This is a genomic window from Paraburkholderia sp. BR14320 (assembly GCF_040948665.1).
GTDB classification, from domain to species: domain Bacteria; phylum Pseudomonadota; class Gammaproteobacteria; order Burkholderiales; family Burkholderiaceae; genus Paraburkholderia; species Paraburkholderia youngii.
On the sequence record NZ_JBFPKG010000028.1, the window covers coordinates 1 to 57,671 of the forward strand.

The following is a 57,671-nucleotide window of genomic DNA, read 5'->3' on the forward strand; positions in this document are numbered from 1 at the left end:
GACATCATGACTTCGGCCGCGCTCGCGACCGCCGAGCGCATGGCGCAGGCGCTCGTGCAGGCATCAGAGGCTTAAGGAGACTTCCCGCATGGACAAAAAACTCTATATCTCCGACGTGACGCTGCGCGACGGCAGCCACGCGATTCGTCACCAGTACTCGATCCAGAACGTGCAGGACATCGCGCGCGCATTGGACAAGGCGAAAGTCGATTCGATTGAAGTGGCGCACGGCGATGGCCTGCAAGGGTCGAGCTTCAACTACGGCTTCGGCGCGCATAGCGACCTTGAATGGATCGAGGCGGTGGCCGACGTGATCTCGCACGCGAAGATCGCGACGCTGCTGCTGCCCGGGATCGGCACGATTCACGACCTGAAGGCCGCGTACAACGCGGGCGCACGCGTGGTGCGCGTGGCGACGCACTGCACGGAAGCCGACATCTCGAAGCAGCACATCGAATACGCACGCGAACTCGGCATGGACACCGTGGGTTTCCTGATGATGAGCCACATGACCACGCCGGAGAATCTCGCGGTCGAAGCGAAGAAGATGGAAAGCTATGGCGCGACCACGATCTACGTGGTCGACTCGGGTGGCGCACTGACGATGAATGACGTGCGCGATCGCTTCCGCGCGATGAAGGCCGTGCTGAAACCCGAAACGCAGACCGGCATGCACGCGCACCACAACCTGTCGCTGGGCGTGGCGAACTCGATCGTCGCAGTGGAAGAAGGCTGCGACCGCATCGACGCATCGCTCGCGGGCATGGGCGCGGGTGCGGGCAATGCGCCACTCGAAGTGTTCATCGCAGCAGCGGAGCGCATGGGCTGGAATCACGGCACCGATCTCTACACGCTGATGGACGCCGCCGACGACATCGTGCGTCCGCTGCAGGACCGCCCGGTGCGCGTCGATCGCGAAACGCTGGCGCTCGGTTATGCGGGTGTGTATTCGAGCTTCCTGCGTCATTCGGAAGTGGCCGCGAACAAGTACGGCCTGAAGACCGTCGACATTCTGGTCGAACTGGGCAAGCGCCGCATGGTCGGCGGTCAGGAAGACATGATCGTCGACGTCGCACTGGATCTGAAGCGCGCACGCGCAACCGACGCAGTGGCTTCATGACCCAGACGCTGCTCGGCGGCGCCGCATGCCGCGCGCGCAGCGTTCATTTCATCCAGCAAGGTCGCCGCAAGAGCGACGCTGATTCAACATTGGAGACATTCATGCGGCAGTCAACACGAGCAACACCAACAACGCAGTCGACGAAACCTCTTGCCAGCGGCGCGCTGACGATCGGGCTCTGCCTGATCGTCGCGCTGCTCGAAGGCGTCGACCTGCAATCGACCGGCCTCGCCGCACCGCGCATGGCGCGCGAATTTCATCTCGCGGTCGCGCAGATGGGCTGGGCGTTCAGCATCGGCGCACTCGGGCTGCTGCCCGGAGCCGCGATCGGCGGACGTCTCGCCGACCGGCTCGGGCGCAAGCGCGTGCTGATGTGGTCGGTCGCGCTGTTCGGCCTCTTTTCGCTCGCGACCGCGCAGGTATGGGATCTGAACAGCCTGCTCGCCGCGCGCTTTCTGACCGGCCTCGGTCTCGGTGCGGCGATGCCGAATCTGATCGCGCTGTGCTCGGAAGCGGCGCCGCCGCATCAGCGCAACACCGCGGTCGGCGCGATGTATTGCGGCATGCCGTTCGGCGCGGCGCTCGCGGCGGTGGTCGGCATCATCAGCCCGGGCGATGCGGGCTGGCGGCATATCTTCTACGTCGGCGGGTTAGGGCCGTTGCTGGTGCTGCCGCTGCTTGCGCTGTTCATGCGCGAGTCGGCGCAGTTCGTCGCGGCGCGCGCAACCACGGGCGCGCGCCGCGATGCGGCCGCCAGCGTGACGCGCGCGCTGTGGCAGGAAGGGCGCGCGGGCACGACGATCGCGTTGTGGATCAGCTATCTCGGCACGCTGATCGTGCTGTATTTCCTGATCAACTGGCTGCCGTCGCTCGTATTGACGCGCGGTCTGACGCGCGTGCAGTCGGGTGTCGTGCAGATGATGTTCAACATCGGCGGCGGCATCGGCGCGATCGTGATCGCCGGCATGATGGACCGGATGGGCCGGCGCCGCACGGTCGCGGGCATGTATGTCGGCATCGTCGTTGCGCTCGGTGCGTTGCTGAGCGCGAACGGCGGCGCGTCGATGGCGTGGGGCGGTCTGCTCGCGGGCCTGTTCCTGGTCGGCGGCCAGTCGGTGCTGTATGCGCTGGCAAGCAGCCTGTACCCGACCGAAGTGCGTGGCACCGGCGTCGGCGCGGCCGTGGCGGTTGGCCGTCTCGGCTCGATCCTCGGACCGTTGATCGCGGGGCAACTGCTCGCGATCGGTCAGGGCGCGAGCGTGCTGCTCGGCGCGAGCATTCCGCTGATCGCAGTCGCCGCGATCGGTGCTTGGCTCGTCGTGAATCGCTCGACACTTCGATATACCGCGGCGGCCGCGCAGTAGTTTTGCGGCCTGAAATATGGAGCGGGCTTGCCGTCAGCGGCGGCCCGCAGTCACTCAACTCGTGAAACACAGGAATCCGACATGAGCAATACAAATACACAAGCAGTGGCGATCAGTGAAGAAGCGACCAGCAAATTCGTCCGGATCACTGAAGATGGCCGCGAGGTGCAACTGCACTACAACGACGTGGGGCAGGGCGCGGAAACGGTCGTGATGCTGCACGGCTCGGGACCGGGTGCGACCGGCTGGGCCAACTTCAATCGCAACGTCGAGCCGCTCGTCGCGGCGGGCTATCGCGTGATCCTGATGGACTGCCTCGGGTGGGGCAAGAGCGATCCGATCGTCTGCAAAGGTTCGCGCTCGGAACTCAACGCGCGCTGCCTGAAGGCGTTGCTCGATGCGCTCGATATCGAACGCGCGCATCTCATCGGCAACTCGATGGGCGGGCATAGCGCGGTTGCGTTCGCGCTCTTGGAACCGAAGCGCGTCGGCAAGCTCGTGCTGATGGGCGGCGGCACCGGCGGCCCGAGCCAGTTCGTGCCGATGCCGACCGAAGGCATCAAGCTGCTGCAAGGCCTGTACCGTAACCCGACCATCGAGAACCTGCAGCGCATGATGAGCGTCTTCGTGTTCGACACGAAGGCGTTGACGGAAGACCTGATGCAGGCGCGTCTCGCGAATATGCTGGCACGGCGCGACCATCTCGAGAACTTCGTCGCGAGCCTCGCCGCGAATCCGAAGCAGTTCAACGACTACGGGCCGCGCCTTGGCGAAGTGGCCGCGCCGACGCTGGTGATCTGGGGCCGCGACGATCGCTTCGTGCCGATGGACGTCGGCCTGCGGCTCGTTGCCGGGATGCCGAACGCCGATCTGCATGTGTTCGGCCGCTGCGGGCATTGGGCGCAGTGGGAGCATGCGGACAAGTTCAACCGGATGGTGGTCGAGTTCCTGGGGCGCGAGGGGTAAGGCGGGTTGTTGTTGCGGGCGACTGGCGCGCCGTTGCGGCGGCGGGCTAATGCGATCCATTCGCATTTAGCCAAAAATAATACGTCGCAAGTCATCTATAAGATATCTGTCTTAAGACCGGGTTAATCGGCCGCAAACCCTTGCCAGCCGGGGCTCGACCCTTTTCGGCAGGGTCTTGCGACCTGTTTGTTTACCCACATTTAGTGGAAAACGCGCATATACTCTCGGTCGTATCGCAAAACGAAGGTCGCGGGGTTGCGTCGTGCCGAACCGGCGCCGTCGCCATCGCGCCGCGATTTGCGCTGGCCTCGACTGCCAACGCTCTGTCTATCACTTCCTAGCAAAGCATTAATCATGTCCACACCGCCGAAGATCATCTACACCCTGACCGACGAAGCGCCCGCACTGGCGACGTACTCGCTGCTGCCGATCGTCAAGGCGTTCACGCGCTCGTCCGACGTGCTCGTCGAAACGCGTGACATCTCGCTCGCCGGCCGGATCATTGCCGCATTTCCCGACTACCTGAGCGCGGAACAGAAGGCTTCCGACGATCTGGCGGAGCTCGGTGGACTCACCACGCGCCCGGAAGCGAACATCATCAAGCTGCCGAACATCAGCGCGTCGGTGCCGCAACTGAAGGCCGCGATCGCCGAGTTGCGCGACCAGGGCTACAAGCTGCCGTCGTACCCGGACGTCGCGACGACCGACGCCGAGAAGGACGTCAAGGCCCGCTACGACAAGATCAAGGGCAGCGCGGTGAACCCGGTGCTGCGCGAAGGCAACTCGGACCGCCGCGCGCCGCTGTCGGTGAAGAACTACGCGCGCAAGCACCCGCACAAGATGGGCGCATGGAGCGCGGACTCGAAGTCGCACGTCTCGCACATGAGCGGCGGCGATTTCTACGGCAGCGAAAAGTCGGCGCTGATCGCGCAAGCCGGCAGCGTGAAGATCGAGCTGGCCGCCGCGGACGGCACGACCACGGTCCTGAAGGCGAAAACGCCGGTGCTGGCAGGCGAAATCATCGACGCGTCGGTGCTGAGCAAGAACGCGCTGCGCAGCTTCATCGAAGCGCAGATCGCCGACGCGAAGGCGAACGGCGTGCTGTTCTCGGTGCACCTGAAGGCCACGATGATGAAGGTCTCGGACCCGATCATCTTCGGTCACGTGGTGTCGGTGTTCTACAAGGATGTGCTCGCGAAGCACGCGGAAGCGCTCGCCAAGGTCGGCTTCAACCCGAACAACGGTATCGGCGACCTGTACGCGCGTCTGAAGGATCTGCCGGCTGAAACGGCCGCGGCGATCGAAGCCGACATCAAGGCGCAGTACGAACAGCGTCCGCCGCTCGCGATGGTCAACTCGGACAAGGGCATCACGAGCCTGCACGTGCCGAGCGACGTGATCGTCGACGCGTCGATGCCGGCGATGATCCGCGAGTCGGGCAAGATGTGGGGCGCCGACGGCGCGCTGCACGACGCGAAGGCGGTGATTCCGGACCGTTGCTACGCCGGCGTGTACCAGGCTGTGATCGAAGACTGCAAGAAGCACGGCGCGTTCGATCCGGTCACGATGGGCACGGTGCCGAACGTCGGCCTGATGGCGCAAGCCGCGGAAGAATACGGTTCACACGACAAGACGTTCCAGATCGCGGCGAACGGCGTGGTCCGCGTGACCGACGAAGCCGGCGCGGTGCTGCTGGAGCAGCCGGTCGAGGAAGGCGACATCTTCCGTATGTGCCAGACCAAGGACGCGCCGATCCGCGACTGGGTCAAGCTCGCGGTGAACCGCGCCCGCGCGACCAACACGCCGGCAGTGTTCTGGCTCGACCCGGTGCGCGCGCACGATGCGCAGATCATCAAGAAGGTCGAACAGTACCTGAAGGATCACGACACCAATGGTCTCGACATCCGCGTGATGACGCCGGTCGATGCGACGAAGTTCTCGGTCGAGCGCATCCGCGCGGGCAAGGACACGATCTCGGTCACCGGCAACGTGCTGCGCGACTACCTGACCGACCTGTTCCCGATCATGGAACTGGGCACCAGCGCGAAGATGCTGTCGATCGTTCCGCTGATGGCCGGTGGCGGCATGTTCGAAACCGGCGCGGGCGGTTCGGCGCCGAAGCACGTGCAGCAGCTGGTCGAAGAAGGCTTCCTGCGCTGGGATTCGCTCGGCGAATTCCTGGCGCTGGCGGCATCGCTCGAACATCTGAGCACCGCGTATCACAACCCGAAGGCGCAGGTTCTCGCGAAGACGCTCGATCAGGCGACCGGCAAGTTCCTCGACAACGACAAGTCGCCGGCGCGCAAGGTCGGCGGCATCGACAATCGCGGCAGCCACTTCTACCTCGCGATGTACTGGGCCGAAGCACTGGCCGCGCAAACCGACGACGCGGCGCTGCAGGCGCAGTTCGCGGGCGTCGCGAAGGCGATGGCCGACAACGAGGCGAAGATCGTCGCGGAACTCGGCGCGGCGCAGGGCAAGCCGGTGGATATCGGCGGCTACTACCGTCCGAACGTCGAGCTGACCAGCAAGGCGATGCGCCCGAGCGCGACGCTGAACGCGATCGTCGATTCGGTGGCTTGAAGCCGCGCGGGCTGCTGATGCGGTAAGCATCGCGGCCGCAACTGCGCTGCACTGGAAAGCCACGCGGTAAGTACGCAGCGCAACCGCGCACAAAGCCGCAAGCAGGACCGCAAATACGACAATGGCGCCTTTGGGCGCCATTGTCGTTTCTGCTTTCACTGCTACGTCGCGGTCGGTCATATCCGTCCTTATACGTGAACGATTTCCCAATCAGCGAGTTTCTCTGGAATTTCGAGCGTCGACGTGTCGAGCTCGGACAGATGCTCGCAGCTCAGGCCGCGCGCGAGGTCGTCGGCGGCCTGTTGCGGGCTTGAGAATTCTCCGAGCGTTTCGTTGCCGTAGGTGGCTTCCCAGCCGTCCTGACCCGGCAGAATGTAGAACGCTCCCTGCGTCGAACCAAAGCGAAAGCCTTTCATTTTTAGTCTCCCAGTTACCAATAAAAAAGCCGCGATGCGTGACGGCTTCTGCGCAATCTCTGGGATTTGGGTGGCCATGTCGTGAGGCCTCTCGAATCCGACTGCGTGAAGCGCGTGCTCTTGTGAAAGAGTCTACGTCAGCGAGTCGGCTCGCAAGCGGGCGTCAAACCGTTCTTTATCTTAAAAATATTCTCAAAAAACAATGGTTTAGGCGTTTCATTTTGCGATGTGCAACGCTGCCGGACATCGTGAAATGCCCGCTTTGTGCCGCGCACCATGGTTTTTTACGACGCGCGGCATCGTTTCAGATCGTGAAAATTAGGGCTCTCGCGACGTATAAATCGACGCCATGCGCCCCTATCACGCGTCGATCCGCTCGCTCAACATCGCGACGAAGGTCTCGGTCACCGGCGGCAAGGTTCGGCCGCGCTTTCGGATCAGCGCGATGCGGCGCGTGAACGCGGCTTCGTCGATCGGCCGCGCGACCAACTCGGGCTCAGCGCGCACCTCGCGCGCCGACGCCGGCAGGATCGTGATGCCGAGCCCGGCGCGCGCCATCGCGACCGCGCTCATCATGTAGGTCGGCTCGCAGGCGATGCGCGGCTCACATTGCGCGTCGGCGAACGCGCTGTCGACCACCGCACGTACGCTCGTGCCCTGCGCGGTCAGCACGAGCGGCTCGTTGGCCAGATCGCCGAGCGTGACGGGCCGGCGCCGCCGCGCGAGTGCGTGCTGCTTCGGCAACACGGCGACGAGCCGGTCGATACCCTCGTGCAGCACCTCGAGCCCGCTGTCGTTCAGCTCGCCGCCGGTCAGCCCGATATCGACTTCCTCGTTGCGCACCAGCGTGTTGACCATGCTCGCGACGACGTCGCGCACCTCGAAGCCGACGCGCGGCACGGCTTTTCTCAGCGCCTGCACGAGCTCGGGCAGCACGCTCGCCGCGAAGGTCGGCAGGCAGGCGATGCGCACCGTACCGCTCGCGCCTTCGCCGAGCGCGCGTGCATCGAGTAGCACGTGCTCCATGTCGTGCAGCGATTTCTGCAGCACGGGCAGCAGCTCCCGGCCGGTCGGCGTCAGCGCGACATTGCGGCTGTTGCGATCGAACAGGCGCAGGCCGACCGTTTCCTCGAGCCGGCGAATCTGCACCGTCAACGCCGGTTGCGACAGATGCAGCCGCGCGGCCGCGCGCGTGAAGCTGCCCGTTTGGGCGACCGCGATAAACGCGCGGATGTCCCGCAGATTCAGATCCATGATGATTTGTGATTGCTGCAATCAATTCATTTCAATTGTTTTATTGCTGTGCAGAACTTACGCTCGATCACACTAAAAAACAACCTGGAGACAAGCTCATGCTGCCATTGCTGGGGCTGGCTACCATCGTCGTGCTGCTCGGCGCGATCCTGTCCAAACGCATGTCGCCGCTCGTCGCGTTGATCATCGTGCCGCTCGCGGCCTCGCTGCTCGGCGGCTTCGGCCTGCAGACCAGCAAGTTCGTGGTCGACGGTCTGAAAAGCCTCGCGCCGGTCGTCTGCATGTTCGTATTCGCGATCCTGTACTTCGGCACGATCACTGACGCCGGCACGCTCGACCCGATCATCGAGCGTATCCTGCGCGCGGTCGGCACGCGGCCCACGCGTATCGTGATGGGCACCACGCTGCTCGCGCTGCTGATCCACCTCGACGGCTCCGGCGCCGTCTGTTTCCTCGTCACGATTCCCGCGATGCTGCCGCTTTACGATCGCCTGAAGATGGACCGGCGCGTGCTCGCCGCGGCGGTATCGATGGCGGCCGGCATCAACTTCCTGCCGTGGACAGGGCCGATGATTCGCGCGTCGGCGTCGTTGCATCTGCCGATTTCGGCGCTATTCAATCCGCTGATTCCGGTGCAGGCGATCGGCCTCGTATTCGTGTTCTCGATGGCGTACTGGCTCGGGCGGCGCGAGGAAAAGCGCCTCGGCCTCACTGCCGCGAGCGGTTCCGTGCCGATGCCGCAACGCGAACTGACGCCAGAACAACAGGCGCTGCGCCGCCCGCAAAACTTCTGGTTCAACATCGTGTTGACGCTTGTCGTGCTGGGCACGATGGTCGTGATGGGCGAGAAGATTCCGCCGGCCGTCATGTTCATGGTGGGCCTGTGCATCGCGTTGATGGTCAACTATCCGAACGTCGACATGCAGCGCAAACGGATCGACGCGCATGCGCGCGCCGCGCTGATGATGGCCGGTATCTTGCTCGCGGCCGGCGTGTTCACCGGCGTGATGCAGGGCAGCGGGATGCTGAAGGCGATGGCGCAGGCGGCGGTCGGCTTCGTGCCGCCGGCGATGGCGAGCCATATTCCGATCGTGCTCGGCCTGCTGTCGATGCCGCTCAGCATGCTGTTCGATCCCGATTCATTTTATTTCGGCGTACTGCCGGTGATCGCGGAAGTGGCGGGCCAGCTCGGCGTGCCCGCAGTGCACGTCGGACAGGCCGCGTTGCTCGGACAAATGACCACCGGTTTTCCGGTCAGCCCGCTCACGCCCGCGACGTTCCTCGTGGTCGGCCTGTGCGGTATCGAGCTGGCCGATCATCAAAGATTCACGTTTCCCCTGCTGTTCGGCGCGTCGGTCGTGATGACGATCGCGTGCGTCGCGCTCGGGATCTTTCCACTGTGAGTTTCATTGAACGGACGGCAGCATCATGACAGCCATTGAATCTGAACGCGTCGTGCGCATCGGCGCGGGCGCGGGCTACTCGGGCGACCGCATCGAACTCGCGCTCGAACTCGCGGAACACGGCCAGCTCGACTATCTGGTCTTCGAATGCCTCGCCGAACGCACGATCGCGATCGCGCAGCAGGCGCGCAGCAAGGACGCGGAGCTCGGCTACGACCCGCTGCTCGAAGCGCGCATGCGCGCGGTGCTGCCCGTCGCGGCGCGCAACGGCGTGCGTATCGTGTCGAACATGGGCGCGGCCAATCCTCGCGCGGCGGCGCGCAGGACCGCACAGATCGCGCGCGAGCTCGGTCTCGGCGGGCTGAGGATTGCCGCCGTCACCGGCGACGACGTGCTCGACGTCGTGCGTGCGGGCGAGTTCCATTTCGTCGAATCGGGCGACGCGGTGGCCGCGTACGAGGACCGGCTGATATCGGCGAATGCGTATCTCGGCGCGAGCGGCATCGTCGACGCGCTCGCGGCCGGCGCGCAGATCGTACTGACCGGGCGCGTCGCCGATCCGTCGCTGTTCGTCGCGCCGCTGGTCCACGAATTCGGCTGGCGCATGGACGACTGGCCGATGCTCGGCCAGGCGACGGTAATCGGCCATCTGCTCGAATGCGCAGGGCAGATCACCGGCGGCTATTTCGCAGACCCCGGCTTCAAGGACGTGCCGAATCTCGCGCGGCTCGGCTTTCCGATCGCCGAAGTTGCGCGGGACGGTTCGGTGGTGATCACGAAGCTCGCGCGAAGTGGCGGGCTCGTGACCGAAGCGACGTGCAAGGAGCAGTTGCTGTACGAGATTCACGATCCTCGTCGCTATCTGCAACCCGACGTGGTCGCCGATTTCTCGCAGGTGCGCGTCGAACAGGAAGCCCCGGACCGTGTGCGCGTCACTGGCGGTGGCGGCACGGAGCGCACCGCGACGCTGAAAGTGTCGGTTGCGTATTTCGACGGCTATATCGGCGAAGGGCAGATTTCGTACGGCGGACCGGGCGCGCTGGCGCGGGCGCGGCTCGCTCTCGATATCGTGCGAGAACGGCTCGCGCTGACCGGTGTAGAGGCGCGCGAACTGCGCTTCGATCTCATCGGCGTGAACGCACTGCATGGCGAGACGGTCGCGGCTGGCCATGGCGAGCCGTACGAAGTGCGCGCGCGGGTGGCGGGGCGCACGGCATCGCTCGCGGAAGCGGTGCGCATCGGCAACGAGGTCGAGACGCTGTACACGAACGGACCGGCGGGCGGGGGCGGAGTGACGAAGGCGGCGCGCGAGGTGGTCGCCGTGCAATCGGTGCTGCTGCCGCGCGAGCATGCGACGCCGGCTTTCTCGCTGGTGGAGGCTTGAGATGAAACTCCGTGAACTGGCTCATTCGCGCACCGGCGACAAGGGCAATACGCTCAACATCTCGGTGATCTGCTACGACGCGCGGCACTACGAGCGGTTACGCGATGTGTTGACGCCCCAGCGCGTCAGCGCGCATCTGCGGGATGTGGTGCGCGGTGACGTGGTGCGGCACGAGTTGCCGGGCCTTGCCGCGTTCAACTTCGTGCTCGGCGATGCGCTCGGCGGCGGCGTTACGCGTTCGCTCGCGCTCGATGCGCATGGCAAATCGCTGAGTTCGGCGTTGATGGATCTGGACGTGGGGGAGTGAGCGGGTGCTGCTGGCGGTGTGTCGTCTTGCGGGGCGGTCGATCGGCCCCGCATGCGGTCACACGCCAGCCTTCGTCAAGTCATGCGCGCGGCGCAGACGTTCGCGGCTGTTGCTCAGATGCATGCGCATCGCGGCGCGCGCGTCGTCGGCGTCCTGACGCTCGATCGCGCGATAGATCATCAAGTGCTCGCCGAGCACGCTGCGCAGTATCTCGATATGGTCGAGCTCGGCGATCTCGGCCGAACCGAGCCGCGTGCGCGGGCTGACCGAGCGGCCGAGCTGGCTCAGCACGTCGAAGAAATAGCGGTTGCCGCTCGCACGTGCGATCTGCAGATGGAACTCGATGTCGTGTGCGAGCGTGTCGGTGCTGCCGCGCTCGAGTTCCGACTCGAAGCGATCGAGCGCGGTGCGAATCTGCTTCAGGTTCTGCTCGGTGCGCCGCGATGCCGCGAGCGCGGCCGCGGCCGCTTCGACGTCGATCCGGAACTCGATGATCGCCATTACGTCGAGCATGCTGGTGAGATCGGCGGCGGGAAGCTGCATCGGCTTTTCCGCGGCGGGCGCGAGCACGAACGTGCCGATGCCGTGGCGTGTCTCGACGATCCTCGCTGCCTGAAGACGCGAAATCGCCTCGCGCACCACGGAGCGGCTCACGGACAACTGCTTCATCATCGCGACTTCGGTGGGGATGCGATCGCCTGGCCTCAGCGCCCCGCGGCGAATTTCATCGGAAAGGGTGGCCACCACCTTTTCAGTTAGGCTGCTCATTTTTGTGGCTGGTTGACTGATCCAACAGAATATTGCACAGGACTGTACTCGATTCTGCCGGGTTCGGCGGCCTCGGTGCGGGCTATTTTTTCCGTGCCGGACGCGCGGTGGAGCGAGGATGAGGCGGGCGGTTGCGCAAGCGCATGAGCTGCTGGTAGGGAGCCGCCATTTAAAGACATCGGACGTCTTAGTCCGGGCTAGATTTCAGAAGTGGTTGTAGCCTTTAAAGCCCTGAATCGGCCGACATCCCAAGGGAATCAATCAACGCGCGCAGGGTAAACACCCAACTGGATCTGGGAAAAATAACGCGGTAGACTGTCGTCAGACAACGTATCAGGCGCATCGGCGGGTGTCGTATCGAACCGTTGCGTCGCGCTGCGTTCCACCAGGCCACATGGCCCACAGGGGAGACAAAACTTGACATCAGTTCTCACTACCGCGCTCGACCCGCTGCAATCAGCGGTCGCGAAGGTGAAGCGCAACGTGTTGCCGCTTTTCCTGATCATGTTCATCGCGAACTACATCGACCGCGTGAACATCGGCTTCGTCAACGCGCACATGAAGGCCGATCTCGGCATCGGCGCGGCCGCCTACGGGCTCGGCAGCGGGCTGTTCTTCATCGGCTACGCGCTGTTCGAAGTGCCGTCGAACGTGCTGATGCAGAAGTTCGGCGCGCGCGCGTGGCTCACGCGCATCATGGGCACGTGGGGGCTGGTGGCGGGCGCGATGGCGTTCGTCTGGAACGACACGTCGTTTTACGTGCTGCGGTTCCTGCTCGGCGTCGCCGAGGCGGGCTTCTTTCCCGGCGTCGTCTTTTACTTCACGCAGTGGCTGCCGCAAAAAGAGCGCGGCAAGGCAATGGCGATCTTTCTGTCGGGTTCGGCGCTCGCGTCGGTGCTGTCCGGTCCGATCACCGGTTCGCTGCTGTCGATTCGCGGCCTCGGCCTGCAGGGCTGGCAGTGGATGTTCCTGATCGAAGGCGGGTTCTCGATCGTGCTGTGCGTCGTCAGCTGGTTGCTGCTGAAGTCGCACATCCGCGACGCACACTGGCTCACCGCCGAAGAGCAGCGCGTGCTCGAACGATCGATCGCGGCCGAACAGGCTGAACGCGAAGCGCAGGGCGGCGCGCATCTGCCGACGATGAAGCTACTGAAGGACCCGCAGATCGCGCTGTTCTGCTTCCTGTACTTCGCGATCCAACTGACGATCTACGCGGCCACTTTCTGGCTGCCGACGATCATCCGCAAGATGGGCGGCCTGTCCGACTTCGAGGTCGGCATGTTCAACGCGATTCCGTGGCTGATCGCGATGGTCGCGATGTATGGCTTCGCTGTGGTGTCGGCGAAATGGCGTCATCAACAGGGCTGGCTCGCGGTCGCGCTCGTCATCGCCGCGGTTGGCCTGTTTGCGTCGACGTCGGGCAACCCGGTGTTCTCGTTCGTCGCGATCTGTTTCTCGGCGATCGGCTTCAAGGCCGCGTCTTCGCTGTTCTGGCCGATTCCGCAGGGCTACCTCGACGCGCGCGTCGCCGCCGGCGTGCTTGCGCTGATCAACTCGCTCGGCAACCTCGGCGGCTTCTTCGCGCCGGCCACGTTCGGCTATCTGCAGCAGCACACGGGCTCGATCACGGGCGGCTTGTACGGCCTCGGCGTCGCGTCGCTGCTCGCGGCAGCGGCCGGCTTCCTGACGCGCAACAAGCCCGGCAATCGCGAGCCTTCGCCCGAGTCGTTGCGCGGCAACGCGCATTGACTACACTGACGGCTCGTATGCGGCCGTCAGTTCTTCTGTATTCGCGTTTTCATCCGGTCCGGTCGAACGCCCACGCAGCGCGCGGCGGCTTCCGCCGGCCGGCTTACTTCATCACACAGGTGCTTTTCCCATGTCCACCAAACCTACCGAATCGAACGCCACGCCGGTCGTCACCGAACTGCGCGTCGTGCCCGTCGCTGGCCGCGACAGCATGCTGATGAATCTGAGCGGCGCGCATGGTCCGTTCTTCACGCGCAACGTCGTGATCCTGCGCGACAGTGCGGGCCATACCGGTGTCGGCGAAGTGCCGGGCGGCGAGAACATCCGCAAGACGATCGACGACGCGCGGCCGTTCGTGGTCGGTCAGTCGATCGGAAATCTGCAGGCGATCCTGAACAAGGTGCGCACGCAATTCGCCGATCGCGACGCGGGCGGCCGCGGCCTGCAGACCTTCGACCTGCGCACGACGATTCACGCGGTCACCGCGCTCGAAGCGGCGCTGCTCGACCTGCTCGGTCAGCATCTCGGCGTGCCCGTCGCGGCACTGCTCGGCGAAGGCCAGCAGCGCGACGAGGTGGAAATGCTCGGCTATCTGTTCTATATCGGCGATCGCAACAAGACCGATTTGCCGTACGCGAACAACTCGGGTGCGCGCGATGACTGGGAGCGTGTGCGCACCGAAGAAGCGATGACGCCGGAAACGGTCGTGCGTCTCGCCGAGGCCGCGAAGGCGCGCTACGGTTTCAACGACTTCAAGCTGAAGGGCGGCGTGCTGCAAGGCGACGCGGAAATCGAAGCGGTGACGGCGCTGGCCGAGCGCTTCCCCGAAGCGCGCGTGACGCTCGACCCGAACGGCGCGTGGTCGCTCGCCGAAGCGGTGCGCCTGTGCCGTGACAAGCACGACGTGCTCGCTTATGCGGAAGATCCGTGCGGCGCGGAGAACGGCTATTCGGGCCGCGAAGTGATGGCCGAGTTCCGCCGCGCGACCGGCCTGCCGACAGCGACCAACATGATCGCGACCGACTGGCGTCAGATGGGTCACGCGATCCAGCTGCAATCGGTCGACATTCCGCTCGCCGATCCGCATTTCTGGACCATGCAGGGCTCGGTGCGCGTCGCGCAGATGTGCAACGACTGGGGCCTCACGTGGGGTTCGCATTCGAACAACCACTTCGACATTTCGCTCGCGATGTTCACGCACGTCGCGGCCGCGGCGCCGGGCAAGATCACCGCGATCGATACGCACTGGATCTGGCAGGACGGTCAGTTCCTGACGCGCGATCCGCTGCAGATCGTCGGCGGCAAGGTCAAGGTGCCGCAGAAGCCGGGTCTCGGCATCGAGCTCGATATGGACGAACTCGAAAAGGCGCACGCGCTGTATCAGCAGCACGGCCTCGGCGCGCGCGACGACGGCGTTGCCATGCAATATCTGATTCCGAACTGGAAGTTCGATAACAAGCGTCCGTGTCTCGTGCGTTAACGACGATTCAGCTCAATCGAAAGCCTGGCGGCCCGCAACAACGGTGCGGTCCGCCGGGCTTTTTTGTTTTCCGGCCGTGGACTTTCTCGCTCGCCTCTCTTCACTCATCAGACGTCCGTGCATGCAGTATAAGTGTTTGTTTTCATTGGCGTAACGTAAACCCTAGTCGTCTGATGACGATTAAATCATTACGATGGCTTCACTGGAAAGTGAATCATGTCCACGTTGAGGTGAGCGTCGGGGACGAGAAGTTTCCAGCCAGGCTTGCACGTCTTTTAGACTCGGGCCCGGAGCAGCAGCAAGCGGAAAACTGGCAATAAATCGAATCGCAGTCCTTCACATTAAAACGACCGATGCGCGTCTCGCGTTTGTGCATATAACAATTGAGGAAAGACATGTCTGTGAAATTCACTCAGAGGAGAACAGCCGCTGCCGCAAGTTTCGTATTCATTCTGGCGGCGTGCGGTGGCAGTGACAGTCCGAACACAACGGCGGCTTCAACGCCAGCCCCGACGCAGACATCCACCATGCCATGGATGAATACGTCACTGTCTCCCGAAGCACGCGCGGCACTGCTTGTCCCAGCCATGGCGCTTGCCGATAAGGAAGAGCAATTGGCCGGTTCGAATCCCGGCATCCTGCCTGAATTGCCGCAGTGCTACGGTGCGCGGCACATTCTCGGCCTGACGAAGTACGCTATTCCGACCTTGCGCATCACCAATGGGCCGGTGGGTATCGGCCAGAACGACTGCGTTTCTCCGTCCGTATCGGGCTTTGCCGCCTATACGGATTCCAGCTCCGCCAAGGCGACCGCTCTGCCTTCAGCCATCGCGATGGCGGCTTCGTTCGATCCTTCCGTCGCGACCCAGTTTGGCAACGTGGTCGGCGTCGAAGGAAGCAACCTGGCTCTGCACGTATTCGAAGCACCCGGTATGAACCTGGCAAGATTGCCGGTGGGTGGACGCAACTTCGAGTACATGGGCGAGGACCCCTATCTCACCGGCACGATGGGTGTCGCCGAAATCCAGGCCGTGCAAGCCCACGGCATGATCGCAATGGCGAAGCACCTCGTGGCGAACGAGCAGGAAACGAATCGCATGACGATTCAGGAAAGCATCGACGACCAGACGTTGCACGAACTCTATATGCTGCCGTTCGAAATGGCGGTGAAGGCAGGCAACGTCGGCGCCGTCATGTGTTCGTACAACTCGGTGAACGGTTTTTCGATGTGCGAGCAGAAGCACATCCTGTCCGATGTGCTTCGCGGGCAATGGGGCTTCAAGGGCTACGTGCAGTCGGACTTCTTTGCGGCGCACAGTACCGCGCCGACGCTTCTGGCAGGCATGGACAACGAAATGCCGCTGCCACAGAACTGGTCGCCGGCAAACCTGAATGCAGCTTTGGCTTCGGGACAGATTCAGACCTCGGATATCGACAATGCGCTGCTGCGCCGATACACGCAGATGTTCCGCGCGGGCATCTTCGATCGGCCTATTGCTCAGACCGCGATCAACGCGACGGCTGACGGTGCGCTCGCGAAGCAGATCGGTGAACAGTCGGCCGTGCTGCTGCAAAACAACGGGACTTTGCCGCTGAAGAAGACGGTTCGAAACATCCTCGTGGTCGGCAAGACGACACAGGTCTATGCGCAGCAAGCGGTTGCCGGCGGCAGCTCGGTCGGCCACCCGATGGGTTCGGGCGGCGGCAGTTCCGACGTCGTCGCCTTGTACACCGTGACACCGGTGCAGGGCATCAAGGACACGCTTGCGAACCTCGGCAATACCGGTGCTCAGGTTCATCTGGCGCTCGTCGACGACAACAATTCGACTGGCACGATCGACGGCGCGGCCGCCACCATCTCCGACGTCACGTCAGCGGCGACCGGCGCCGACGCGGTGATCTTCATGGCCGGCTCCATGTCGGAGGAAGGTGCTGACCAGGCGACCTTTACCGACTCGACGGGCCTGACGCTCGACACCGGCAAGTACCTGAATACGCTCGACTGGTATTCGCCAAAGTCGAGCTCGATCACTACCTCGAGTACCGCAAAGAACAGTAACACGCTCGCGTTGCTGCAGACCATCGTCGCGGCAAACAGCAACACCGTGCTCGTTCTGAAGGACAGCGCCGCCGAAGCGCTCGATCCGTCGATCCTCACCGGCGGGACATCCGCCGCGAGCGCGATTCTCGAAACGTGGTTCCCCGGCCAGGAAGACGGGCATATCGTGGCGGATCTGCTGTGGGGTGTCGCGAATCCGTCCGGCAAGCTACCTGTGACGTTCCCGCAGGTCGGCCAGGGCTTCATGGACTCGATTACGGCTTACCAATACCCGGGTGTGTCGATCAACGGAAGCGCGACGGTCACCTACTCCGAAGCGCTCAATGTCGGCTACCGCTGGTACGACGCGATGGGCAAGACTCCGGCATTCCCGTTCGGTTATGGACTTTCGTACACGACCTTCACGATTACCAATCCGACCGTCAGTACCGGAGCAAACGGCACTTACACGGTTAGCGCGGTCGTGAAGAACACGGGTTCCGTCGCGGGCGCCGAAGTTCCGCAGGTGTACGTTGCGCTGCCGACGTCGGCGGGAGAGCCGCCCAGGCGTCTGGTGGGATTCCAGAAGGTCAGTCTGAATGCAGGCGCAACGCAGACGGTGTCGATCACGATCGATCCCGCCGCGCCGAATCATCCGCTCAGCACGTGGGGTAAGGATGCGCAGCAGTGGACGACGCCGACTGGTTCCTACTCGGTGTATATCGGGAACTCGTCGCGCAGCCTGACTCTCGCGGGAACTATTACTAAATAAAGTCGAGTAAAGCGCCAGAGTCTGATCAGATTCGATCCCTGATCGGACCTGGCGTTACACACACCAACGAAAGTGGTCCGCTCAATGAAAGTACTATCACGACGGATGTTGGCACTTGTGCTCGGTGCAACGCTCTCGCTGGCGACGAGTGCGACAGAGAAGCCCTTTGTCACGGTCAATGGCAAACCGGTTTCTCAAGCCGACGCCGATTTGTACATCGGACAGGCGCATGCGCAAGGATTTTCTGATTCCCCACAATTGACCGACCATGTCCGGGACGAATTGATCCGGCGCGAAGTTCTGTTCCAGCAGGCGCAGAAAACTGGCTTCGACCGCAACCCGGAAGTCGCGGCACGTGCCGAGGCCGCGCGGCAAAAGATTCTCTCGCAGGCGCAGGCGACGTGGGAGATCGAGATCGTCAGAGCGTACATGCAGCACTTTCTGAAAAAGAATCCTGTCAGCGACGATCAATTGAAGGCGATGTACAACGACATGAAAGCAAAGGGCGGAAGCACGCAATATAAAGTCCGCCATATCCTCGTCAAGGATGAAGGTCAGGCAAAAGACATCATTGCGAAGCTGAACAAGGGAGCGTCATTCGGCGACCTCGCAAAGGAATCGATCGATGCCGACACTCGATACAACGGCGGAGATCTGGGCTGGATAACTTCGAGCAAGGTGGTCAAACCGTTTGCTGACGCGGTTTCGCATTTGCACAAGGGCGAATACACGCGCACGCCGGTCAGGACCGGATACGGTTTTCATGTGATCGAAGTCGATGACACTCGCCCTTTGCAGGTTCCGTCGTTCGAAGACATGAAGCCGATGCTGTACCAGCAGGCGCAAGCGGAACTCGTCGACAGGATGGTGAAGGATCTTAGAGCGAAAGCCACCATTCAGTAAGCGGCCAAATCACGTTCGTCATACTTGGGATGCGATTGCGAGCCTGATGTGACGACGTCGGGTCTCTTCGTCCAACCCATTCGCTCCCCGGCCTTTCATTCGGATCGGGGAGCTTTTTTTATTTGCCGCTGATATTCCCGCACTCAGCTCTTGCGAAACACCACGTGCGAGATCCGTTGCACCAGCAGCGCGGCCGCGAGCGATGCCACCGCCGTCAGCCACACGCCCATATGAATCGACTGCACGAGCGCATCGCGCGCGCTATCGATCAGCGCGAGCGTATCGAGTCCCGACGTCTTCATATCCGCGATCAGCTGCGTGCGCGACGCATCATCGATCAGGATGCGCAGATCGACGAAACGCGGCCGCCATTGCGATGAGGCCGGCTCGCCGAGCACGCTCATCGTGCGCGTGACGACGTCGCGATAGTGATGCTGCACGACCGTCGCGACGATGCTGGTGCCGAGCATGCCGCCGACCATACGGGTCGATTGCAGCAGCGCGGTCGTGATGCCGAAGCGCTCGCGTCCGGCGATCTCCTGGCCGAACACGTTCAGATTGTTCAGGATGAAGCCGAGGCCGATGCCGACGGCGCCCATCGGCAGCACGATGCGCAAGCGCGGCGTATCCGGATTCGCGAAAGCGAGCGCGATCGACGCGAACATCAGCAGCCCGAAACCGATGGTCAGAATGCGCGTGGGCTTCTTCATGTGAATCACGATGCGCGTGTTCAGCAGACTGCCGAGCGCGATGCACGCGGCAATCGGCGTCGCGAGCAAGCCGGCCTGCTGCGGCGACAGACCGAAGCCGCCTTGCAGCAGCAAAGGCGCGAAGAAGATCAGCGAGAACATCACGAAGCCGGACAGCATGCCGAGCGTGAATAGCGTGACGAGCTGCGCGTCCTTGAACAGATCGAGCGGAATGATTGGATGCGTGGCGCGCTTTTCGCACTTGAAGAGCGCGACCGCGCCGATCATCACGCACGCACCGAGCACGAGATTGCCCACCGTGAGGCCACTCTTCGGCACCGCTTCGATGAAGGCCTGCAACCCGCCGAGCACGCCCGCGACGAGCCCAGCGCCGAGCCAGTCGATCTTGACTTCGCCGTCCTGCGGCCGCCGGAAGTTCGGCAGATGGATCCAGACGAAATAGAGCGCGGCCGCGCCGACCGGCAGATTGATGAGAAACGTCGAGCGCCAGCCGAGGTGCTCGCTCATCCAGCCGCCGAGCGACGGGCCCGTCGCCGTGCCGATGCCGTAGGTTGCGGCCAGCACGACCTGCCAGCGCACACGGGTACGCGGGTCGGGGAACAGATCGGGAATCGACGCGAACGCGGTGCCGACCATCATGCCGCCGCCGATGCCTTGCAGTCCGCGCGCGATCGCGAGAAACAGCATGCTGTTGGCGAGGCCGCACAACACCGACGCGACCGTGAATGTGATCACCGCGGCGATCACGAAGCGCTTGCGGCCGAAGTAGTCGCCGAGCCGCCCGAACACCGGCACCGTGACGACGGACGCGAGCAGGTACGCGCTCGCGATCCACGCGAAATATTCGAAGCCATGCAACTCGGCGACGATCGACGGCAGCGCGGTGCTGACGACGGTCTGGTCGAGTGCGACCAGCATATTGACGAGACCGATGCCGAGCATCGCGTAAAGCGCGTGGCGAAACGGCAGGGCGGGGGCGGCGGGAGCGGCGGCGGAACTGGCGGCGGGGGCGGTGGAATTCACGGATCGGGCAGAAGGCGGTTCGGGGTGGACGCTGCACGGCGTATCGCGGTCAGGCACCCGGCGATTGTACGCAAGTTGTCTGACGTCTTGAGGATTATACGGGTTTTCCCCTAGTCAAAGCCGTTCATCGCGCGAAAACCACACTGCGACCGACGCTGCCGCGCGCATGCTCTCGCCCGAACGTGGTAAGTTCGCTCGCGGAATATCCGATCGATGTGTTTGAGGAGGACTCATCCTGCGTCACGTCATGGCTTGCCTGCCGAACACAGTCCGCGAAGCCTTGACGCCCAGGGGCGGCGTGACAGCGGCCTGGTTAGGTGGCGCGCTGCTGCTCTACGCGCACGGCGCAGGCGCCGTCACCGACATCGATACCGGCACCGGCGCCGCCTCCGCTTCCGGAATCAACGCCGGCTTCGTCTCGCTGTATGGCGTGATCGACACGAGTGTCGAAGTCACCGACCCCGGTTCGGGATGGGTCGCGCGCATGGACTCGGGCGCATATCGCGGTTCGCGCGTCGGGCTGCTCGGCGCGGAGCCGCTCGGCGGCGGCAACGCGATCGTGTTCACGCTGGAAAACGGCTTCAGCTCGACCGACGGCAGCCTGCAGGTGCCCGGCTCGATCTTCAATCGCCAGGCATGGATCGGCGCGAGCGGCGGCTGGGGCGAACTGCGCTTCGGCCGTCAGTATTCGCCGATCTATATTCCGTTCAAGGGCGATCTCGACGCGTTCGGCGCCGGCACGATCGCTTCGGGGCTCAACAACCTGTCGAAAATCACCCCATATGCGAACAATGCGCTTGCGTATCTGTCGCCGCGCATTGCCGGCTTTAGCGCGACGCTGATGATGGCGATGCGCGATCCGTCCGAGAAGGACGGCAACGGTATCGACGGCTATTACGTGACCGCGTCGTACCGGTTCGACCAATTGCATCTGCTGTACGCGCGCCAGCAGACCCACGGTGCCGGCGCTCTGCGCGCGAATCTCGGCGGCGCGAACTACGCGTTCGGCAAACTGCGCGTATGGCTGTCCTTCTTCAATGGCGATGGCGGCGCGCCGGTCTATCACGGCGCGGGCGGCTCGCTGTCGGCGCAATACAGCTTCTCGACCAACGCGCGCGCGTCGCTCGGCTATGCGCACGTGCGCGACTACACGACGCCCGGTGGCAGCGCCGACCAGTTCAGCGCGGCATTCGAATACAGCATGTCGCCGACGCTGCTGCTCTACTTCAGCGCCGCGTATCTCGCGAATCACGACGACTCGAGCTTCACGCTGCGCGGCGTCAACGTGACCGGGCTGCCGGTCGCCTATCCGGGTGCGCCTGTGGCGGGTGTTCAATTCGGTGTGATCGAGCGTTTCTAGCGCGGATCGCAATACGTGATTAATTGGTATATGTCGAATGCACTTTATATGCGACTGCGAATTGACGAGAGAGTCGCGCGAGTCGGAATTGCAAAAGCGTCGCGAATAAAAAAAAGCCGACACAGTGTGTCGGCCTAAAGATTCTGGCATCCGAGGATGATGGCCAGAACCTGAGAGACATGGACCCGCAGAGCAGCCCCAGTGCGGTATTTCGGGCCGCCGCGACGCGGGTCGATCTGCGTCGTACTTTAACGTTAGCTTTCAGCGCGAGAAGATTGAGAGCGCATTCCGCTGATTGCTCTTCGTTCGAATGCCGATCCAGAAAGCATGGCGTGGAGTATAGCGTCGCCAATCGACTTTGTGGAACCGCACTTCGGCGAATGGGTTAATGAGGTTTTCCGGATGTTTAACGTCGTGTGGTTGGATTTACATAATGCGCAGATTCAACCGGAGCACTCCCGCGCGCTGACACGGTTCCGATAGAGCAGGAAACGGGGTAGTGGCGCTATGCTAGCGGTTTCGTCTACTCGAGGAGCGACCGATGACCCAACACGCAGGTTCGATGATCACGTTCAACCGTCCCGATGGCAAGCAGCTACAGGGCTATCTCGCGAAACCGGAAAAAACCGCGGGCGCGCCCGCGATCGTCGTGATCCAGGAATGGTGGGGATTGAACGACCAGATTCGCGGCGTCGCCGATCGCCTCGCGAAAGCCGGCTACTTTGCGCTCGTGCCCGATCTGTATCGCGGCAAGTCGACGGTCGAAGAGGACGAGGCGCACCATCTGATGAGCGGCCTCGATTTCGGCGATGCCGCAACGCAGGACGTGCGCGGCGCGGTCCAGTATTTGCAGCAGCACGCTGCGAAGGTCGGTGTGACCGGCTATTGCATGGGCGGCGCGTTGACGTTCCTCGCGCTGTGCAACGTGCCCGAATTGGCGGCCGGCGTCGTCTGGTATGGCTTCCCGCCGCTCGACTATATCGATGCGTCGAAGATCAAGGTTCCGGTGATGGGCCACTGGGGTACGCAGGACGAGTTCTTCGCCGCCGATACCGTCGACGCGCTCGAAAAGAAACTCACCGACGCGAAGGTCGACATCGAGTTTCATCGTTATCTGGCGCGTCACGCGTTCGCGAACGAAACGGCGGTTGGATCGGGCCGCATTGCGAGGACGCAATACGATCCGGTCTGGGCACAACAGGCCTGGGATCGTACGCTGACGTTCTTTGGCCGCACGCTTTGGAAATGAGTTAGTGAATGGCGGAAGTGGACGGCCGCGCTGTTTATTTGAAGCGCGGCCGTTTTCTTATGCAGCCTGTACCGGGTTTGCGAGGTGCGCTTCAAACCCTGCGTGCTGAATGGCGTTGCCAAGCTGGCGGATGTGGACTGCCTGATGTTGCGCAAACATAGTGTTCCTTATCGGATGCGTCTATCTAGAATTGCATTTGAAAGCAAAGCCAACATAAAATGCTAAACGGTATTGGAATCATCGGTTAAGTTGTGGACAGCAGCACTTAACTCGGCAGACGGGTGTCAGTTCATTTCGCTGTTCTGGACCTGAAAGCGTCATTCCTCTCGTGGGGAACGGGCGACATCTTCGCTGACATTGTCTGACCGGTCGCGCAGCCGCTAATACAGTTAAGTACCTACCTAATATTCAAGCGAAATTCGCGAGTCCGAGGCAACACGCAGGGCGGCGGGCGTCCGTGGCCAAGGGCCGGCCACGACGTGTCGTTGACGGTTGCGTCGGGATATTCTGAGATATAATACGAAAATGAATACGATTGCGATGCTAGGCCGAGTGACTTCCGGCGAACTTCAGGAACTGGACGGCAGTGATTTCCCGGCTCAGGTGGCGGCAGAGACGCGCAAACTGATCAACCGGGGAGTGCTTGCGCCCGGCTTCCAACTACGACAGTCCGATCTTGCCGAGCGCTTCGGAATTAGCCGAGTGCCCGTGCGTGAGGCGCTGAAACTGCTGGCCGCTGAAGGCATCATTGAACACGATCCGAATCGTGGGTTCTTTGTCGCCCAACTGTCGAGCGACGAGGCACGGCAACTATATCGGATGCGGCAACTGCTCGAAGCCGAATTGCTGATGACCATCGAATGGCCGACGCCCGCGCAGATGAAGCAACTCAAGGCAATGCTCGCGGATCTGGAGCATTTGCTCGGTGCGGGTAATCGCGAAGGCTGGATCGAGCAGCACCGCGCATTCCACGACATGATTTTCGATCTGTCACCGAACAAGGTCCTTAAGCGCGAAGTGCTGCGATTGATGCGATTGACCGATCGCTATCGCGCATTGGCCGCGGATATCTCTGCGAACCCTGAGCACCGCAATGCGAATATCGAGGCGCGGTTGGTGAAGGCGTTGCAGAGTAAGGATAAGGACTTGCTGCTCGCGACCTACGAAAAGGGCCGATCAATTGTTTTGAGCGGCTTGATGGCGGTGCTTGCGGCCAGAGAGACCTGAACGATAGAAGGGGCACCCACGGTGCCCCTTTTTTATCTACAGCCGGTTTCGCGCAACGTGTTTGTCGTTCGACGCCGACGCGAAGACGCCTGCCGAATTGCTAAATTAGTCGGAGCCCCAGTTCGAGATCCAAAGCATGTCGTGGAAATCGACGGCCTTATTGGTTTGAAATTCACCGTAAGAACCCTGCGAATACAGTAGCGGCGTCTTTGCGTCCGTATTAATGGCGGTTCCCAGCACGTGGCCAAAAATTACCGCATGCGTGCCGATTTCGACGATACGTTCGACGCTGCAATCGAAATTCACCATGGCCGTGGCCAACGCCGGGGCGCCGGTCCAAATGCGATTCCATGTGCCGGCCTGGAATTTCTCCTCAGGCGAGATAGGGCGAGAAAACCGTTGTGCCAATTCCTGCTCGCTGCGCGCTAGCACATTGACGACGAAATGACCGGTCGCCTGCACGTGTGCCAACGAGGAATTCGCGCGGTTGATGCAGACGAGCAGGATAGGGGGCGCCGCACTCACCGAGGTCACGGCGGTTGCTGTCATGCCAGCGAGTGGACCGTCAGCGTCAGAACCGGTGGTAATCAAACATACGTGCCCGGTGAGGCTGCGCATGGCGCGCCTAAATTCAGATTCTTCGATGCTCAATTGCGCCCCCAGGTCATCAAAATTTGGTGACACTAAAAGAAACACGGGTGGCGTCCCAAAGACGGCCGCCCGTGAGAGAGACTCGCACCTCTCAGCTGGTTACTGGTCCCAGCCAAAGATACTGAGCGTGCTTTCGCCGGCCTCTAGCCGTTTCAACTGCTGTGCTTCGGCGGCCTCACGTGCTTCCGACGCTGCGATAGCGGTTGCGACTTGCTCGCGCGGAATGCAGACGACACCATCTTCGTCGCCGACGATCAGGTCACCTGCATTAACGGTTACGTCGTCGAGTCGGATCGGTGCGTTGATCCAGCCACGTGCGCCAAAGTCTTTTCCGGTGCCGCGGATGCAGAGTCCTCGGGCGAAAACTGGGAAGCCGATCTCGGACAGCAGTCGCTGATCACGAACGCACCCGTTAATGACGAGCCCTGCAAGCCCGCGAACCTTTGAGGCCGTTGACATGATCTCGCCCCAGTACCCATGCTCATACGCTTCGCTGACCGATACGACCAGCACATCACCCGGCTGCGCTGCGTAGATCGCCCGGTGCAACCACAGGTTGTCGCCGCCCGGCGAATGGACGGTCACAGCAGGGCCACACAGCTTGAAACCCGGTGCCACAGGGTGGATTGCAGCCGGCAGCGCACCGATCTTTCCAGCCGCTTCATGCAGCGTGGCAGACGGCAGTTTGCCAGCGGCCTTGATCAGTTCGGCATCCGGACGTTGAATATCGAGGCGTGTCGTCTCTGCCGGGTTGAAGCGCGGACCGGTCATGCTTTGCTCCCGGTGGTGCGCGTTTGCAATTGATGGTACTTGAACTGCTTGCGCGCTTCGTCGAGGCGCATGCCCGACGCGACTGCTGCACGAATGGCTCTTTCTGCTGCGTCGATTTCTTCCGCAGCGGCGAGCACACGCTCTTCGTGTTCTTTGGGAATCGAAATCACGCCATCGGCATCACCGCGCAGCAGGTCACCCGGGGCAACACGTACGTCGCCGATGTTGACCGGCACATTCGTGGCTTCGACTTGCACGCGATCCTTGCCCGTGCGCATCCAGTTGTCCTTGGAGAACACCGGATAACCGAGCGACAGGCAGAGATGGACGTCGCGGTTGATGCCGTCGATCACCGTGCCGGCAATGCCGCGACGGTGTGCGATTTCAGTCAGGATGTCGCCCCAAACGGTGGCATCGGTGCGACCGCCGTTGTCGAGAACGATCACGCTGCCGGGCGGCACGTCGTCGATGAAGTCGCCGACCGTGCCTGCGGGAGAAGCAGCCGGGCCGTAAAGGATCGTGAATGCACGGCCAGCCATGCGGAAGGACGGGTCTCGGGGCTTGATACGGCTGCACTGGCCGTTGAGGCCCAGACGATCGAGAGCGTCGCTCAACGTCGCCGTTTCGAGTTTTGCCGCACGTGCGACGTTCTTGTCTTGTTCGATTTCGGACATGACTAATCCTTAAGCATGAATTCGTAGTTGCCGCCCATCACTTCGTGAATGGGGGTACCTGCCAGTACAGCCTTCGCCATCAGAGCTTCACGCGCCACGATCGACTCGGCGGTTTCGATCACGCGTACAACGTTGGCGGCGCTGATGAAGATCACGGCGCTGCTGTCGGCGATCACATAGTCACCAGCTTCGACGGCGGTACCGAAGACCTCGACCGGAACGTTGACGCCTTTCTCGACGATGCGACCGCGGGCAGTGCGGGCGGTGAACGCGTTCGCGAACACCGGCAGATCCATCTCGCGGGATTCGTCGATATCACGGACCGGGCCGTCGGCGATCACGCCAGCGATGCCGCGAACCTTGGCGCCCAACGAGAGGATGCCGCCCCACGAACCGGCTTCGACGCCCGTGCGCTGTTCGACAACGATCACGTCGTCGGCGCCGCCGAGTTCGATAGCGGTGGTGCCGAGGTGACGCGGCGGGCCCGGAGGCGGATCGCCAACACCGAGTTTCATCGTGATCACGCGACCTGCGATCCGGCTGGTGCCCGAAGCCTGCCGCACACCGCTGACGACGCCGCTCAGACCGAGTTTGTCCAGCGCATCCGAGACGGCGCAGCAGTCCAATCGCCGAAGGCGGTGGACGTATTCGTCTTTGCTTTTCATATCTTTGCTAATCCTTATTGCCGGTCCGGCGACTTCCAGTAAACGAAACCCATCGCGTTGCCGGTGCCGGCTTCGCTGCGATAGCACGGCACGTAATCGACCACCGTCATGTCGAAGCCGATTTCGTCCATCACGCCAGCGACCGGAATCCAGTTCTTGATTTCCGACGTGCCTGCCTGGAAGATCGCTTCATCGAGTTCGAAGACCGGCGAGAAATCATGGTTCTTCATTGCGCTCAGGACCAACTGATCGACGCGCTCGTCGATCACGAAGTGCGTCAGACCGCCCGAGGCGATGACGGCAACGCGTGCATCCGTGTCCCACGACTGGATAGCGCGACCGATCGAGCGGCCGAATGCGTGGCAGCGGGCAACGGTCGGTTGATTCGGCGGGTAGAACGTGTTGACGAGCACCGGCACGGTCGGTATCACCTGATCCTTCATCAACTGACGGAACACGAACCCGAACGCATGTGGCGTTTCGGTTTCCGACAGACGCTGAAGGGCTGCGACGTCGAACTGATCGTTCATCGCCGTCTTGATGATGTGCTTTGCGAGTTCGGGAACGCCGGAGTAACTCGCGGTATCCGGCATATAGCCAGGCATCGCGTGACGCACGCCCGGGGGCATCGTCTGAAGTTTCGCGTGGCTGATCATGTTGTTCACGATCGTCGGGCCACACATGACGCTGAGTGCGGGGATGCAGTCGGTATCGAAGATCTCCATCTGATCGTTGCCGACGATCACAACGACGTCCGGCTTCGCTTCGGCGAGAACCCGCGCCATCTCTTCGATAGCCGCGAGACACTGGGCGTGCCTGGCTTTCCAAACGTCGAGCGTAATCTGGTCCCCGAGGTTCTCGGCACGCCGATAACCGACGAGTTCATCGAAGGACCACTCACGGCCCTCGAAGTGATGCTTACTCAGTCGGTCATCGGGTACACGAGCGCCCCAGGTTTCAGGCGGCGTCACGAGCATGGGACCGTGCGATGTCCCCATTCCCAGTACGATTTTTGCCATGGTTTTCGAGTCCTGTGGGCGCTGGGAATTATTCGTAATCCGCGAGGTCGAGCTTGAAGAAGTCGCGAGCATTGCCGAAGAAGATCTTGTCCTTCTCTTCCTGCGACAGCCAGTCGAAGCCCTGGATGTACGGCTTGATGTCGTCGAACGTGCGGCCCGTATCCGGATTGATAGCCGAGCCGACGCCCGGGCACTCGGCGCCGAACAGGCAGCGATCGGCACCCACGGTCTTGATCAGCAGGCGCAGCGACTCTTCCGAATAGAGCACGGTGTCGTAATACAGGTTGCGCATACCTTCGAGGAAGTTGCGGCCGGCGCGTGCCGCACCCGACTGGAAGCGACCGATCTGATACGGGATCGAGCCGCCGCCGTGCGAGATCATGATCTTCAGCTTCGGGAAGTCCTTGAACACGTTCGAATTGACGAGGTTGAACACCGCGATCGTTTCTTCATTGATGAAGTGAACGGTGTAGGGCGAGCGAGCCGAGTGTGAACCCGTAGCGTGGATATGCGCCGGAATGTCCAGTTCGCACAGCTTTTCGTACAGCGGATACCAGTAGCGCTCACCCAACCCCGGAGCTTCGCTGCCGCTGTTTTCGAACGGATCCGGGTTGAGCAGCACGCCCTTGAAGCCGAGTTCCTTCACGCCGCGTTCGAGTTCCGGCAGCACGGTTTCGATCGGGTCACCCGCAACTTGCGGCAGGCCGCCCACACCGATGAAGCGCTTGGGCAGCAGCTTGACCGTGCGCGAGATGATGTTGTTCGTTTCTTCGGTGAACCAGTGGACGAGTTTGCCCGGCTTCTGGCTGTGCATCATCTGGAACGGACGCGGCGACAGCAGCTGGACGTTCGTGCCCACGCGATCGAGCATGTCGATGTGGCCGACCGGCGCCATTTCCTTCTTGTTCGCGTAGTGCAGGATCTCTTCGTCCGTCACTTCCGGCATCCTGCGACCATGTTCGCCGCGATGCGAGAGGATGTGTGCCTTGTAGACCCAGAGTTCGGCGGGCGCGCTGACGTGACCGTGGCAATCGATAATCACTTACTTGTCTCCTTGACTTAACGTGAGATGAGGGCGACGTCGTCGCCCGGTGTTCTACTTACAGATCGAGGACGAGACGGTCGCCCTTACAGCCAGAACAGCAAATGATCATCGTGTTGTTCGCAGCCTTTTCGGGCTCCGACAGAATGGCATCGCGGTGATCGGGTTGGCCTTCGAGCACGCGGACTTCACACGCGCCGCACACGCCTTCTTCACAGGAATAGGAAATGGGGATTCCCGCGTCGCGCACGACGTTGAGAATCGTTTTGCCCTGCGGGACCGTCAGGGTTTTTCCGCTCTTGCGCAATTCGATGACGAAGTTCCCATCGAGCGCGGCTTCCTGCTTCGCGGAGAAGTATTCGACGTGAACCTGTTCCTGAGGCAGCGACGCACACGCGGCTTCGAACGCCTCGAGCATCGGGCCGGGGCCGCAGCAGTAGAAGTGAGCGGTGGACGGTTCTTTCTTGACGACGTCCGCGATGTTGAGGAATGTGCCGGCCTCGGCATCGACGTGAACCAGCGCGCCTTCGAAGGTTTTCAATTCCTCGGCGAATGCGACGTCGACGCGTTCACGGCACGAGTAATAGATACGCGGCGACTGTCCGAGCTCTTTCAGACGACGCGCCATACACAGAATAGGTGTAATCCCGATACCGCCGGCGACGAGGACGGTGTGCACGGCATCTTCATTGAGCGGGAAATTGTTGCGAGGTGCTTCGATCTGGATGAGATCGCCGACCCGCATCGTCTCGTGCATATAGCGCGAACCGCCGCGCGACTGCGGATCGAGTTTGACGCCGACCACGTACGAACGCTGTGTCAGGCTGTTGCTGTATTCCAATAGCGAGTACTGACGGGTCAGGCCGTTCGGCAAAACGACTCCGACGTGAGCGCCCGGTTCCGCCCCGGGCAGCAGGCTGCCCTCGGGGTCTTCGAATGTGAAGGCCAGCGTGTTCCGGGCCAGATAGTTGATCGCCGTCAAACGCAGGGTCATCACTTCATTTAGTTGTTCACTCATGTCACCTCCAAAATCGTAGAACGCGGAGAACCGCGCAAACGGCGCGCAAGAATTACACATCACGCTTCCTTGTTTAAGAACCTCTGACGTCAGAATCACGGGGCACCGAAAGTTCCGTCGGCCGTTTGACGCGTAATTCTTTTTTGCATATTATTTGGCCTGACCAGAAAAAAGTCAAAGCCTCTTCGGCGCAGAGTCTGGCTGAAGCTGTAGCGACTACGTTTCTGAGGAAAACAGGCGAGATCACACGGGGTATTCCCCTAGGGAGGAGAAATGATCGCAGTTCTGACCACCAACGGTGGAACCGTCACGTACGGTGAGGGTGCGGCAACAACGCTGTTGGTCGCCACTATTCGAGGCATGCTCGCGTTCGAGCGTGCCGACGCCAATGCGCCGTGGAGTCTCACGCGCAGGGCGCTGGAAGATCGTCACGTGAGCGCGCTGCTCTACGTGCCGAAAGCGGGTCTATTGTTCGCGGGCGCACACGGCCAAGGCAGTCTGTCGGTCAGCAAGGACCTCGGGCTGACGTGGGAACCAGCCAACAACGGGCTCAAAAGCACGCATATCTACACGATGGCGCAGCAGGAGCGCGATGGCCGCACCGTTCTGTTCCTGGGCACGGAGCCGTCCGCGCTTTATCGCAGCGACGATCTGGGTGCCACGTGGGTCGAAATCCCCGAGATGATGACGGTGCCGGACCAGGACAAGTGGACGTTCCCGCCGCCCCCGCACATCGCGCACGTGAAGAACATCGCGTTCCATCCGGCCGAGCCGAAGACGCTCTATATCTGTATCGAACAGGGCGCGCTGCTCAAGACGGTCGATGACGGCAAGACGTGGACCGAGCCGCGTAGCTACGAATCGGAAAACGACAAGTTCTACCACGACAACCACCGCGTGCTGATTCGTCCGTCCAACCCCAGGCAGATGTTCATGTGCGGCGGCGAAGGCCTGCACTACAGCGCAGACGCAGGCGAGACGTGGGTGCACCTGATGACGCGTCAAGACCTGATCGGTTATCCCGACGCGATGTTCATCGATCCCCGCAACGAAAACGTGCTGTATCTCGGTGGCCCGGGCAACGCGCCGCGTGACTGGGGTACACGGAAGTCGGCGGATGCCACGGTTCTCAAGAGCACCGATGGTGGCGTCACCTGGGACCATATGCGTAATGGTTTGCCCAAGGAAATCATCGGCAACATCGAGGGCATGGGTCTGTATCACTGGGGCGACAGGATCATGCTGATCGCTGGTACCGCGACGGGCGAGATTTATGCGACCGAGAACGACGGCGATAGCTGGTACGCGATCTCGGAAGACGTGCCGCCGATCTCGAAGGGTGGTCACTACCGCTGGTTCCTCGATGCCAAGGAACGCATGAACGTCGAAGGTCGTTACGGCCGCAACGAACACTGACCCGGCCACAGCAGCCAAACAAAAAGCTATTCTGCGCGCCGGTTCCCCGAGCGCGGCGCAGCAAGCCCTAACAGGAGAACGCCTTGAGTCGTATTGCTAGTCACGAGGACGCCCTCGCTATCGCTCGCGGTTTGCACAACGTGATTCGTTCACGTGTCAAACAGACCGAAAGCGATCGCGTGGTGCCGAAAGAAACCATCGACGCACTACGTGAGTCGGGTCTTTTCAACATCATCACGCCGAAGTCGTTTGGTGGTTCCGAGCTGGGCTTCACGACGCTCGTCGAAGTCACGGCCGAAATCGCGTCGGCTTGCGGTTCGACCGGTTGGGTGTTCGGCGTGCTCGCCGGTCACAGCTGGATGCTGAACCTGTTCCCGTTGAAGGCGCAGCAAGACGTGCTGGGCAAAGGCCACGCCCTGACGGCCACGGTGTTCCGCCTCGGCGGCACGATTACCGAAGTCGACGGTGGCTACAAACTCGTGAGCGGTGAAGGGCGCTTCTGCTCCGGTATCGATCACGTGGAGTGGGTCATCGTCGGCAATGCCGTGCAGCGCGAAGACGGGCCGCCCGAACCGCGCTTCTTCGTGATCCCGCGCTCGGATATCCAGATCGTCGATGACTGGCACACCGCGGGCCTGCGTGGCACCGGTAGCCGCACGATCAAGGTCGCCGAAGCGTTCATCCCGGCACACCGTTCGGTGTCCGTGAAGGAAATGATGACGGGCAACGTCGAAGGCGCCGATGCCCTGCGCGCTCCGATCTACCGCATGCCGTTCCATAACGTCACGCCGTTCTCGCTGATCGGTGCGCCACTGGGCATGGCACGCGCGGCAATCAAATCGTTCACCGAAGGTCTGGCGCCGCGTCTGAAGGCAATGCCGGTTGACCAGATGGCAGAGCAGTCGGCAACGATCGAACGTCTTGCGCACGCGACGGCGGATCTCGACGCTGCCTATGCGTTGATTCTCGAAGACACTCGCCGCATTGACACAGCCGAAAGCGCAAAGTCGTTGACGCCGCTCGAATGGTCGCGCATTTCCCGCGATTGGGCATATTCGGCGCAAACGGCTCGTCGTGCGGCCAACAGTCTGTTCGAAGCCGCGGGCGGCACCAGCATCTACAACGCGTCGGACCTCCAGCGCATCTGGCGCGACGTCAATTCGGCCGCGCAGCACTTCGCATTCACGTGGGACAGCGCACTGACGAGTTACGGACGTCAGGCACTCGATCTGCCGCCTTCGAACTTCGGCCCTGGTCCTAAGAAATAGGAGTTAGCAATGAACGTGGATGATCTTCATTCAATCGAGGATTACTCGCCGGAAACGCTGCGTCAGATTGTCGAACGGGTGGAGAACTCGCGCACGTTCGAACAGATGATTTATCGCGAGTCCGAGCTGGACGAAGTCTGGCGCCTGCTCGACAACGATATCGCGGCGGCAGCACGGAATGCCGCGAACTCGGCCGAAGGGCAGAACCTCGTGGCGCTGCGCAATCTGATCATCGAAGCGCACGACCTGATCGGCAACGAAAGTAACACCGTAGACGCTCGCGAACGACTGCTAAAAGCCGTCGCACTCGTTTAAGGCAGTCGGGGGATTTCGGTCTCCCACGCAAATTCATATACAAGAGACTAGGAGCAAACATGCTTTCCCGCGAAGACAACGACGTTCTGACTCAAGTAGGAAAAGGCACCCCGAACGGCGACATGATTCGTCAATTCTGGATTCCGGCGCTGCTCGCATCGGAAATTCAGGAGCCGGGTGGTGCGCCCAAGCGTGTGCGTCTGCTCGGCGAAGATCTCGTGGCGTTCCGCGACAGCGACGGCAAGGTCGGCCTGCTCGAAGAACAGTGCCCGCACCGTCGTGCCTCTCTTGCGCTGGGCGACAACTCGGAAGGCGGTCTGCGTTGTCTGTACCACGGCTGGAAGTTCGCCGTCGATGGCCAGTGCATGGACACCCCGACCGAGCCGGAAGATTCGAAGCTGTGCTCGCGCATCAAGGCGATCGCCTACCCGGTGCGTGAAGTCGCTGGCGTGATCTGGACGTACATGGGCGACCCGGCAAAGGTTCCGCAGTTCCCCGACTTCGATTTCCTGTCGTACCCGGCAGAAAAGGTCGCAGCGTTCAAGGTTCTCGAAGACTGTAACTACGCTCAAGCCGTCGAAGGCACGATCGACTCGGCACACGCGGGTGTCCTTCACCGCGAGCAGCCGTGGTCGGCGCCGGCGAAGTACGAGCACGAGCGCGATTTGCGTCCGAAGATCGAAGTCGAATACACGCTGTACGGTCTGCGCTACGCCGGCGTCCGCAATTTCCGTGAAGAAGGCAAGCTGCACGCCCGCGTCACGGAAGTGATTCTGCCGTTCTTCACGCTGATCCCGCCCGATGGCTTCGGCGTCCGCAAGAACCGCCGCATGGCCAACGCTTTCGTTCCGCGTGACAACGAATCGACGTGGCACATCCAGTGGTTCTTCGACGAAACGCAGCCGGTCGATATCGAATATCGCATCCAGGAAGGCGGCCACTGGGTCGATGAAAACTTCCGCAAGGAACTCAACATCGACAACTGGTACAAGCAGGACCGCGAGGCGATGAAGACGTCGTCGATGTCCGGCATCAAGGGCATCCTGACGCAAGATCACGCGGTCAGCGAAACGCAGGGCCGCATTCTCGACCGCACGAAGGAACACCTCGGCACGTCGGACGTCGCGGTCGTCGCATGGCGTCGCCAGATGATTCGTTCGGCACGCGCGTACGCACAAAGCGGCGAGCTGCCGAGCTTGCTGACGAACACGATTCCGTGGAATCAGATTCACGCTTCGACGGTGATCTTCCCGAACGATCGCACATGGAAGGAAGAAGTGCCCCTGAACCCGGCCGTCGCTCTGAAGACCTGAGGTTCGCATGATCGTTGATAGCCACGCTCACGTATCGCCTCATTGGTATGAGCCCGTCGAGGTGCTGCTCGATCAGATGAATGAATACGGTGTTGGTCATGCCGTGCTCACGCAGATGATTGGACAGACGGATAACCGGTATCAGCAGGAATGCGTTAAGCGATTTCCCGGCCGTCTGTCGAGCGTGGCCTGGGTCGACGTCGAGGACCCGGACGTTGCGAAGACGATCGAATCGCTGGCACGCGCTGGTGCCAGCGGTATTCGATTGAGACCATCGGCATGTCTTGACGACGGTCGCCTTCCCGAGGCCTGGCGCGGTGTTCAGGCCTCGGGATTGCCAGTGAGCTGCGTGGGATCTGCTGAAACGTTCAACGCGCCGGGCTTCATTGAATTGATCACCAAATTGCCGGGTACGACGATTGTCCTCGAGCATCTTGGCGGCACCAGTGCACCGGCTTCAACGGATGAAGCGGTGGCGCTGCGCCGTCAGGTGTTCAAACTCGCGGCGTTTCCCAATGTGATGCTGAAAGTGCCGGGTCTTGGCGAACTATTGCCTCGCGATCCGAAAACATGGCACCTGGGCCGGCCGTTTGGTGATGCTCATCCTACGCTCCTACACGAAGCAGTTGACGCGTTTGGCGCTGATCGTTTGATGTGGGGCTCTGACTTTCCCGTCGTCAGTTCACGCGAGGGATATGGTCTGGCGTTGAAACTCCCGCGTCATGCGCTCGCTGGACTGACGAATCACGATCTCGACGCGATCTTTGGCGGCAACGCCCTGCGCGTATTTTCGAAAGCCTGAGATTGAAAAACTAGCAGGAGACAGACATGACGAAGAAGGTGTTGGCCGCGGTTAAAACGGATGTCGAGACTACCGAATTGCGCGAATTCGACTATCCGCAAGTGCGCCCAGAGACCGGCATTTTGCGCATCGAAGCCAGCGGCGTCGGTGGCAGCGATCCCGAGTTGTATCGCAAGGCAGGTCACGTTCCGGTGATCATGGGCCACGAGAACGTCGGCACGATCGAAGAGGTTGGCGAAATCGCCGCTAAACGGTGGGGCGTCAAGCCCGGCGACCGCGTGGCTCTCCACGAATACCTGCCGTGCTGGAATTGCGAGTGGTGTATGAAGGGCGATTTCCGTCTGTGCATGGAAGTCGATTTCTTCAACGTGAAGGATCGCCTGAATACCGACCGATTCGGTATGTCCACCGCCAACAAGCCGCCGCATCTGTGGGGCGGGTACGCGCAGTACATGCATATGCCGCTCAACACGGTGATGCACAAGATTCCCCAGGACCTGCCGGCCACCCACGCGACGCTGGCCGTGCCGTTCGGCAACGGCGTGCAGTGGGCGTGTCTGGACGGTGGCGCAGGCCCCGGCAAGGTCGTGCTCGTCTTCGGTCCCGGCCAGCAGGGTTTGGGCTGCGTGCTGGCGGCAAAGGCCGCGGGCTCGTACACGGTGATTCTCGCGGGTATGACGCGTGACCAGACTCGTCTCGATCTGTCGCTGCGCCTCGGCGCCGACTACGCGATCAATGTCGAAACGCAAGACCTTGAAGCCGAAGTGATGCGTATCACGAAGGGCCGCGGGGTGGACGTCGTTGTCGATACGACGGGCGATCCCAAGGGCGAAATCGTCAAGCAGGCGATCGCGCTGGCAGCGAAGGGCGCTTACCTGAGCCTGAACGGCCTGGAACAACACGTGCCGATCGGCGAGATCAAGAAACGCTATCTGACGGTGCGCGCACCGCGTGGCCGTAGCTATGCGGCCGTCGAACTCGCACTGCGCTATATCGGTTCGGGCCGCTATCCGATCGACGAGGTGTGCTCGCACACGTTCGGACTCGCACAGACACACGAAGCGATCCTGGCGACGGCCGGGCGTGGCGTCGAAGGCGCTATCCACGTCTGTGTTGATCCGTGGAAATAACGCCCTGCCGTTTGTTGATATCGAATTTTACAGAGAAGGTAATGTCATGATCGACAGTCACGCCCACCTGATTTCCACTAACGTGGAGAAGTATCCGCCGTCGCCGTTGAGCGGCACGCTCGAAGCGAACGCATTCGACAACCCGGTGACGGCCGAACGCTTGATCGACCTGCTCGACGCTTATGGTGTCGAGAAGGCGCTCGCGGTCCAGCGGGCTCACCTCTACGGCTTCCACAACGACTATGTGGTGGACTCCGCCGAGCAATATCCCGATCGTCTGCGTTCGCTGTGCATGATCGATGCACTGGCCGACAACGTGGAAGAAACCGTGCGCTACTGGGTCGGCCAACGCGGCTCGGTCGGCATTCGTTTGACGGAGCCGAACAAGGGCGCGGACTCGAGCTGGTTCGCGTCGAAAGAAGCGCTGCGTGCATGGTCGGCCGTGTCGGATCTCGGCGGCTCGGTGCGTCTGCACTTCTATCGCTGGAATCGCGTCGGCGCGCTCGAAGCGCTTCGAGACGTCGTCAAGCAATTCCCGAACACCCCGGTCATTCTCGACCACTTCTCGAACATCGTCGGCGAATCGGGTGCACCGGACTACGGCGTGGACGAAGCGCTGCTCAAGTTCGTCGACTCGCCGAACGTCTACCTGCTGTACTCGATGATCAATCTCGGCAAACTGAAGGCACTCGAGCTGCCGGCAGCGCCCGTCGTCGAGCGTGTTGTCCGGTCGTTCGGCGCCGACCGGGTGATGTGGGGTTCGGACATCGCGCAGTCGAAGGGTGAGTACAAGGAGATGGTTCAGTTGGCCAAGGACTCGGTGTCGTCGCTCTCTGAAGCGGATCAGCGGAAGGTCCTGCACACGACCGCCGAACGCGTGTACTTCAGCTGATATTCGCCCACCTAAATACGGCGTTCCAATAAGAAATTGCGGGATGCCGCTTCTCGCATTTAAGGGTATCCCCGAGTCTTGTCGAGCGGTGCTACAAGATAAGATAAAGAATACCCAATTGAATACTTTCGGCGGTCGAGCGCGGTGGGTCCGATCCGAGGCAACTTTGGTCGGCTGTACCGCACGGGTCAGGCAATACGCTCGATTTGTCCGTTCTCGATTCTCTCTGAGGAGACATCAAATGAAATTCCTTCGGAATTGTTGGTACATGGTTGGCTGGTCGAGCGAGTTCTCGGCTACCGACATCGTCCCGTTCACCGTGATGGACGAGCCGCTGGCGCTCTATCGCAAGGACGACGGCACCCTCGTCGCTCTGGAAGACCTGTGCCCGCATCGATTGGCGCCGCTCACGGTTGGCCGCAAGGAAGGCGACGAACTGCGCTGCATGTATCACGGCCTCAAGTTCGCTGCCGATGGTCGCTGCACCGAAATCCCGGGCCAGGAGCGCATCTCGTCGAAGGTCTGCGTGCGCAGCTATCCGATCGAAGAAAAGCACGGTGCCGCGTGGGTCTGGATGGGCGACCCGGCAAAGGCCGACGTCGCGCTGATTCCGCCGATCGAAGGTCCGGACAGCGACACGTACGCGATGGTTTGCTCGAAGTTCGTGATGAACGGCAACGCCGAACTCGTGGCCGACAACCTGCTCGATCTGTCGCACGCACCGTTCATTCACGAATCGACGTTCGGTGCGAACAACAAGGTGTCGCTGAAGGTCCAGAAGGACGGCGAGACCAAGCGCGGCACGACGGTTCTCGAACGTGGCGTGGTCGCCGACCGTTGGCACATGGGCCGTCCGACGAACCCGTATTTCGATCTGCCTTCCGACGATAACGTGGTCAGCACCTTCCTCGTGCCGGGCGTCTTCATTCTGAAGATCAACTCCTTCGCACCGGGCGTTCAAGATCGATTCGTCGACGGCAAGCCGAACGAGGAACCAATCTTCCGTCGCTGCACGTGCCAGATGATTACGCCGATCAACGATACGCAATCGATGTTCTTCTACAACTTCGGTCCGGATCATGGGCACGCCGATCTGAAGGAACACGCATTCGGAATCGCGGACGCAGCATTCGCCGAAGACAAGGCAATCATCGAAGCGCAGCAGGCAATGATCAAGAAGGTGCCGGGCCGCAAGATGATCATGCTGGCGATGGATCAGCCGGTGCTGCGTTACAACGAGATCTATGACGGCCTTCGCACGAAGGAAGAAGCCGAGCAGGCAGCAGCTCCTGCAGCCTAAGTAGCTCAACCCGCGCCGGTATGTTTAGAGAAACGATGGATAACGAAAAGATGGAAGTGAACTGGACCGAGCCCCGATGGGATGAACAGGCCGATATGGTCGTGGTCGGCTATGGCGGTGCGGGCGCAACGTTCGCGTTCGCTGCCGCCGAACAGGGCGCTGACGTGCTCATCCTCGAAAAGGGTGCGCAGGGGGGCGGCAACTCGGTCTGTGTGGCGGGTGGTCTGATCATGACCTCCGTCGATGAAGAAGAGTCTTTCAAGTATCTGAACTGGTTGTGTGCAGGCCAGACCGAGGAGAGCGTTCTTCGTCATTTCGTTGCAAGTCTCAAAGACATACCCGCGTTCCAGCACAAACTGGAATTGCCGCTCAAAGACAACCCGCAGCCGTTCTCGGCCCCGGGTTTCTTTCCCGAGTTCGCGGGCGCTCCGGGTGCCGAGAGCATCAAGGGCATGAGCGTCGTGGCCGCACCGGGCGGTGCAGGTCTCTATAACGCGATCTCGGCTCAAGCAGAGAAGGCGGGTGCGCGTGTCAAGTACAGCACGCGGGTCACGCGTCTGATTCAGCATCCGGTGACGCGCGCGATTCTCGGTGTCGAAGCCGAGCGCGAAGATGGCACGACGATCACGATTCGCGGTCGCAAGGCGACGGTGCTGGCCAGCGGTGGCTTCGAAGCGAACGAGGCCATGTGCAAGCAGTTCCTCACCGCATGCCCGATCTATTTCCTGGGTAGCCCGAATCTGACCGGCGACGGCATCCGCATGGCGCAGGAAGTCGGTGCCCAGCTGTGGCACATGAACGCCGTGGCAGGCCCGCTCAACATGGGCATCAAGACTAAGGAAGGCTACGTTTACGTCACCTACGACCTTAACAAGGTTGCAGGCTTCGGTTACAAGTCGGGCGCGTTCAAGGACGGCGGCAGTCTGCTGTGGGTGAACCGGCAGGCGAAGCGCTTCCACAACGAAACGATCGACACGTCGGTCGTTCAACACGGGTTGGCGAATCGCGACGCGTGGCTGGCAACGACGCCGGGCATTCCGGAATTCACCAACGTGCCGGCATTCCACATCTTCGACGAAAAGGTTCGGGCCGGAGGCGCGGCGATGACCACGCTGAATTCGCGCGTGCCGCCGTGGAGCCAGGACAACCTCAAGGAACTCGAAGAAGGTCTGATCATCAAGGCCGATACGCTCGAAGAACTGGCGTTGAAGTGCCAATGGCCGGAAATCCCCGGCGTGACCAAGGCAGGTCACCTCGATCCCCACGCACTTCGTGAGACCGTCGAGCGCTATAACGAGCAGTGCCGTCTGAATGCGGATCCCGAGTTCGGACGTGAGACGTTCCTGGTGCCGCTCAACGACGAGGGACCCTACTACGCGATCGGACCCATGCTGCCGACGTACCTCAATACCCATGGTGGACCGAAACATGATGCGGGGCAACGTGTTCTCGATCATCAGGACAAGCCGATTCCCGGTCTCTATGCAGTTGGGGAGTGCGGATCTTTGTGGGGTCCGTTTTACAACTCGATGGGCGATATTGCGGAGTTCATCGTATCAGGCATGACAGCGGCGAAGACCGCACTTTCCGATAGCGAGGATCGGAAGATTCGCTGATTGATTGCACGGAAAACTAAACCAGGAGACAGAGAACAATGAGTGAGACCGCACAGGTGCGAGCGACGTTCGCACCCGCCGAAGCCGCTTCGGATTCGAAAACGTCGAAGGGAGCATGGTGGATGCTCGTCATTTTGACGGCGACCTACGTGATCTCCTTCATCGATCGGGGTGCGATTTCCCTCGTCGTCGGACCGATCAAGGAAGACCTCGGAATTTCCGACCTCGAAGTCAGTTGGCTTCTCGGGCTCTCATTCATGCTGCTGTACAGCGTGCTTGGCATTCCCATGGGTGCGCTGGTCGACAAGTACGAGCGCCGGCGCCTGCTCGGTGGCGCGATCATGGCATGGTCCGCCGTCCAGGTTCTGTGCGGTTTGAGTCAGACATATGTCCAGTTGTTCGTGACGCGCGTGGGTCTCGGTGTTGGCGAGGCCGCGCTGTCGCCTGGCGCCGCGTCAATGATTCGCGATGCGTTTCCGCCGCAACGCCGCAGCCTCGCGTTCGGCATTTACAACATCGGACCGCTTCTCGGCACCGGTCTGGCTCTCGGGCTCGGCGGCTTTCTGCTGAAAGCCGCATCGGCGGGTGCATTTGCGGGCCTGCCGCTGGTTGGCGGCCTCAAACCATGGCATTTCGTGCTGCTGGTGCCCGGACTTATCGGCATTCCGTTCGTCGTGCTTCTGTGGCTCGTACGTGAGCCGGCACGCCGCGACGTCAACGCAGGCAGTGGAGTCACGTATCGTGAAGCGCTTTGTTTCGCGTGGGCCAACAAGGCCGTCTACGTTCAACTCTGGGTTGCAATCTGCTTGTACGGCATTGCGGTTGGTTCGCAAATGGCCTGGCTGCCGGAAATCATCGCGCGCACGCTGAATATCCCGCGTCCGGAGATCGGTAAGGCGTTGGGGGGTGTGGCACTGTTGGCGTCGCCTGCTGGCCTGTTGATCCTGGGTCGTATCGCTGACTGGTTGCGTGAACGCGGCATGATCGACGCACCGGTTCGCGTCGCCGCTGTCACGACGGCTATCGCTGCAATCGTCACCGCATGCTTCCCGCTGATCCACTCGATGAATGTCGGCCTGATCGCTTATTTCGTGCAGACGTTCATGTTCTCGATGTTCGCGGTAGCTGGCGGCGCAACGATGGCCAACTTCACGCCGGGCAACATGATGGGCAAACTGACGGCGGTCTACTACCTGATCACGAACCTGCTCGGTCTGGCACTCGGGCCCACCGTCGTTGCGCTCGTTGCCAAACTGTTCTCGGGTCCGAATGCACTCGGCGCTTCCTTCGTCATTTGCTATGTGATCTCGGTTGCAGTGGCAGTCATTCTGTTGATCCGTGTCTGTGGTGCGCTGCGCCGTGCGGCGGCGAATAGCTGATATCTGATATCTGATTCAGGAGTGTGCGGTGTGGGCACTCCTCTCTCGAGTTCCTACAGGGTCAATCCAGTGAAAATTACCCGCGTTGAGTGCGTTCCGGTTTCAATGCCGCTTAAGAAGCCACTGAAGCTTCCGAACGTCACGATCACCTGTCTGAATACGCTCGTGGTGCGTATTTACGCCGATAACGGTTTGGTGGGCGTCGCTGAATCTGGCGACACTTCGTCGTGGTATCGCGGCGAAAGCCAGGCCTCGATGGCGGCGATGATTTCCGATATTTTCGCTCCGCGAATCCTGCTCGGCGAAGATCCGTGCAATATCGAAAAAATCGTCGGCATGATGGATCAGCTCGCACGCGACAATAATCAGGCGAAAGCGCTCGTCGATTGCGCGTTGCACGACCTGAAGGGGAAGGCACTCGGTCGGCCGGTTTACGATCTTCTGGGTGGCCGCACTCGCGAGTCGGTACCGTTGGGTTGGGTTCTCTCGGCCGGCGATCCGGAAAAAGTGGCAGAGGCCGCGGTCCAGGTTCGGGAGGCAGGTTTCTCGGCCTTCAAACTCAAGGTTGGACGCCATACGTTCGACAACGATGTGGCGACGGCCCGTGAAGTGCGCAAGGCACTCGGCCCGGACGCGATGATCACGCTGGACGCAAATGGGTCGTGGAATTACGAGCAGGCCCTGAAAACGGTGCGTCGTCTGGACGAATACAACCTCGCGTTTATGGAGCAGCCGCTCGCGCATCAGTACCGCGACAGCATGTCCAAACTCCGCGAGCGCGTGAACACACCGATTTACGCGGACGAGGGCGCGCAGGAACTCGGCGACCTGCGCGAGATCGCCGAACGCCGCTCGGCTGACGGCGTGATTCTGAAGATTCAAAAAGTGGGCGGTCTGCTGAAGGCACAACGATTCCTGGCCGCATGCCGGATCTACGACATCCCCGTGTTCTGCTCCACCTTGATTGGCGGCGGTATCGAGTCGGGACCGAGCACGCATTTGATGGTCTCGGATCAGTGGGCGTGCCAGTTCATGAGCGAAAGCATGGGGCCGCTGGCGGTGCATTCGGTATTCAACAGCGACGAGATTCCGGCGGGCGAAGATCTGGCAATCGGCGGTCAGCGGTTTGCTCAGGGTCGCGCATATCCGAGCGAAGGCCCGGGCTTCGGATTCGAGGTCAATGAAAAGCTACTGAACAAAATCATCACGCCGGGCGCAGCCCATCGGGTCGTTCAGGCGTAAACGGGCATTCAGCGGCTGACTCGATTCCGCCGCGTTGCGAAACTAAAGCCAACAACGGAGACATCTGATGCAAGGTATTAATTCGCCGCCGTGGAAGTACGCTGTCCTTTGGCTCAGGATATATTTCGGAGCCGATTTGCTGTGGTCGGGTTTCCGTTATATCTCCACCGGATGGGTTCCATTCATTCCGGGCACCGGAGGTGCATACGTGCAAGCGCTGGATGCGATTCACATGTTCCCGGTCGTCAAGTATATGGAATGCGTGCTCGGTATCCTGATGCTGAGCAACCGTTTCGTGCTGCTCGCTGCGATTTTCGAGTTCCCGACTTCGGTTTCGATTTTCTGGATCAATACCTTCATCGTTGCGACTCCGCGTCAATTGTTCTCGGGCCCGAATCAACTGCTGATGAATGGTCATTGATTTTGGCCTACAGCGGCTACATGGCTTCGGTATTTAAGCCAAAACTCACGCCTCTGGCATTATGGGAAGGGTTCAAGGTCGATGTCTGGAAAGAGTCTCTCAAGTTCAAGAAAACATCTGAACCGAGCAGTGATATCGTCGGATCGGGAGAACTGCAATGAAGAGCAACCGGAACCTTTATATCGGTCTCGCCCTGTGTCTGGTCATGACGTGCTGGGTCTTCTTCGGATCGACGGGATTGGGTTACACGGAATATCGTCCTCTGCGCGCGCGTGACATGTTTGGTCTGGCAATTCCGTGGATCTGCGTCATTACTGTACTGATTCGCGATCGCCGTAAAGGCATCGTTTAAAACGGCTCTTAGGTGATGGGAAGTTTCCATCACCTTTGAGATATCCTGTCGTATTGCAATTTCCGCGGCACCATATTTCAACGTTGTACTGCAAGAACCTTTACGGAAATACCCTTCCCATGAATAGCGCGAATTCTTCCCCTTGGAAGTATGTAATCACGTGGTTGCGTCTGTATTTCGGCGCCCACCTTTTCTTCTCAGGTATCCGATTCGTGATCGACGGCTATGTGCCGATGATTCCAGGTCTCGCCGGCCAGTATGTGGCGGGAGCCGATGCGGTCGGTATGTATCACTGGGTTAAGTACATGGAAGCGGTTTACGGGGCACTGCTGCTGATGAACCGTTTCGTGTTCCTGACACTGATTCTCGAGATGCCGACGACGGTCACGATTTTCTGGCTGAACACGTTTATCTCGGCGACGCCGCGTCAATTGTTCTCGGGTCCGCAAGAACTCCTGATGAACGGCATTCTGCTGCTCGCGTACAGCGGCTACATGGCGGTTTGCTTCCGTCCGACGCTCAACCCGATGTGGCTGTGGGACGGCTGGAAGGGTTTCAGCCTGAAGGGCAAAGGTGGGAGCCTGGTGGGTGTACCCGCCGTCGAACAGCAGCAAAATGTACCCGCCTTCGAACAGCGGAAAAAAGAATTGGCTTAAGGAGCACACGCGATGAAAAAGAATACCTGGATCGCAATCGCCATCTGTATCGCACTGACGCTGGCGGCCGTCGACGGCTCGACGGGTTGGGGCTGGACGGAGTACCGTCCGCTGCGTAATTTCGACTACTTCGGCCTCGGCGTCTCCTGGCTGCTCTTCATCTTCGTGCTCGTGCGCGACAAGGTCAAGGGCGAAGCATAAGGCTTCGGTCACCGCGGTTCTAGATTCAAGGAAGTCCAGGGAGAATTTTCTCTCTGGACTTTTTTTGTTTATATACGGCTTGGCGTGTCCATCTGAGTTGGGTTCAGCAGGATCGATCTAATGGTGGCGCAGGGCGCGAGTACGCATGACCCAAGTCGCAGGCGGTTCGTCTCTGATCTGTCGAGCAATGAGCTGCGACAGATATCCCAATCTCGCTTGGTTCTCCAGTGCGTTTGAAAGTCCTTAGAGAGAGGCACTCCGTCTGTTTGAACGGATGGAGAAGTACCTGCCACTGGCGACAGAAAGATGTCTGCCTGCAGAGGATTAGTAGGCTAAGCTCGAGCGCAGGCTGACGACGGCGCTGGTCCGACGCGACCGAGAACAGATCATGCAGGTGTTGATCGATGAGCGGGAGCGTATAAGCGGGACGGTCATCGACGTTTTGGTGAGCGGAGGGCTATGAATAAAAAAAGCCCGCTCGAAGCGGGCTTTTTCACAGGAGTAGGAGGGCTTAGAAGCGCGTTGCCAAACCCAGGCCGATTGCCGTGACATTGGCGTGGTAGCCGGTCGGGGCACCGAGACCACCGGGTGGGTAGATCGTTTGGTGCGCGATCCCGCTGTTCCAGAGCTTCTTGAAGAAGCCGTACAGCATTGTCGCCTTCGAGAGTTGGTACGTGTAACCGAGAGCAGCCGATCGAATCGCCCAATTGCCAGTGACCGGACCGTTTGTGCTGGCATAGGTAATGTTCTGGTCGCTCAGTCCGCCGTAAGAAGCGCGAATGGTGCCGAATGGGCCGGTCGGAATCGTGACACCGGCTTGCCAGCCCTTATCGGTCTGGCCCGGATCATTCAGACGCACTTGGTACGTACCGTAGAGCGCGACGAAGTTGAAGTCGTATTTCACACCCAAGACGTGTTCGTACGTATTGCGTGCAATGGTCGCTGACGGTTGCAGGCTGTGGCCGAAGCCGTAGCTCGTGAGCAACGGGCCGTTGGCGTAGGTAAGAGTCGCGAGTTGGTAGTGCGTCGCGTTCTGCAGACCTTGATTGTTGCCCCACGAATACGCTGCGGTGCCATTCAGACCCCTCCACGTCGGCGACGAATACTGGATCGTATTGTCCTGGCGAGCCGGATCTTGCAGCATGTTGAAAATCCACGGACGCGGTTCTTCGCCGCCAATCGAGCCGAGCGGCGATGCTGCTGCCAGCAGCATCGGGTCGAAGGTACCGCCCCATTCGTAGCCGGCTGTTTGCAGGCGGCCTGCAATGATCTGGCCGAAGTCGCGGCTGTCGATGCCGACGAAGGCGCGACGGCCGAACAAACGACCACTCTGGCCGGACGTGCCGTTGTTGATGTTGAAGCCGCTTTCGAGCACGGCGATCGCAGACAGACCGCCGCCCAGATCTTCCTTCGCGCGAATGCCCCAACGCGACCCACCGGCCCCGCCGCTGTTCATGCTGACGACGTGTTGACCTTCCGAGTTTCCGAAGTAGCCGACGAATGCATCGGCAACGCCATACAGCGTCACGCTGGTCTGTGCCTGTGCCATCACAGGCGCGATTGCTGCCGCAACGGCGCAGCTAACGAGCAGTTTACGCAATTCCAGTGTCTCCCACATGTCGATGTTAATTTGTAGAGTGGCCGACGTTGCGCAACGGCAAAGCGATGCACAACGGCACGCATGCAAAATAATATACGATGTTGCATATGGCTGATAGAGAATTTCAAAAATGTTGTGTTCGAGGGTATTCCCTGGATGACAGCTGAGGCTCGTTATTTTTACTTCATCGTCATTGCTTGGGATTGCAAAGGAAAAAGCGGTGGTGCAGAGCGATTCTTCAAAAGAAAAGATAAAGCACCATTGGTTGACCGAAATACCTGCTGTCACGCGTGAGCGCCGTGGGCGGAAAACTTGGCATGTCGACGCAAACGCTACGCAACTGGTTGGTTGCAGGCGACTGAGGCCGGCATGATGAGTGGCCGCGGGCGAAGGTCATTTCGGCGGGGCAGAAGGCGCTCGCAGCCAGAAGCTTCCGGCGGGCATTCTATCGACAATTGCGGCGCGCCTCGATTTCGCGAGCTCCATCGAACGCCTCGTTCCGGCTGCGGCCCTGTCCTCGAAATTCCTCCGCTGACAGGACAGCGCCGAACGATACGCAATTAGTGATCCGTTGGTCCGCCACTTGCCGCACCATATTTCTCGCCCCTGGTTTGTGCACTACGCGAGAAGTGAATATGTTTCGATTTGCCTTTCGTTTGTCAAGACAGCGCTTATACTTATCAGCGATAACCCCGATAAGAAAGGTGTTGCCATGAACCCCTTTCCGCGTGTAGCGCTCGGCGTTCTTGCCGCGGCGTGCTGCTTCGCGTCTGTTGAGGCGCTGGCCCAACCGTACGATTCGACGATGCCGCTCACCCGAGCCGCGGTGCGCGCCGACCTGATCGAATGGCGGAAGGCGGGCTACGATCAGTCCGACGACTGGTTCGACTACCCCGATAGCGCGATCCGCGCGGGCGCGATCGTGGCGCAATGGCGTGCGGCGGCCGGCACTCCAGCTGGTCAGATGGCCCAGTAGTAACATAACCGAATCACCCCAATCATCCGGCGTCGGCGCTGCAAGGGCCAATGCCGGTGGGGGATCGTGTTCGCTCGCGGATTGAATCTTCCTGTCCACCCATCCGGGTGAGGACTCAGTCAGTACGGAAGGCGGAGCATGGCAGGCTTCCGCCACCATGCCGCGTCAAGTATCGCGGCGTACAGGTTCGTCGTCTCCGACCGACTCACAGTTGGCGCACTCGTCAGCGCCAAATCCGACCTCGCCGCCCGCCGGCGCCTTCGCTTCCCGTGCATTACGCTCCGCGCGAACGAAATGTCGCATACATCAAATAGCACCTATCCGCCAACAACGGAAATAGGGAAACCCCGACGTTTACACGCGATCTTTTGGCCTATACGATTAAGTAGGCTAAATTAAATACAAAAACGCAGGTCCTAACCATCTCAAGTCGAAGCGTTTCACTCTTCACAATGCTTTCAAGGAGGCAGGATGTCGAATAACCAAGGGGTTCTCTCCTCGGGGGGTAACGCCACGCGTGTCAACGTGTGGATGGACAGCATGACTGGACGCGTGGTCACGGCAATCGTGGGCTTCCTGTTCGTCGCGCAGATCGCTCACGGTCTGCATTCGGATCCGCGTTGGCACTGGCATGCAGGCACCGGCAAACTGCCGCATGACATTGTTCAGGAGTTCATGGACCTGGCTTATACGGAGGGCAAGGGAGCCGAGGCCTACAAGACTTATTTCTCGGAAAAGGCTGTCGATAACGCGCCGAACACGATCGATCATCAGGATGGCGAACCCATTCCCCACGAGGTGAAGAAGATCATCGTCCAGGGCATGGACGTCGCGGTCTATCAGACGATCGGCGCCACCCGTGGCCAACCGGCGCAAGACGTTGTCGATGTCTACGAGATCAGCGGGTCTGGCTGGATCATTCGCCATGACCGCATTACGCAACAGAAGGCTGCGCCGGTGCAGGCTGCGAACTAAAACGGCAAAGGACGAAAGCACACTATGGACAACGATGATCGCAAAACGATGCCGCAACTCATCGGCAAAGTCATCCTGACGTTCTGCCGGCTGTATCTTGGCGGCTGGATGGTCGTCAGCGGTACCAGCTACTGGCGTACGGCTCTCGGCATGTCGCCGATCTTCCCGCAACCGTTCGGCACGCTGCCCGCGTCGAACGAGCTGCTGGTCACGATGGTTCACACGCATTTCTTCCATATCGTGAAGACGTGCGAAATTCTGGGTGGCCTTTCGCTCATTCTCGGTATCTTCGTCCCGGTCGGCCTGCTTATGCTTCTGCCGGTGTCGTTCGTCGTCTGGTACAACGCGATCGTGTTGAACCATCGCTTCGACAAGATGTTCACGCCGTACATGGGCGTTGGGTGCCTGTACATGAACCTGATTCTGATGGTCTGGTACATCAAGTATTACCTGCCGATGATGACGTTCAAAACGACGATCGGCCGCATCAGCGACTGGAAGAAGCTGCCCAAAATTTTCAAGTCGGACGCGGTTGATTTGATCTGATTTCGGATGTGAAATGAGGGATTTGGCTACGTTGCTTCGGTAACGTAGCTTTTTTTGTTTAAGTATTTGGCGATATTTCCTAAATCATGACGAAAAGATTTTCGCGTCTTAAATCGGGTTGGTCATTGAGCCGAGTTTGTGGCGATATTAGCGGTGCGATATTTGGCATGCTGTTGATCGCGCAGCCGTTGATCGCGCATGGGCAGCCTGTTCAAACGCTCACGATCGTAGAGTATCGATCGCATATGTCGCCGGACCAGCCGACAATGCGTGGCATGGCCAGGTTCGCAGATATCGTGAACCGGGAGTCGCACGGTCGTCTGGCCGTGAGCGTGAGCGCGGATACAGTTCCGGGTTCGCCGGGTGAGCAGATCAAGACATTGCAGGCAGGTGGCCCGGGTGCCCCGGATTTGATGCTGCTGGTGACGCCAGCATTGCGTCACCTCGTGCCCGAATTCGAAATCATGGATCTGCCGTTTGTTGTCCGCAGCGAACGTCAGGCGCAGGCGCTGCTCGATGGTCCGTTCGGACAAGCTCTGTTGTCGCGCCTAGAGAGCCACGGCCTCACGGGTCTCGCCTGGTGGGAGAACGGCTTCCGACAGATCACGACGTCGGGCCAGCCGTTCCGGCAGGCGCTCGATCTGGCGAACCGGCCGGTTCGTGTGATCCCGGAACCCGCGTTCGTTGAGACGTTCAAGGTCTTGGGCGCTGACGTCGTGGGACTTCCGTATTCTGAGCTATACGGAGCGTTGAAGAGTGGACGCATCGTTGCAGAGGATAACTTCTATTCGCAAATCCTGGCCGGTCGCCTTTATGATGTTCAATCGGCCGTCTCGATCACGAATCACTCATATAGCGCCATTGCTGTCATTGCCAATTCGGCGGTCTGGCGGAAGTTGACAGTTCAGGATCGACATGTTTTACAACACGCTGCGATAGAAGCAGGGCGCTTTGAGCGCGACCTGATTCGAGAACAGGCGAAAGCCGATCGTGCAGAGCTTGAGCGTCGCGGTATGACGGTCTATACAGTCGCGAGCGATGAAATAGAAAAGCTGGACACCCTGACAGACCCCGTCAGACAGCAATTCTTCCGCAACTACGATCCCATAATCGTCGATATGTATCGACGTCAAATAGCGAAACGCTAGACAATCCGGTGCTTGAGAAAAATATAACTATTGGGGATGTGCGAGACTCCGCCCAGGAGTCTCGCTCTGCATCCAGGCATACGCGACTGATCCCGATGATCGTCGCGGTACCGATGTTTTTGCAGAGTCTCGATACCTCGATATTGGGCACGGCTCTCCAGTCGATTGCCACTTCCCTGAATGTCGAGATACTTCATCTCAACTTCGCTATAACCGCGTACCTGTTGAGCCTCGCACTGTTTCTCCCGGCAAGCGGGTGGCTCACCGATAGATTCGGGACGCGGCGCGTATTCTGTTCGGCAGTCGCGATCTTCTCACTGGCATCCGCGCTATGCGGCGCGGCCACCTCGATCACTGAAATCGTTCTGTTCCGGGTCTTGCAAGGCCTCGGCGGCGCCATGATGGTGCCTGTAGGGCGCTTGATTCTGCTGCGAAGTATTCCGGCAACGCAGCTGGTCGCAGCGATGGTGTGGTTTACAGTACCGGGGGCCATTGGGCGCGTGATCGGGCCACTTCTGGGTGGGCTGATCGTCACGATGGGCTCCTGGCGATGGATCTTTCTGCTCAACATTCCATTCGGTGTGTTGGGCATCCTGCTGTCGTTGAAATTTGTGCCGGATTCGCGCTCGGAAAAGTCTGGGCCGTTCGACATGACGGGATTCATTCTGATGGCGATAGGGCTTTCCGGCATCGTATGCGGTCTGGAAACCGTTGGCCGGAATTTCGTCCCTATGAGCGTAACGATTGGAATCACGGCTATTGGGGTACTGGCAATGATCGTATACGGGCTCTATAGCAGTGGACGTTTCGATGTCGTTATCCCTCTCAAGATTTTTGGATATAAAGCGTTTAGCATCACGACGATCGGCGGCATTCCGCTTAGACTCGCGGTCGGCTCGGCTCCAATCTTCGTACCGCTCCTGTTGCAAGTCGGCTTGGGATTGACCCCCATTCAATCTGGCTTGATGAGCGCCTGGCTGTCTGTCGGCGCATTCGGTGTCCGTCCAATCATGGATCGTGCAATAAGGAAGTTCGGATTCAGGCCGATCATGATGTTGGGCGCTGCGATGACGGGCGCGACATTCGCTTGCTATGGATTGTTCAGACCGACGACGTCGGTTGGGCTCATGTGCTTCGTCCTTTTCGTAGCGGGGATCGTTAATTCTCTGGGGATGATAACTATGAATACGGTTGGCTATTCCGGCATCCCTGATACTTTGATGAGTAAGGCCACGGCACTTTCGACAATGATGCAGCAGACCTCGATTAGTTTTGGCGTCGCAGTCTGCGCATCATGCCTGACGATCACCGCACAGGTTCATGGGCACAGCGCGGATCATCTGGTAATCGACGATTTCCCGATGACATTTTTCGTTGTCGGGGCCTTTACCCTGCTGTCGGTCGTGGCATTCGCCGGTCTTCCCAAGGAGGAAGGCCAGGAACTGCGCTAGATTACGATAAACGATATGAGCTATTCCTTTAAGTCACACGCCAATACACATCCGGGCTCGAGCGACTACGGTCGAGACCTGGCGGATCACTTCGGTGCCTTCGATGCGGAATTTTACGACCGGCGCTTGGCCGATCAAGCAACTGAACTGCAGGCGACGCCGCGAGACGAAGCGCACGGAAACTAACGAACGCGTAAGGTTGACGCTCGTGCGTGATCAACACGATTGGACGGTTCGGCAGCGCGAGAGGTACATTCAACGTCGAATAGAGTGGCGTGCAGTTCGAGCCGTCGCCAGTCGCTCTAACGTGACGAAGGCACTGAGTGGAGAATTCCGGTAGCCTCCAGTTGCGACAAGAGATGGATGCGCGACGGAAAAAAAAGCTCGATGCCTTTTCAGAACATCGAGCCCCTGTCGTTACGCATGCAACGAACTGAGTTACTTCCCAGGCTGACTCAGCTTGTCGTGATCAGTGGCGATAACCTTCGCATAGTCGTCGGATGCGAGATAAGCAGCCTGGTGACCGTTGACGTTCAGCGCTTTCTGGACGTTCGGGTCCTGCACTGCGATCTTCACGGCGTCCGCGATCTTATCGCGGACCGGCGCCGGTAGATCCTTCGGTGCCAACACACCTGTATGCGACGCGAAATCGAAGCCTGGGAACATTTCGCCGAGCGCGGGAACATTCTGAATCTCGGGAATACGGCGCGAACCCAAGACCGCGAGCACACGCATCTTGCCTGCCTTGATCTGCGGCACCGCCATTTCGTACGGAATTTCAACCATTTGCACTTTTCCGCTCAAGAGCGCTGAAATCTGGTCAGCGTCGCTCTTGTAGGCGGTATGAATCATTTTGACGCCCGCACGCTTCTGGAACGCCACCATCGCCAGATATTCACGCGACGTGGTGCCTGTCGATCCAAACATGTAGCAGTTCGGATTGTCCTTCAGACGGCTGATCAGATCGGCGTAGTCCTTGATGTCGGTGCCGCTCAAACCGGCGCCGTTGCCCGCGACCAAAACCAGACCCGCGTGACCGGTGACTTGTGCCACCGGAGTCAAATCCTGGCGTGCGGCGTCCACTTGCTCGGTATCGCCGACGAGAAGCGTCAGCCCGTCAGCGGGCGCTGCTTTTGCTGCCGACAAAGCGGCTGCGTCCGCCTGAATTTCGACGACAACCTCGGTGCCCAGCGCCTTGCTCAACGCGGGCGCCAGTGCGCGGGCAACCATGTCTGAATTCTGGTTCGGTCCGGCAGCGATCAGCTTGACCGGCGCCGACTTAGCCGGTGCTTTGGCGACCGAAGCTTTGGCGGGTGACGTCTGTGCCGCGAAGCTACAACTCGACATCGTGATACCGGCGACCGCGGCGAAAGCGAGTGCGGCACCGAAGATCTTTCGATTCGTGTTCAAGTAACGTCTCCTGTGTGTTGGGGTTAGAGATGGGATGGTCGCAATTTTGTATTCAAAAAAGACTACCATTGTACCAAGGCAAACGCGTACGGTTCGGCACGAGTGCGAGCGCAGCGACGGTTAATCGCCACCACGCCGCCCCCGCGGATTCCGTATTGCCCCAACCAATTGCGACGCGACCGGGGGAAGCCCAGGGTTTTTACCGGAGCATGGTTCGTTGACATCGTAGGCTGTCGTAAATACTATTTTGACTGACGATAACGAATTCTAATTGGTGCGCGATTACCTCGGGGTGCGGAGAGAATCCGGTTGGGGCTTGTCACGCATCTCGGATCCAATGGGGTGTTGCTGACGCGCCCTGCGCGAACTTTTGGGCCGCCAAGCAGTTCACGGCAAATGTGCTGCCGGGGGGCAGCGCCCGATCTGGTCAATCGATTCGCCGGCAACAACGCAACACCCTGATCGCCAACGTGACGAGCTCGGCCATTCGTCACGCTGAGACCGGCTCCCCTCTCTATTCGGCCGGTGCCTCCGCACGGCTCGCACCGGTCATGGCTCGCACGATTCATGAGTTGCTTCGGGTGTTCAACGGCGATCCCGACGCCCGCATTGGATGCTGCACAACTTCAGGAGGACAAGCGACCAGCGAAACGATTCACCGCCAGTCAGTTTCAAAGACCACAAATAATAATCAGGAGAATGTATGAATCATCAGGGGGCCGGGAGGAAACACCGATGGGCCGCGATACCGTTGGCATGCGCATCGGTTTGCATCAGCATTACGGCCGCGCATGCGCAAAGTAGCGTGATGCTTGGCGGATTCCTTGACGAAGGGGTCGCTACCTATCGTGATTCAGGTGGGTCACGTTTGTTTCAAATGCAGGATTCCGCTATTTTCCCCACCAAGTTCTTCTTCCGCGGGAGCGAGGACATGGGGGGCGGCCTGCGCGCAAACTTCAGCCTCGACTCGATGATCAGCCTGAGCACAGGGGGGCTTGATCCGCAGTCGCGCGGTGCGATGTTCGAGAACTCGTCGTGGGTCGGACTCAGTCAAACGGGGATTGGCAGCTTCCGCCTCGGGCGGCAGAACGACTTCGCCTTCGACTACTACCTGATCGGCGGTATCGATCCCGGAACTGGCATCGCTGGCGGTATGCTGAACTTCCGCACCGGCAGCTTCGGTGCCGATCTGCTCGGCGTTTCGGGTCCGGCCCAGATTGCTGGTGCCGTCCCAGGCGGGCCGTTCGCACCTATCACAAGGAACGGTCAGATTACTGGGTTAGCGGCCATCAACTGGGACCGTGTCGGCGGCAAACGGATGTCGAATGCCGTCAAGGTCGTTTCGGAGGAGTATGCCGGGCTGTCGGTTGGCTTGATGTATAGCTTCGGCGGCACGGCGGGGGACTTCAACAACGGGGCCGGAAAGAGCGCCGCAATCAATTACAGGAATGGGGAAACGCGTGCTGCCGTTGTTTACACCGAGCAGAACTACGCGCCGGTCAACAACGGGCATAGTGGCATCGCCAACCTGCTCGCCGGCGCAAGGACGAAGTACGCCCATTTCACGGTCTCGGGGTTGTACAGCCAGGCGCGCAATACCCATACGGGTGCGAGGATTTACGCGCTTGCGGGTGGCGTCGGGTATGACTTCTCGCCGGCCTGGAACCTCGGCGGCGCCTACACCTACGAAAATGGTAACGAGTTGCTGAAGAACGTGACGATCAACCAGGCCGCATTGCAGTTGACATACACGTTGTCGAGACGCACCTCGCTGTATGCCGCCGGTGTATTTCAACGCACCAATGGCGCATATGCTGCCGAAATTGGGAACATCGTGGCAAACGGCAATATCCAGTCAGTTTTTCAGCTTGGCATGATGCATCGATTCTGATGCTGCATTGAGAACGGCGGCGGTGAAAAGTTTTCGTCATCGCTGCCGTGATGTTGACGGGTATGTAATAGCAAACTCACCCGATCGAGCGCAGAGAGTACCACGAGGTTCTTTTCGTCTACTATGATAGTATACAATTTAGAATTATCTGAGGGGAGCAAATACGAAGTCGGCAAGGTTCGCCCCTCTAGCTGAGAGCAATTCAGCGCACCTGACACGTGGTTGCGCGCAGAACCGACTGATCAACCATAGTACGAGGTGGTGTTCCGACGTATAGGCGCAAACTCGGCTTCTGGTTCCGATCACATTTGAAGGAGCGGCAGACATGAAGGGCGAGGACGACCTACCCCTAAGCCAAGCAGTTGAAGCCCGAGCTTTAAATTGGCTAACCCGTATTGTCGAAGTCGACAAGTCGATCTCGGAGTCTGCTGATCGACATCTGAAGTCATCGCTTGGGATTTCATCCGCACAGGCTAAGGTCATTGTATGCCTCGCTGGGCGGAAGTTCATGACGCAGGTTCAACTCGCCCGCAGGCTGAATTACTACATGGGGTCGCTGTCCCGACTCATTCCGCGTCTCATCGACGCTGGAATTGTAATGAGATCCCGGCATCCAGACGACTGCCGCTGCTGGTGCGTTCAGCTTACGGAAAGCGGAGTGGCCATGGCCGCGAAGATCACAGCGTTTCTCGGGGCAACCGACCAGAAATTGATTAGCCTCTTAACCGAGGACGAAGCGGATATTTTCATGGTGTTGCTCAAGCGCCTACTCGCTAATTCGGCAACTCATGGGCCAGCCGATGTCGCGGCAGTTGCCTCGACGGTCAGCCCGAGGTCCTTCGGCGCCACTGGCGCACCGGCGTGAACGACACCGTTCCCTCCTTTGCAGCGCAACGTGGCCGGCGCACTATCTAGTTCCGCGCGTTCTTGCCTACGTCCTTATCGACGTCAACGTCTCGCGCGTGCGCTCGATGATCGTCGCTGTCGATGCGGCTATCCGGAGGCCGCGCGCATGAGCAGGAAAAAGCCGAGAACAGAGGCCATTGTTGGCGCCCCGTGCTGCGTTGATTTCACGTTAGACGTCGATGAATCTCGCGAGCCCGGCACTAACACATCGGACCGGAATTCACAATCATGCTTGCCCCCTATCCATACGCAGGGGATTTATGCCGAAATCCAAGGGTATACGATCAATGTAGGCAAAAAAACATGCTAATGCTTCTTCGCAATCTCAAAGTACGCAACCGGCTGTTTGTTAGCTTCGCAATCGTTATCCTGCTGTTATGCAGTGCTGCGGGATTTGCGCTGTTCCAGGCGCATCGGATTGAATCGCATCTTCTGGACATCAAACAGAATTGGATGGAGTCAATCAAAACGATTGCTGATCTTCGTCTGGCCCTCAGTACGGATCGTCGCGCCACGCTCGGTCTGGTCTTGTCTGATTCCAAACAGGCCAAAGATACCAATGCGGCGATCCGGACCCAAGCCTTGGATCAACTGAGAAATGGTGTCAATCACTATGAGAAGAATGCGCTGCCGGGCGAGGATCGTCAGTATTTCGAGAACGATAAGAAAGCAATTGCTGCCTATGCGGTGATCAACAAAGAACTCTACACTCTCGCAATGACTGAGAATCCGGATCTTGCAACCGCGCGAGTGCTCGCCAACACCAAGATCTTCGATGTCTTCAAGTCCACGGAGAACACGCTCAGCGCCCATATGGACTTCATCCAGAGGAATGCGGATGAGGCTGCGGAAAAGGCCATTCATGACTATGACATGGCCCTTATGCTGACCTTCGCAGTGATCTGTATCGCTATCATTGCGACGGTATATGTCTGCAACACGGTTGCCACGTCAATCGTGTTCCCGTTAAACGACGCCGTAAGAATTGCCGAGGCCGTTGCGTCGGGGGATTTGACGTCGCAAGTCAGGGTGCATTCCGATACTGAACTCGGCCAATTGATGCGTGCACTGCGCAGCATGAATGAGAGTCTCGTGGATATCGTGAAGCAGGTCCGCTCCGGTAGTGAGGCCGTATTGACCGGCGCATCGGAAATCGCGGCAGGTAACGAGAACCTGAGCCAGCGCACCGAGGAACAGGCGGCGTCCCTGGAGCAGACGGTAGCTTCGATCCAGCAGTTGACGGCGACCGTGGAGAACAACGCGGCGAATGCCAGACAGGGCCTCAAACTCGCGCAGACTACCTCTGATCTGGCAAACGGCGGCGGAGAGGTCATGAAAGTGGTCGTGACCACCATGACAGGCATTGCTGACCAATCCAGAAAAGTCGCCGACATCATTGCGACTATCGAGGGTATCGCCTTTCAGACCAATATTCTGGCTCTTAACGCGGCGGTTGAAGCCGCACGTGCTGGCAACGAAGGTCGTGGCTTCGCCGTCGTTGCCCAGGAGGTCCGCACGCTGGCTCAACGCTCGGCAACGGCCGCCAAGGAAATCAAGGAATTGGTCAGCAATTCGGTCACCCGCGTTGACCAGGGATCTCAGCTGGTAAACGATGCCGGGTCCAAAATCAACGAGGTGGTGAATGAGTTCGCCCACGTATCGACTCTGATGGAGGAGATCACCCATGCATCCGATGACGGCCACCGGGGCATCATGGAGATAAACAAGGCGATCGGCGAAATCGACGCGGTGACCCAGCACAACGCAGCCTTGGTCGAAGAGGCCGCGGCCGCTGCCCGTGGCGTTCATGCGGAAGCTGAACGCCTGCAGTCACTGGTTACCAACTTCAAGATCGCACGCGCCATTTGATTGACGGTCTTCGGACACCCACGCGGTTGGCTCCTCACAATGCCTTTCACTGAGTGAGTAACAAGCCGATGGCAAAATTTCTAATCCGTGAAAGGATAAAAAAGCGATGAAAATAGCAAATGAATCACCCTGGAAATTTGTCGTCATGTGGATGAGGCTATATTTCGCATTCCACTATCTCTCTTCCGGGCTGAATTTCGTAGTCTTCAGATACATTCCGGATTTCAGCCACGCAGGAAAAGTGGGCGCCTATATAGGCGCTATGGCAGATATCGGCTTCTACCAGATGGTCAAGTACCTGGAAGTTGTGCTTGGGTCCATGCTGCTGCTGAACATCGGGGTGCCGCTCGCATTGGTCGTAATGGCTGGCATCAGCGTCACCATTGTCTTCCTCAATCTTTTCGTTTCGCCGGATCCGCGCGAACTGTTCACCGGCTTCCAGGAGTTGCTGTTGAACGGAGGACTCTTGCTTGCGTACGGAGGGTACTATGCAAACTTCTGTCGCGTCAAAGCAGAGCCTCTTTGGTTTTGGGACGGAATGCGGAAGCGGGGGAATTTCGACACAAGGAGCCAATCGTGAATAAAAATTTTCTGGTGGTTTTTTCGATCATTGCCGTTGTAGTTTTGATAGTAATTTCAACGTCCACCATTTTCTTTGCACGGCACTTGCGCTTGTATGA

At 60.1% G+C, this 57,671-nt stretch carries 51 protein-coding genes and 1 pseudogene; 39 read left to right on the forward strand and 13 right to left on the reverse strand.

What is annotated here, in order from left to right; genetic code table 11:
- The first annotated feature begins 88 nt into the window (after nt 1-88).
- The 4 genes from dmpG to AB3X89_RS23815 all read left to right on the forward strand — a co-directional run bounded on the left by dmpG (nt 89) and on the right by AB3X89_RS23815 (nt 6,033).
- Nucleotides 89-1,120, forward strand: coding sequence for a 4-hydroxy-2-oxovalerate aldolase (gene dmpG, locus AB3X89_RS23800; protein WP_368585451.1), 1,032 nt, complete (start codon nt 89-91; stop codon nt 1,118-1,120).
- A 101-nt stretch (nt 1,121-1,221) separates the two neighbouring features.
- Nucleotides 1,222-2,484, forward strand: coding sequence for a 3-(3-hydroxy-phenyl)propionate transporter MhpT (gene mhpT / locus AB3X89_RS23805; RefSeq protein ID WP_368585532.1), 1,263 nt, complete (start codon nt 1,222-1,224; stop codon nt 2,482-2,484).
- 81 nt (nt 2,485-2,565) lie between these two features.
- Nucleotides 2,566-3,450 (forward strand): alpha/beta fold hydrolase, encoded by an 885-nt coding sequence (locus AB3X89_RS23810; RefSeq protein WP_368585452.1) that lies wholly within the window; start codon nt 2,566-2,568, stop codon nt 3,448-3,450.
- 354 nt (nt 3,451-3,804) lie between these two features.
- Nucleotides 3,805-6,033, forward strand: coding sequence for an NADP-dependent isocitrate dehydrogenase (locus AB3X89_RS23815; protein ID WP_368585453.1), 2,229 nt, complete (start codon nt 3,805-3,807; stop codon nt 6,031-6,033).
- A 188-nt stretch (nt 6,034-6,221) separates the two neighbouring features.
- On the opposite strand, the gene AB3X89_RS23820 is transcribed toward AB3X89_RS23815, so the two are convergent.
- Together AB3X89_RS23820 and AB3X89_RS23825 are read right to left on the reverse strand one after the other, a co-directional pair.
- Nucleotides 6,222-6,449 (reverse strand): hypothetical protein, encoded by a 228-nt coding sequence (locus AB3X89_RS23820; protein ID WP_013092475.1) that lies wholly within the window; start codon nt 6,447-6,449, stop codon nt 6,222-6,224.
- A gap of 360 nt (nt 6,450-6,809) precedes the next feature.
- Nucleotides 6,810-7,703 carry a LysR family transcriptional regulator gene (locus tag AB3X89_RS23825; protein ID WP_368585454.1) on the reverse strand — a complete coding sequence of 298 codons (894 nt, stop codon included), beginning with the start codon at nt 7,701-7,703 and terminating at the stop codon, nt 6,810-6,812.
- 98 nt (nt 7,704-7,801) lie between these two features.
- Between AB3X89_RS23825 and AB3X89_RS23830 the strand changes: the two genes are divergently transcribed.
- From AB3X89_RS23830 to AB3X89_RS23840, 3 genes are read left to right on the forward strand one after another with little or no spacing between them, the layout of a single operon-like run.
- A complete protein-coding gene (locus tag AB3X89_RS23830) occupies nt 7,802-9,106 on the forward strand; it encodes a CitMHS family transporter (protein ID WP_368585455.1) in 1,305 nt (434 codons plus the stop codon).
- A 25-nt stretch (nt 9,107-9,131) separates the two neighbouring features.
- Entirely contained in the window at nt 9,132-10,490 is a 1,359-nt protein-coding gene (locus AB3X89_RS23835) for an acyclic terpene utilization AtuA family protein (protein ID WP_368585456.1), read from the forward strand.
- A gap of 1 nt (nt 10,491) precedes the next feature.
- A complete protein-coding gene (locus AB3X89_RS23840; protein WP_368585457.1) occupies nt 10,492-10,797 on the forward strand; it encodes a hypothetical protein in 306 nt (101 codons plus the stop codon).
- A 57-nt stretch (nt 10,798-10,854) separates the two neighbouring features.
- Here AB3X89_RS23840 and AB3X89_RS23845 read toward each other — a convergent pair whose 3' ends face one another.
- Nucleotides 10,855-11,565, reverse strand: a complete 711-nt coding sequence (locus AB3X89_RS23845) for a FadR/GntR family transcriptional regulator (RefSeq protein WP_368585458.1) — start codon at nt 11,563-11,565, stop codon at nt 10,855-10,857.
- A 417-nt stretch (nt 11,566-11,982) separates the two neighbouring features.
- Between AB3X89_RS23845 and AB3X89_RS23850 the strand changes: the two genes are divergently transcribed.
- The 4 genes from AB3X89_RS23850 (at nt 11,983) to AB3X89_RS23865 (ending at nt 18,507) form a co-directional block, all read left to right on the forward strand.
- Nucleotides 11,983-13,314 carry an MFS transporter gene (locus AB3X89_RS23850; protein WP_368585459.1) on the forward strand — a complete coding sequence of 444 codons (1,332 nt, stop codon included), beginning with the start codon at nt 11,983-11,985 and terminating at the stop codon, nt 13,312-13,314.
- Between the two features lie 130 nt (nt 13,315-13,444).
- Nucleotides 13,445-14,794, forward strand: coding sequence for a glucarate dehydratase (gudD, locus tag AB3X89_RS23855; protein ID WP_368585460.1), 1,350 nt, complete (start codon nt 13,445-13,447; stop codon nt 14,792-14,794).
- 536 nt (nt 14,795-15,330) lie between these two features.
- Nucleotides 15,331-17,604: a beta-glucosidase gene (locus AB3X89_RS23860; protein WP_368585461.1), complete on the forward strand. Its 2,274-nt coding sequence runs from the start codon at nt 15,331-15,333 to the stop codon at nt 17,602-17,604.
- 84 nt (nt 17,605-17,688) lie between these two features.
- Nucleotides 17,689-18,507, forward strand: a complete 819-nt coding sequence (locus AB3X89_RS23865) for a peptidylprolyl isomerase (RefSeq protein WP_368585462.1) — start codon at nt 17,689-17,691, stop codon at nt 18,505-18,507.
- A 143-nt stretch (nt 18,508-18,650) separates the two neighbouring features.
- On the opposite strand, the gene AB3X89_RS23870 is transcribed toward AB3X89_RS23865, so the two are convergent.
- On the reverse strand, nt 18,651-20,159 hold the full coding sequence (locus AB3X89_RS23870; RefSeq protein ID WP_368585533.1) for an MFS transporter: 1,509 nt from the start codon (nt 20,157-20,159) through the stop codon (nt 18,651-18,653).
- A 328-nt stretch (nt 20,160-20,487) separates the two neighbouring features.
- On the opposite strand from AB3X89_RS23870, the gene AB3X89_RS23875 reads away from it, so the two are divergent.
- The 3 genes from AB3X89_RS23875 to AB3X89_RS23885 all read left to right on the forward strand — a co-directional run bounded on the left by AB3X89_RS23875 (nt 20,488) and on the right by AB3X89_RS23885 (nt 24,076).
- Complete coding sequence (locus AB3X89_RS23875; RefSeq protein WP_368585463.1) at nt 20,488-21,600, forward strand: porin; 1,113 nt, start codon at nt 20,488-20,490, stop codon at nt 21,598-21,600.
- Between the two features lie 541 nt (nt 21,601-22,141).
- A complete protein-coding gene (locus tag AB3X89_RS23880) occupies nt 22,142-22,849 on the forward strand; it encodes a dienelactone hydrolase family protein (protein WP_368585464.1) in 708 nt (235 codons plus the stop codon).
- 525 nt (nt 22,850-23,374) lie between these two features.
- Nucleotides 23,375-24,076 carry a GntR family transcriptional regulator gene (locus tag AB3X89_RS23885; protein WP_368585465.1) on the forward strand — a complete coding sequence of 234 codons (702 nt, stop codon included), beginning with the start codon at nt 23,375-23,377 and terminating at the stop codon, nt 24,074-24,076.
- 105 nt (nt 24,077-24,181) lie between these two features.
- Here the strand turns inward: AB3X89_RS23885 and AB3X89_RS23890 are convergent, their stop codons facing one another.
- The 7 genes from AB3X89_RS23890 to AB3X89_RS23920 are packed head-to-tail and all read right to left on the reverse strand — an operon-like array spanning nt 24,182 to nt 29,916.
- Nucleotides 24,182-24,772, reverse strand: coding sequence for a flavin reductase family protein (locus tag AB3X89_RS23890; protein WP_368585466.1), 591 nt, complete (start codon nt 24,770-24,772; stop codon nt 24,182-24,184).
- Nucleotides 24,773-24,826: 54 nt separating this feature from the next.
- Nucleotides 24,827-25,498 (reverse strand): 4-carboxy-4-hydroxy-2-oxoadipate aldolase/oxaloacetate decarboxylase, encoded by a 672-nt coding sequence (locus AB3X89_RS23895; RefSeq protein WP_368585467.1) that lies wholly within the window; start codon nt 25,496-25,498, stop codon nt 24,827-24,829.
- Entirely contained in the window at nt 25,495-26,172 is a 678-nt protein-coding gene (locus tag AB3X89_RS23900; RefSeq protein WP_176106756.1) for an RraA family protein, read from the reverse strand. The genes AB3X89_RS23895 and AB3X89_RS23900 overlap by 4 nt, the downstream gene beginning before the upstream one ends.
- A 2-nt stretch (nt 26,173-26,174) precedes the next feature.
- Entirely contained in the window at nt 26,175-26,837 is a 663-nt protein-coding gene (locus AB3X89_RS23905; RefSeq protein WP_368585534.1) for an RraA family protein, read from the reverse strand.
- Nucleotides 26,838-26,851: 14 nt separating this feature from the next.
- Nucleotides 26,852-27,856 carry a protocatechuate 3,4-dioxygenase gene (locus AB3X89_RS23910; RefSeq protein WP_368585468.1) on the reverse strand — a complete coding sequence of 335 codons (1,005 nt, stop codon included), beginning with the start codon at nt 27,854-27,856 and terminating at the stop codon, nt 26,852-26,854.
- Nucleotides 27,857-27,884: 28 nt separating this feature from the next.
- Nucleotides 27,885-28,898 carry an amidohydrolase family protein gene (locus AB3X89_RS23915; RefSeq protein WP_368585469.1) on the reverse strand — a complete coding sequence of 338 codons (1,014 nt, stop codon included), beginning with the start codon at nt 28,896-28,898 and terminating at the stop codon, nt 27,885-27,887.
- Nucleotides 28,899-28,956: 58 nt separating this feature from the next.
- Nucleotides 28,957-29,916, reverse strand: coding sequence for a 2Fe-2S iron-sulfur cluster-binding protein (locus AB3X89_RS23920; RefSeq protein WP_368585535.1), 960 nt, complete (start codon nt 29,914-29,916; stop codon nt 28,957-28,959).
- A 273-nt stretch (nt 29,917-30,189) separates the two neighbouring features.
- On the opposite strand from AB3X89_RS23920, the gene AB3X89_RS23925 reads away from it, so the two are divergent.
- The 15 genes and pseudogenes from AB3X89_RS23925 to AB3X89_RS23995 all read left to right on the forward strand — a co-directional run bounded on the left by AB3X89_RS23925 (nt 30,190) and on the right by AB3X89_RS23995 (nt 44,219).
- Complete coding sequence (locus AB3X89_RS23925) at nt 30,190-31,332, forward strand: glycosyl hydrolase (RefSeq protein ID WP_368585470.1); 1,143 nt, start codon at nt 30,190-30,192, stop codon at nt 31,330-31,332.
- Between the two features lie 83 nt (nt 31,333-31,415).
- A complete protein-coding gene (locus AB3X89_RS23930) occupies nt 31,416-32,600 on the forward strand; it encodes an acyl-CoA dehydrogenase family protein (RefSeq protein ID WP_368585471.1) in 1,185 nt (394 codons plus the stop codon).
- A 9-nt stretch (nt 32,601-32,609) separates the two neighbouring features.
- Nucleotides 32,610-32,915, forward strand: coding sequence for a hypothetical protein (locus tag AB3X89_RS23935; protein ID WP_368585472.1), 306 nt, complete (start codon nt 32,610-32,612; stop codon nt 32,913-32,915).
- 59 nt (nt 32,916-32,974) lie between these two features.
- Nucleotides 32,975-34,228 (forward strand): Rieske 2Fe-2S domain-containing protein, encoded by a 1,254-nt coding sequence (locus AB3X89_RS23940; RefSeq protein ID WP_368585473.1) that lies wholly within the window; start codon nt 32,975-32,977, stop codon nt 34,226-34,228.
- A gap of 7 nt (nt 34,229-34,235) precedes the next feature.
- Nucleotides 34,236-35,030 (forward strand): amidohydrolase, encoded by a 795-nt coding sequence (locus AB3X89_RS23945; RefSeq protein ID WP_368585474.1) that lies wholly within the window; start codon nt 34,236-34,238, stop codon nt 35,028-35,030.
- 26 nt (nt 35,031-35,056) lie between these two features.
- Nucleotides 35,057-36,160, forward strand: coding sequence for a zinc-binding dehydrogenase (locus tag AB3X89_RS23950; protein ID WP_368585475.1), 1,104 nt, complete (start codon nt 35,057-35,059; stop codon nt 36,158-36,160).
- Between the two features lie 46 nt (nt 36,161-36,206).
- The gene (locus AB3X89_RS23955) at nt 36,207-37,052 is read left to right on the forward strand and encodes an amidohydrolase (protein WP_368585476.1); all 846 of its coding nucleotides are present in this window, start codon (nt 36,207-36,209) and stop codon (nt 37,050-37,052) included.
- A 241-nt stretch (nt 37,053-37,293) separates the two neighbouring features.
- On the forward strand, nt 37,294-38,352 hold the full coding sequence (locus AB3X89_RS23960) for a Rieske 2Fe-2S domain-containing protein (RefSeq protein WP_368585477.1): 1,059 nt from the start codon (nt 37,294-37,296) through the stop codon (nt 38,350-38,352).
- 35 nt (nt 38,353-38,387) lie between these two features.
- Nucleotides 38,388-39,968, forward strand: coding sequence for an FAD-dependent oxidoreductase (locus AB3X89_RS23965; RefSeq protein WP_368585478.1), 1,581 nt, complete (start codon nt 38,388-38,390; stop codon nt 39,966-39,968).
- Nucleotides 39,969-40,006: 38 nt separating this feature from the next.
- Nucleotides 40,007-41,347 (forward strand): MFS transporter, encoded by a 1,341-nt coding sequence (locus tag AB3X89_RS23970; RefSeq protein ID WP_368585479.1) that lies wholly within the window; start codon nt 40,007-40,009, stop codon nt 41,345-41,347.
- A gap of 69 nt (nt 41,348-41,416) precedes the next feature.
- Nucleotides 41,417-42,589 (forward strand): mandelate racemase/muconate lactonizing enzyme family protein, encoded by a 1,173-nt coding sequence (locus AB3X89_RS23975; RefSeq protein ID WP_368585480.1) that lies wholly within the window; start codon nt 41,417-41,419, stop codon nt 42,587-42,589.
- 67 nt (nt 42,590-42,656) lie between these two features.
- Nucleotides 42,657-43,171 (forward strand): annotated as a pseudogene (locus AB3X89_RS23980) (hypothetical protein).
- A complete protein-coding gene (locus AB3X89_RS23985; RefSeq protein WP_087738133.1) occupies nt 43,168-43,362 on the forward strand; it encodes a hypothetical protein in 195 nt (64 codons plus the stop codon). The pseudogene AB3X89_RS23980 and the gene AB3X89_RS23985 overlap by 4 nt, the downstream one beginning before the upstream one ends.
- A 119-nt stretch (nt 43,363-43,481) precedes the next feature.
- Nucleotides 43,482-44,018, forward strand: a complete 537-nt coding sequence (locus AB3X89_RS23990; RefSeq protein ID WP_368585481.1) for a hypothetical protein — start codon at nt 43,482-43,484, stop codon at nt 44,016-44,018.
- Between the two features lie 12 nt (nt 44,019-44,030).
- Nucleotides 44,031-44,219: a hypothetical protein gene (locus tag AB3X89_RS23995; RefSeq protein WP_368585482.1), complete on the forward strand. Its 189-nt coding sequence runs from the start codon at nt 44,031-44,033 to the stop codon at nt 44,217-44,219.
- 511 nt (nt 44,220-44,730) lie between these two features.
- Here the strand turns inward: AB3X89_RS23995 and AB3X89_RS24000 are convergent.
- The gene (locus AB3X89_RS24000) at nt 44,731-46,107 is read right to left on the reverse strand and encodes a porin (RefSeq protein ID WP_368585483.1); all 1,377 of its coding nucleotides are present in this window, start codon (nt 46,105-46,107) and stop codon (nt 44,731-44,733) included.
- Nucleotides 46,108-46,531: 424 nt separating this feature from the next.
- Here AB3X89_RS24000 and AB3X89_RS24005 point away from each other — a divergent pair, with 424 nt between their 5' ends.
- From AB3X89_RS24005 to AB3X89_RS24030, 6 genes are all read left to right on the forward strand, one after another.
- Nucleotides 46,532-46,795, forward strand: a complete 264-nt coding sequence (locus AB3X89_RS24005) for a DUF4148 domain-containing protein (protein WP_368585484.1) — start codon at nt 46,532-46,534, stop codon at nt 46,793-46,795.
- A gap of 471 nt (nt 46,796-47,266) precedes the next feature.
- On the forward strand, nt 47,267-47,770 hold the full coding sequence (locus AB3X89_RS24010; RefSeq protein WP_368585485.1) for a hypothetical protein: 504 nt from the start codon (nt 47,267-47,269) through the stop codon (nt 47,768-47,770).
- A 24-nt stretch (nt 47,771-47,794) separates the two neighbouring features.
- A complete protein-coding gene (locus tag AB3X89_RS24015) occupies nt 47,795-48,316 on the forward strand; it encodes a DoxX family membrane protein (RefSeq protein ID WP_368585486.1) in 522 nt (173 codons plus the stop codon).
- Nucleotides 48,317-48,483: 167 nt separating this feature from the next.
- Nucleotides 48,484-49,464, forward strand: coding sequence for a TRAP transporter substrate-binding protein DctP (gene dctP / locus AB3X89_RS24020; RefSeq protein WP_368585487.1), 981 nt, complete (start codon nt 48,484-48,486; stop codon nt 49,462-49,464).
- 95 nt (nt 49,465-49,559) lie between these two features.
- A complete protein-coding gene (locus tag AB3X89_RS24025) occupies nt 49,560-50,915 on the forward strand; it encodes an MFS transporter (RefSeq protein WP_368585488.1) in 1,356 nt (451 codons plus the stop codon).
- A 15-nt stretch (nt 50,916-50,930) separates the two neighbouring features.
- A complete protein-coding gene (locus tag AB3X89_RS24030) occupies nt 50,931-51,101 on the forward strand; it encodes a hypothetical protein (RefSeq protein ID WP_368585489.1) in 171 nt (56 codons plus the stop codon).
- A gap of 252 nt (nt 51,102-51,353) precedes the next feature.
- Here AB3X89_RS24030 and AB3X89_RS24035 read toward each other — a convergent pair whose 3' ends face one another.
- Nucleotides 51,354-52,394 carry a Bug family tripartite tricarboxylate transporter substrate binding protein gene (locus tag AB3X89_RS24035; protein ID WP_368585490.1) on the reverse strand — a complete coding sequence of 347 codons (1,041 nt, stop codon included), beginning with the start codon at nt 52,392-52,394 and terminating at the stop codon, nt 51,354-51,356.
- 634 nt (nt 52,395-53,028) lie between these two features.
- On the opposite strand from AB3X89_RS24035, the gene AB3X89_RS24040 reads away from it, so the two are divergent.
- From AB3X89_RS24040 to AB3X89_RS24055, 4 genes are all read left to right on the forward strand, one after another.
- Entirely contained in the window at nt 53,029-54,216 is a 1,188-nt protein-coding gene (locus AB3X89_RS24040; RefSeq protein ID WP_368585491.1) for a porin, read from the forward strand.
- Between the two features lie 325 nt (nt 54,217-54,541).
- On the forward strand, nt 54,542-55,081 hold the full coding sequence (locus AB3X89_RS24045) for a MarR family winged helix-turn-helix transcriptional regulator (RefSeq protein WP_368585492.1): 540 nt from the start codon (nt 54,542-54,544) through the stop codon (nt 55,079-55,081).
- A 344-nt stretch (nt 55,082-55,425) separates the two neighbouring features.
- Complete coding sequence (locus AB3X89_RS24050; RefSeq protein WP_368585493.1) at nt 55,426-56,991, forward strand: methyl-accepting chemotaxis protein; 1,566 nt, start codon at nt 55,426-55,428, stop codon at nt 56,989-56,991.
- A 106-nt stretch (nt 56,992-57,097) separates the two neighbouring features.
- Complete coding sequence (locus AB3X89_RS24055; protein ID WP_368585494.1) at nt 57,098-57,571, forward strand: hypothetical protein; 474 nt, start codon at nt 57,098-57,100, stop codon at nt 57,569-57,571.
- Nucleotides 57,572-57,671 lie beyond the last annotated feature (100 nt).

Coding starts and splice junctions, on each gene's coding strand:
- dmpG (WP_368585451.1), top strand. CDS start 89: ATGGACAAAAAACTCTATATCTCCGACGTGACGCTGCGCGACGGCAGC.
- mhpT (WP_368585532.1), top strand. CDS start 1,222: ATGCGGCAGTCAACACGAGCAACACCAACAACGCAGTCGACGAAACCT.
- AB3X89_RS23810 (WP_368585452.1), top strand. CDS start 2,566: ATGAGCAATACAAATACACAAGCAGTGGCGATCAGTGAAGAAGCGACC.
- AB3X89_RS23815 (WP_368585453.1), top strand. CDS start 3,805: ATGTCCACACCGCCGAAGATCATCTACACCCTGACCGACGAAGCGCCC.
- AB3X89_RS23820 (WP_013092475.1), bottom strand. CDS start 6,449: ATGAAAGGCTTTCGCTTTGGTTCGACGCAGGGAGCGTTCTACATTCTG.
- AB3X89_RS23825 (WP_368585454.1), bottom strand. CDS start 7,703: ATGGATCTGAATCTGCGGGACATCCGCGCGTTTATCGCGGTCGCCCAA.
- AB3X89_RS23830 (WP_368585455.1), top strand. CDS start 7,802: ATGCTGCCATTGCTGGGGCTGGCTACCATCGTCGTGCTGCTCGGCGCG.
- AB3X89_RS23835 (WP_368585456.1), top strand. CDS start 9,132: ATGACAGCCATTGAATCTGAACGCGTCGTGCGCATCGGCGCGGGCGCG.
- AB3X89_RS23840 (WP_368585457.1), top strand. CDS start 10,492: ATGAAACTCCGTGAACTGGCTCATTCGCGCACCGGCGACAAGGGCAAT.
- AB3X89_RS23845 (WP_368585458.1), bottom strand. CDS start 11,565: ATGAGCAGCCTAACTGAAAAGGTGGTGGCCACCCTTTCCGATGAAATT.
- gudD (WP_368585460.1), top strand. CDS start 13,445: ATGTCCACCAAACCTACCGAATCGAACGCCACGCCGGTCGTCACCGAA.
- AB3X89_RS23860 (WP_368585461.1), top strand. CDS start 15,331: ATGAATACGTCACTGTCTCCCGAAGCACGCGCGGCACTGCTTGTCCCA.
- AB3X89_RS23865 (WP_368585462.1), top strand. CDS start 17,689: ATGAAAGTACTATCACGACGGATGTTGGCACTTGTGCTCGGTGCAACG.
- AB3X89_RS23870 (WP_368585533.1), bottom strand. CDS start 20,159: ATGCTCGGCATCGGTCTCGTCAATATGCTGGTCGCACTCGACCAGACC.
- AB3X89_RS23875 (WP_368585463.1), top strand. CDS start 20,488: ATGGCTTGCCTGCCGAACACAGTCCGCGAAGCCTTGACGCCCAGGGGC.
- AB3X89_RS23880 (WP_368585464.1), top strand. CDS start 22,142: ATGACCCAACACGCAGGTTCGATGATCACGTTCAACCGTCCCGATGGC.
- AB3X89_RS23885 (WP_368585465.1), top strand. CDS start 23,375: ATGAATACGATTGCGATGCTAGGCCGAGTGACTTCCGGCGAACTTCAG.
- AB3X89_RS23895 (WP_368585467.1), bottom strand. CDS start 25,498: ATGACCGGTCCGCGCTTCAACCCGGCAGAGACGACACGCCTCGATATT.
- AB3X89_RS23900 (WP_176106756.1), bottom strand. CDS start 26,172: ATGTCCGAAATCGAACAAGACAAGAACGTCGCACGTGCGGCAAAACTC.
- AB3X89_RS23905 (WP_368585534.1), bottom strand. CDS start 26,837: ATGAAAAGCAAAGACGAATACGTCCACCGCCTTCGGCGATTGGACTGC.
- AB3X89_RS23910 (WP_368585468.1), bottom strand. CDS start 27,856: ATGGCAAAAATCGTACTGGGAATGGGGACATCGCACGGTCCCATGCTC.
- AB3X89_RS23920 (WP_368585535.1), bottom strand. CDS start 29,916: ATGAGTGAACAACTAAATGAAGTGATGACCCTGCGTTTGACGGCGATC.
- AB3X89_RS23925 (WP_368585470.1), top strand. CDS start 30,190: ATGATCGCAGTTCTGACCACCAACGGTGGAACCGTCACGTACGGTGAG.
- AB3X89_RS23935 (WP_368585472.1), top strand. CDS start 32,610: ATGAACGTGGATGATCTTCATTCAATCGAGGATTACTCGCCGGAAACG.
- AB3X89_RS23940 (WP_368585473.1), top strand. CDS start 32,975: ATGCTTTCCCGCGAAGACAACGACGTTCTGACTCAAGTAGGAAAAGGC.
- AB3X89_RS23945 (WP_368585474.1), top strand. CDS start 34,236: ATGATCGTTGATAGCCACGCTCACGTATCGCCTCATTGGTATGAGCCC.
- AB3X89_RS23950 (WP_368585475.1), top strand. CDS start 35,057: ATGACGAAGAAGGTGTTGGCCGCGGTTAAAACGGATGTCGAGACTACC.
- AB3X89_RS23955 (WP_368585476.1), top strand. CDS start 36,207: ATGATCGACAGTCACGCCCACCTGATTTCCACTAACGTGGAGAAGTAT.
- AB3X89_RS23960 (WP_368585477.1), top strand. CDS start 37,294: ATGAAATTCCTTCGGAATTGTTGGTACATGGTTGGCTGGTCGAGCGAG.
- AB3X89_RS23965 (WP_368585478.1), top strand. CDS start 38,388: ATGGATAACGAAAAGATGGAAGTGAACTGGACCGAGCCCCGATGGGAT.
- AB3X89_RS23970 (WP_368585479.1), top strand. CDS start 40,007: ATGAGTGAGACCGCACAGGTGCGAGCGACGTTCGCACCCGCCGAAGCC.
- AB3X89_RS23985 (WP_087738133.1), top strand. CDS start 43,168: ATGAAGAGCAACCGGAACCTTTATATCGGTCTCGCCCTGTGTCTGGTC.
- AB3X89_RS23990 (WP_368585481.1), top strand. CDS start 43,482: ATGAATAGCGCGAATTCTTCCCCTTGGAAGTATGTAATCACGTGGTTG.
- AB3X89_RS23995 (WP_368585482.1), top strand. CDS start 44,031: ATGAAAAAGAATACCTGGATCGCAATCGCCATCTGTATCGCACTGACG.
- AB3X89_RS24005 (WP_368585484.1), top strand. CDS start 46,532: ATGAACCCCTTTCCGCGTGTAGCGCTCGGCGTTCTTGCCGCGGCGTGC.
- AB3X89_RS24010 (WP_368585485.1), top strand. CDS start 47,267: ATGTCGAATAACCAAGGGGTTCTCTCCTCGGGGGGTAACGCCACGCGT.
- AB3X89_RS24015 (WP_368585486.1), top strand. CDS start 47,795: ATGGACAACGATGATCGCAAAACGATGCCGCAACTCATCGGCAAAGTC.
- dctP (WP_368585487.1), top strand. CDS start 48,484: ATGCTGTTGATCGCGCAGCCGTTGATCGCGCATGGGCAGCCTGTTCAA.
- AB3X89_RS24025 (WP_368585488.1), top strand. CDS start 49,560: ATGATCGTCGCGGTACCGATGTTTTTGCAGAGTCTCGATACCTCGATA.
- AB3X89_RS24030 (WP_368585489.1), top strand. CDS start 50,931: ATGAGCTATTCCTTTAAGTCACACGCCAATACACATCCGGGCTCGAGC.
- AB3X89_RS24035 (WP_368585490.1), bottom strand. CDS start 52,394: ATGGTAGTCTTTTTTGAATACAAAATTGCGACCATCCCATCTCTAACC.
- AB3X89_RS24040 (WP_368585491.1), top strand. CDS start 53,029: ATGAATCATCAGGGGGCCGGGAGGAAACACCGATGGGCCGCGATACCG.
- AB3X89_RS24045 (WP_368585492.1), top strand. CDS start 54,542: ATGAAGGGCGAGGACGACCTACCCCTAAGCCAAGCAGTTGAAGCCCGA.
- AB3X89_RS24050 (WP_368585493.1), top strand. CDS start 55,426: ATGCTAATGCTTCTTCGCAATCTCAAAGTACGCAACCGGCTGTTTGTT.
- AB3X89_RS24055 (WP_368585494.1), top strand. CDS start 57,098: ATGAAAATAGCAAATGAATCACCCTGGAAATTTGTCGTCATGTGGATG.